This is a genomic window from Dyadobacter luteus (genome assembly GCF_003383615.1).
In the GTDB taxonomy this organism is placed as follows: domain Bacteria; phylum Bacteroidota; class Bacteroidia; order Cytophagales; family Spirosomataceae; genus Dyadobacter; species Dyadobacter luteus.
The window spans coordinates 57,672-109,440 of sequence record NZ_QNUL01000020.1; the positions used below are offsets into that span (position 1 = coordinate 57,672).

The following is a 51,769-nucleotide window of genomic DNA, read 5'->3' on the forward strand; positions in this document are numbered from 1 at the left end:
AAAAGGAGCTGATGCAAAATTCAGTTTTCCTAACTGGGTGATGGGTATGGCGCAGCGGCAGGTTGGGAAAAACGGTTTACTGACCTTCAGAGCAATGGTTTCTATTGATCGTTTGACAGATGGCGGAGCGGGGTATCCGTTGCTGTTTCAGTCTGGTGAAACCTGGCAGGGCAGTCCTTTAATTGATCGCCAGCATCCACATGATTTGATCTCGGAACTGGCAGTAGGATATACCCAACGTATTAATGAAAAACTGGATCTGACTATTTATGCAGGATACCCGGGAGAACCGGCTTTGGGGCCGACTGCCTTTATGCACCGGATGTCTGCCTTCAATAATCCGGATGCAGTATTGGGACATCACTGGCAGGATGCGACGCATATTACTTTTGGCGTTGTGACAGCCGGTGTTCGTTATGGAAAATTCAAACTGGAAGCTTCCAGCTTTACAGGAAGAGAGCCTGATGAAAATCGTTTCAATTTTGACAAACCCCGTTTTGACTCTTACAGCTATCGCTTACTGTTTAATCCTTCCAAAAACTGGGCATTACAAGCGTCACGCGGTTTTATCAAAAGTCCGGAAATCAGTCATCCCGACCATAATGTAAACCGAACAACTGCTTCTGTACAGCATTCGGGCAAACTGACGGGGCAAAACAGATGGGTGGCATCTTCGCTAGTATGGGGTTACAATAGTTCCGAAGGACATAAAGAACATTCATTGCTGGCGGAATCCAATTTGCAATTGAATAAATGGGCGGTATATGGTCGTTATGAATTTGTTCAAAAGAGCTTTAACGAGTTGGGTATAATCGGGTCCGAACTTCCAGCTAAAGATGTGTTGCCTGTGTCGTTGTTCTCTTTGGGTTTGAACCGGCAGGTCGCTTCATTCAGTAATACACTGGTGCAGGCAGGCGCGCAGATTGGTATTTATGCCACAGATCCATTCCTGAAATCAGTGTATGGAACAGCGCCACTTTCGGGTCAGGTTTATTTGAGGGTAACGCCGGGGAGGATGGGGATGTAAATTTGATAGATTTAAGTAATAATTTGAAAAAATACTCTTACAATGAATTATAAATGATTGACGCTAATCTTTAATATACAGAGATATATATCAATGTTAAATTTTCTGAGAGGTAATAGCTTGATAGTATCGATTTTAGCATGTGTTTTTGTGGACACTGCTTCTTTCTTTACGTATAGCTGTTTGTGGGTAGGATATGGGGATCAGGCTACAACAAAAACAATCTTAGTAATTATTTCAATTCTTGCTATTCCGGCTGTAATTAGCTTAGCAATCAGCTCTTTTCATAGGGAAAATAATCCCTCGAATGATTTTGGCACTGGTTGTGTTTTAACTATGTTCTTAATATGCCAGATTTTAATAACGTTTGTTTTTAGTTTACCTATGTTATTTTTGGATCTGGAAATTTTTCAACGTAATTGAATTGAGATATTAATACACTTAGGGTGTAAAGACTTTCGGACTTTAAGTTTTTATAGATATGTTAAGGAGGAGATTGATCGTATGTTACATATTATCAATGTTATTATTACTCTTGACATCATTTTCATGTCTTGCTCAAAAAATGCCTGTCCCCCATAAAGTGGAAGCTGAATTTCCCGGTGGTACTTCTAAGATGTATATGTTTTTTGGAAAAAATTTCAAATATCCTGAAGAGGCAATAAAAGCAAATGTTTCAACAGGCCCGATATGGATCCAATTGAAGATTGATTCGGTCGGTAAGGTTAGAGATATAAGAATACTTAAAAGCCCTGGTTTTGGGTTTAACGAAGAATGTGTCAGAGTTATTAAACTTATGCCTGCTTGGCAACCAGCTAAAATTTCGGGAAAGCCAGTTTCTTCCATCTATAAGTTTCCATTACAAATTTGTTTAGAGTGATAAGCATCCCTTTTTGGGAGCAGGCCACCTTTTCCCATTTCTCAGTACCTTTACAGCTCCATATTTAATCAGCAACAACATTGGCCTGGTATCATAATTATTTCAAAGGATTACCTCAGCGCGCCTGGAAACTTCATCAGGACGAAGAGTACACGGAATACGAAGTCGATTTTCTCAGAGATGTGCTTGAAATGCATGAAGATCAGAAAGTGCTGGATTTGCTTTCGGGTTACGGACGACATGCCATTCCGCTGGCAACAGCTGGTATAGATGTGACTTGCATCGATATTTCATCCGAATATTGTGATGAGTTAAGCGCGGTGGTAAGGAAAGAGAAATTGCCGATTGAGGTGATTTGTGATGATGTGCTGGATCATGATTTTGGTACAAGGCAATTCAATTCTGTTTACTGTTTCGGTAATAGCTTCAGCTTCTTCCCACGTGGTGATATGCAGCGGCTTATCCAGCAGGTTTCGGATGTACTATTGCCGGGTGGCTATTTTGCGATCCATACCGAGCATATTGCTGAAAGTATTTTACCTCATTTTCAAACCAGAAACTGGATGCCGGTACAAGGTGATATCTATTACCTGGCTGAGAATGAATACAATGCAGAAGGTGGCTATATAGAAGCCGAGCAGACTTTTATCTCAGGTTCGGAAACGAAAACGTACTGTGTGAGACAGTACATCTATACACTTTCTGAACTTTGTGCCATGCTGGCAAGAGCTGGCTTTGAAGTCACAGCCACTTTTTCCAATCTGGAAGCGGATCCGTTTCAGCTGGGAGACGAACAGCTTTACCTGATCGCTAAAAAATCATAATCAGTGTGGGAGCCTGGATCTGAGTAATCCGTAAGTCCAGGTTCCTGCAATAGCGCTCAGCAGCGTAACGATGATCGCCAGAAACCCACTTCCGATCTGAGCAAACAGTGGTCCCGGACATGCGCCAGTGATTGCCCAGCCTATACCAAACAGCAGTCCGCCATAAATCTGTCCTTTATTGAAGGTTTTGTCGGGGATGCTGACAGTCTCTCCATCCATCGTGCTGACTTTGAATCGTTTGATCAACTGCACAGAAATCAATCCTACGAATACCGCAGACCCAATCACGCCATACATGTGAAAAGAATCAAAACGGAACATTTCCTGGATCCTGAACCATGAAACGATCTCGGCTTTCACAAATACAATACCGAACAGCACACCGACGATCAGATATTTAATATTTGACAAAATATTCTCCGGTTTCTCCTGCTGGTTCATTCCATCAAAATCATCCTGTCCGGTTTTTGCTAAACTTTTTGGTTCTGAATAAGTACTTTTCATGATGAACTACTTGACGAGTTGAAATAAAACCGGGAATAGTAAATGCGTGCATGCGAATCCTCCGATCATGAAACTGATGGTAGCCACCAGCGATGGCCATTGCAGATTACTTAGCCCCATGATGGCGTGTCCGGAAGTACATCCACCTGCATAACGTGTTCCGAATCCAACCAGAAATCCTCCCAGTACCATAAATATCAGCCCTTTCAGAGAAAGGATGTTTTGGACTGAAAAGAGGTCCAGCGGCATTAAGCCTCTGAAATCGGTAACGCCGAGCTGAGCCAGTGCTTGCTGAGTAGATGCGGAAATGACAATCTGGTCAGGATTGGAAAGCCAGAAAGTGGCAACAAATCCTCCGAGCGTAATGCCTCCTACAAAAAAGAGATTCCATATTCCCTTTTTCCAGTCGTATTGAAAAAAGGGAATATTGGCAGGGATCACAGCCGCGCAAATGTGTCGCAGAGAGGAAGATATTCCGAATGATTTGTTGCCCAAAAGGAGCAATACAGGAACAGTAAGTCCGATCAAAGGTCCGGCGACATACCAGGGCCAGGGTTTACGCAAAAGTTCAATGAAATCCATATTGCATCCGTTTTAAACAATTTTAGGAAACCAGAGGTACATCCGTTTTGGCCACCTCACCATATCCGCCTTCAATGTTGACTACATCTTCAAATCCTCTTGATTTCAGAATAGAAGCTGCCACCATCGAGCGGTAACCGCCTGCACAATGGATGTACAGCATTTCATCCTTCGGAAATTCTTCCATTAGGTCGTTCAGGTAATCGAGTGGCAGGTTTTCGGCATCTTTAATATGACCTGAATTGAATTCGTCAGGTTTTCTGACATCAATCACCTGTATATTTCCGGTTTTATAATGGCTGGCAAATTCTTCTGCTGTGATAGAAATGATAGAATCCGTTTCTTTTCCTGCTTTTTCCCAGGCATCAAAACCCCCATTGAGGTAGCCGATAGCAAAGTCGTATCCCACACGGGCAAGCCTGGTAACGACTTCCTCCTCTCTTCCGGGATCGGCTACGATAAGGAGCTGCTGTTTTAAATCCGGTACAAGTGCGCCAACCCAGGGAGCAAATCCGCCATCAATTCCGATGTTGATAGAGTTAGGTATGAAACTATTTGCGAATGCTGAAGCTTTGCGGGTATCCAATACAAGCGCTCCGGTTTGATTGGCTTTCGCTTCAAAAGCCTCAGGAGAGAGAGCCTGGTCACCACGTTCTATCACATCATCAATACTTTCGTAACCATCTCTGTTCATCCGCACATTCTCAGGGAAATACTGGGGAGGTTCTGTGAGTCCGTCGGTAACTTCTTTAACAAACTCTTCTTTAGTCATATCAGCCCTCAGTGCATAATTGAACAGTTTCTGTTTACCCAGGGTATCGGAAGTCTCCTTGCTCATATTTTTACCGCAGGCAGACCCCGCACCATGTGCAGGATATACGATCACGTCATTGGGAAGCGTCATGATTTTAGTACGCAGACTATCATATAACATTCCGGCCAGATCACTCATTGTCAGATCACCTTTTTGTGCCAGATCGGGGCGACCTACATCACCTATAAATAACGTATCACCACTGAAAAGAGCAACCGGTTTTTCAGTTTCGTCGAACAACAAATAGCTGGTCGATTCCAATGTATGGCCAGGTGTATGCAGCGCTTTAATCGTGATATCTCCTACACGGAATACTTCACCATCTTCAGCAATATGTGCCTTAAATCCGGTTTGAGCACCAGGTCCGTATACAATTTCAGCGCCTGTTTTCTCTGCGAGGTCAATATGTCCGGATACAAAATCAGCATGAAAATGGGTTTCAAAAACGAATTTAATTTTTGCGCCTGTTTTTTCTGCTTTCTGAATATACGGCTGCACTTCACGCAGGGGATCAATGACAGCAGCTTCGCCGTTGGAAACGATGAAGTAAGCTCCCTGAGCCAGACAACCGGTATATATTTGTTCAATCTTCATAAAAGGTAAAAGTTTGTAAATCAGTCCTGAAGACCGGCTGTGGTGTACTCAGCCAATGCATCATTTTCTTTTTTGATGAATATTGTATTTCTGTTGATAGTTAGTTTTTGATGTGTATGGCGCTTGTATAGAATGGTAAACACAATAGCGAGTGCGATGGTGCAACCTCTGAGCACATTTGCGGGAACATTACCCAACGCACTATGGTCCATTTCAAAAAGCGACCAGCTCAGGTTCATCAGAGAATGTAAAAAAACGGGAACCCACAAATTGTAATTCCATTCGCTATACAACCACGCAAACAGGCATGCTCCGCTGAATGTGATCATGAAGATGCCCACCAGTTCTCCTGCATCCTGACTCTGATATAAATGGCCGGATGCGAAAATAACTGCTCCCAGTATAATAGCGGGAATAAATCCCAGGCGACTATGCCTGTACAGTACTCCGAAAAGAAAGCCGCGAAAGTAAAGTTCTTCCACAAAACCTGCCACAAATGTGCTTGCTATGAGTTGCTGTATTTCCTGCTTGGCATTGAAGTCAAAAAAGAAAAATCCGCCGATAAACATAGGTAAACTGAATAGCAGGGCAAGTAATAAGGCTTTTCCTGCGTTTCCGGACAATCCCAACTCCGAAAAAATACCGGCTTTTGTTTTTATAAAATAGGTTCCGATAAAAACAGGTACGCCAATAAGCGCATAGGTGATGCAGTAGCTGAGCAAGCCAAACCGGGTGATGGTATCCAGTGCCGATTTGGTTTCACCGAAGTACCGAAACAGGATGTGGTATGCCAGAAAAGAAATGGCTACAATACAGATGGTTCGTAAAGTTGTATTCATTCCGGCTGAGTATGGTGGTGATCAACAAAAATAGGAATAAAGGTGCGGGTATTTCTACCCGGCCCTATTCCAAATTTACTTCAATCAAAACCTTGACAGAGCTTCAATAAGTTTCGGCTCTGATACTGATCTTTATCATTATTAAAGACGAAGCAGTATTGAAAAATTAGTTTGTATTTTTTTTGTAAAATATTGATAGTCATCAATTCAATGTATAATAGCTATTGGCTAATTGCCAACAGCTATTATACCTTTACCGATTTCCAGTGTCCGAGACGGAACCGCCAAATACCCAGTATCGCCAATAAAGCCTCTGCCGCCGGAACGGCGATGAATACCCCAAGCGGTCCCATGTTCCATACTACTGCCAATAAATAGGCCAGAGGAATCTGGAAAAACCAGAAGCAAAGCAGGTTGAGCACTGTTGGTGTTTTGGTGTCGCCTGCTCCGTTGAGCGATTGAATCACGACCATGGTATAGGCATAAAAGCCAAAGCCAAGACAAAGTATACGCAGCGCCAGTTTCCCGGTTTCAATAGCGGCTGCTTCGGTGGTGAACCAGCCAATAATTGTTTCTGCCCAGATCGACATCAGAATTGACAACCCAACCAGGAAAATCAGGTTGAAAAGTGCACAGCGCCATACGGACGTTTCGGCGCGGTCGGGTTGGTTGGCTCCCAGGTTTTGTCCTACCAGTGTTGCCGCTGCATTGGCAAGTCCCCATGCAGGCAGAAGGGTGAACATAATAACGCGAATTGCGATGGTGTAACCGGCCACCACGTCGCTTCCGAACTCAGCAAGAATACGGGTCAGGAAAATCCAACTGGCAGAAGAAATCAGGAACTGAACCGTTCCGCCGGTAGCTACTTCAACAATTGTTTTGATGGTTTCGCGGTGAGGACGAAGATCGGCCCAGATCAGTTCGAGTATTTTATTGGCTTTAATCAAAGAGTAAAGCTGGTAACTCACACCAATGGTCCGACCTACAGCAGTGGCAATCGCGGCACCTGTAACACCCAGTTCTGGAAATGGCCCAACTCCGAATATCAGCATAGGACCAAGCAACATATTGAAACCGTTGGCAATCATGAGCGAACGCATCGCCGTTGCAGCCGCACCCGCTCCGCGTAGTGCACCGCTGAGTGAATAAAGTAATACCACCACAGGACTACTGATAAACTGTATTCTGGCAAAAGTGGTACCTATTTCGATCACTTTCGGATCTGCACCCATGAGGCTCAGAATGTCCCCGGCGAACACTGAACCCAGGATGGCTATAACAATAGAAATTGCCAGTGACAGCAAAATCACCTGGCCGATAGCCCGTCTCGCCTGTGCGACATTGTTTTCTCCGATGCGTCTCGCGATGGTTGCAGTGGCAGCCGTGCTCAACCCTATCGCCACTGAGTAGACGAGGGTCACGACCGACTCGGTCAGTCCCACCGTAGCAACGGCTTCAATACTGACTTTGGATACAAAAAAGATATCTACAACCGCAAAAAGGGATTCCATGATCATTTCGAGAATCATCGGAACGGACAGCAGAAATATAGCGCGGTTGATGCTGCCCTGAGTAAAACTCTCTTCGGAACCACTAAGTGCCTGCCGAAGTAGCTGAAACCACTTTTTCATTAGTATAAATTGCTTAGATGTGTAAATTTTAACAGACAGTGTATGAACTGTTATCAAGGGAAAGCTCCGGTATACGGAGAAAAGGAAGATGGTCAGTTATAGATGACCGGTGCAAAGAATCGACATGATGCTCATAATTTTGGCAAAGGTAGTAAAGAGGTATTTAATTATTCAAACAAAATCCTGGATTTATAAAAATGGAAAATGTACCTTCACCACAAAGGGTTATGAACTTTTGGTGACTTTAAACCGTTGCCAATCTACACTTTGAGACGAGGAATGGCAGATGTACTGCCGTTTGGAATTATATAAAGACTAGTGCATGATTGAAAAGAAGAAGTTGTATTCGACCGCAGTCGAAAAAGAAACGGCAGTGTTGGTGGCTGTAAGTACACAGAAACAGACGGCTGCCAAAACCCAGGAATATCTGGATGAGCTGTCCTTTCTGGCGAGCACACTGGAAGTGAAAACGGTTAAAACTTTCACGCAGAATCTGGAGCGGGCCGATATCAAAACCTATACGGGAAAAGGGAAACTGGAAGAAATCCTGATTTTTGTGACGGCAAATCCGGTGGATATGATCATTTATGATGATGATCTGACGCCCTCACAGGTACGTAACCTGGAAGCAGTATTTAAGGATATTAAGGTAATTGACAGGAGTTTATTGATCCTGGATATATTTGCGATGCGTGCACAAACGGCTCAGTCGAAATTGCAGGTGGAGCTGGCTCAGTACCAATACATGTACCCGCGATTGACACGTCTGTGGACTCACCTTAGCCGCCAGTCGGGTGCGGGAGTGGGGATGCGCGGACCAGGGGAAACGGAACTTGAAACGGATAGACGTATCGTAAAAGACAGGATTGCTTTCCTGAAAGAAAAGCTGGAAAAAGTAGACCGCCAGAGTACGACCAGAAGAAAAGAGCGCGACCGGCTTGTACGTGTGGCGATTGTGGGTTATACCAACGTAGGTAAATCGACGCTGATGCGCAGCCTCTCCAAAGCAGATGTATTTGCGGAAAACAAACTGTTTGCAACGGTAGATTCCACCGTACGCAAAGTGAACATGGAAAACATTCCGTTTTTGCTGACAGATACCGTTGGATTTATACGCAAGTTGCCTACTACACTGATTGAGTCTTTCAAATCAACATTGGATGAGGTACGTGAAGCCGACATTCTGATGCACGTGGTGGATATTTCCCATGCATCGTTTGAGGAGCATCTGGATGTGGTGAACAAAACACTGGTGGAAATCGGTGCTGCGGACAAGCCAACTATTCTGGTATTCAACAAGATTGACCTTTATAAGCCATCCTTCAATGACGAAGAGCTGGAAGAAGAAGAGGTACCTGCATTGGCACCCGAAGATCTGTTGGAACAGCTGAAAAGAAGCTATATCGCAGACAAAGGTGACAACGTAGTATTTGTATCGGCTGAGAAAAAAGAGAATATCGAAGAGCTGCGTAATGCGATTTTCAGATTGGTAAAAGCAAAACACTTTGCGATTTATCCGAACTGGCTGGATCTGGGTTACACACCCGTTGAAAATGTAGAAGAATAAGCGTTTGTAATTTAAGCGCTTATTTCGCATTTTTGCACCCCGGAAAAAAAGGGCTGAGCTATAAGCGATCAGCTTTTAGCGAGGAAAGACTTGATGTTCAACAGATAGATTGGATTGTCATACGACGGTCACCTGGTGATAAGTAGTATCGTACGCGACCCCGGTCTAAATGATGTTGAAACAAGGGTTCGATTCCCCTATGGGTCACCAATAGTGCCGACTGGTTAGTTCAACGGATAGAATAGGAGTTTCGTACGCGACCCCGGCCTAAACTCTAGATATGGCTGGGGGTGCATTCACCTTCGATTCCCGTCGCGGTAACCGGGGATATTATGAATTTAAAAGACTGCGTAGTTCAACGGATAGAATAGGAGTTTCCTAAACTCTAGATATGGGTTCGATTCCCGTCGCGGTCACGATGAAACCTATTTATAAAGGCTTAATAATAAGCTGATATAAGTAGGTTTTTTCTTTCGGTGTTATTCATCTCCAACATCAAATTCAATCAGCCCCTCCCTACTTTTATACCAAATGCCGCCTTTTTCGTCCCGTTTTGGATAGGCCTCTTTTGCAATATTCACAGCTCAGATTATAAATCTCTACGATCGTACCCGCAAGTGGGCGTTATTCTGTGAGGCTCTTATTTTTTTGCCCTACCTTCGGTGCAAACCTCGTTTATCGAAGTTTAAAGAGTAAGGTAATACAAACAGGGTATCGGCATCTGGTGCCTCTGTTTTTTTCAGGCAGGCTGCTGAGACCATGTGGCTTTCGAATCCGATGTGCCCTTCGTAATTTTTAAATTATCTCACCATAAGTCAGTAAGTTAACTCCGCTTTTTTGACCCGGAGGCTTTCTCGTCTCACCAGGGGAGTAAGGTCTTAGAAAAACCTTGATACTGGTCGCTTGTCCCCATTCCAAGCCAACGAATTTACAGGCCATAATCCACTGGATATAGAATCTCCAACGTACTTTTTTTCTAAACAAACCTGTTCTGCTGTTCGATTTATTTCGATGTGTACTGTAAATGTATTTATCTGTAATTCAATATATTGGGATCATTTATTTTTTGATTTTTAAATAAAAACCTCCTACTTTTCGTTTTAAATTTAACTGCCTGTTCTCAGGAACGGTATTTGTAGATTCTTTATTTAAATAATGTGAAAGTGGCGTATGGACCGCGGAGATGAACGGCTGATTTGTACTGTTTGATCATTCAAGACACTTACCTCTCTCAAGACACTTACCTCTCTTTTACAGGTGCACAATTGGACTTATTCACAACTTACTATGTTAAAAATTGCCATTATAGAGGATTATGTGATCTTTCGGCTAGGGTTAAAAAATGTGCTTGAACTTCACTTCGACGGTGTTGCCACTTTTGATTCAGACCATTCGGAGGATTACGAAGGCGAACTGGGAAAATTCTCTCCGGACCTGATCATCATGGGATTAGGCTTCGTAAACGAGCCATTGCGGGGGCTTAATTTCTGCAAAAACGTGAAAAAGCTTTTCCCGACTGTACCTGTTGTCGTGTTTGATATGACGGCTACATACAGTAATGCGGTAAATCTGATTAAAGGTGGAGCGAATGGGTATCTCTCAAAAGGGGATAGTGAACTGGAATTGCTCACTTGTATTGAGTCGGTGATGAAGGGTAAAAATTACGTTTGCCGCGAGATACAGGAGAATATCATTGAGTATCTTATTCTGGATAAGCCGGCTTTTAAGACACATGCCAGTTTGTCGGCAAGGGAGTCAGAAATTGCAAGTCTGGTGAGCGAAGGTGAAAAAACATCCAACATCGCAGAAAAACTTGGGCTGAAATCATCGACCGTAAGTACTATGAAATCCAAGATTTTCTCGAAACTTGGTGTGCATAATGTCATAGAACTACGACATAAGATGAAAGTATCTATGTACAGCCATATGAATTAGGAAAGCCGGGGTTGAGTCACAATGGATCAGCCCCGTTTTGCTTTAGGTCCGATATGGGAAAGGATTAGTTTCCTTACGTGGAATTTGCATACACTTTTAATCCCTCTGTTCGGATATTTCTACAATCAGAAGCATTTCTGAGTCATTTTATCTGTTGAAATCCCGTTTCATCTGCTAGCATAAAAGTTGCATACATGTTGTTTGTAACTAATTGTTTGTACGCATGCAGATGTTCTCTGGCCTTGGCCGCTCCAGGTATGTTCCGATTCTTATTCTTTACGCGTTAGTAATGATACAGTCCTGTAAAAAGGATCCGGCAAAAATGACTAAAGAAGAGCTGGTTTCAGAGCTAAGCAAGGATAAGACGTATTCTAAAATACTGGAGTATGCCCATTTCTCGGGAGTTAATACCTCAAAATTCGAAGCTTCCGCAGACAAAACACCGGTCTGGGGATTGTTGGAGGAAATAGGGTATGGACATAAACCATCAATAAGACATACAGAGAAGAAGTTAGGCGTCGACTCATCGCTTCTACGCGCCGTGGCGGAGGATCTTGTAAAAGGGCAATCGCCGGAGAAAGCGATGGAAAAGCTTGAACCGGTTTTTCCTGTTTATCGTAATCTGAAAATCCATTATGCAAGATTGATTAAGTCTGAGAAAAAGGATAGTGCTGCTGTAGTCGCTGAGAGTTTAAATGCTTATCGTTGGGTACATCGCCAGGCGCAGGGCGCTCCCCGTCTGGTACTAGTGAATATTCGCGGCGCTTATCTTACAGGAATGGATTCCGCTGGTAAAGATGTAATCACAATGCGTACTATCGTCGGAAAAAAAGACACACCTACACCGACCATCGACACCTACGCAACAAGTATTGTGACGCACCCGTACTGGAACGTGCCTAAGAGCATTGCCATCAAAGAGATACTACCAAAGGCAAAGCAGAACGGCTCTTATCTCGAAAAAAATAAAATTGAAGTAATTGATAAGAAGGGTGAGGTAGTAGATCCTTCTCAACTGGACTGGGATGAGCTTTCGGCAGATAACTTCCCTTATCGGTTCCGCCAGGAAACAGGGGAAGATAATTCGCTGGGACTTTTGAAGGTAGAAATCAAAAATCCACTGGCGATTTATCTCCATGATACTAACGCAAGGTATTTGTTCAAAAGTGAAAACCGTTACCGTAGCCACGGCTGCGTGCGCGTGGAGCACCCGACCGATTTGGCCAATTTTATGGCAGGTAGTGAGCTTTTAAAAAGTGATTTTCTTACCGAACCTGATACGGTGAGTACGCCTCCCAAATGGCATAAACTTCAGAAACGAATTCCTGTTTTCTTATTTTACCTTGGGGCAGACTGTAACGAAAAAGGTGATCTGATCTATTTTGATGACGTATACAGGCGAGGAGTTCCTAAGGTTTGATTCGCTTCATCATCGGTAAGTCCGGCCAGTAGTTGCGATTTTTTTGTGTACTGTTGGTCAAGAGAATAGATGAATAGTCCGGCTCCGTTATACAACAGGTTGATAAGCGCTTTGCTGTCAGCGATAGATACTGCAGGACAACCCAGACTGCGCCCAAGGCGCCCGGTGTTTTTGATAAATGATTCGCTTACATAGTCGGCTCCGTGCATGACAATGGCGCGTTGCAAAGCTCTGTCGTTGATGCCTTTTTCTATTCCTTCGAGACGAAGAGATAGTCCGTGCTTACCCATATAGGTGCCAAGCGTGCGGTAAAAGCCCAGACTCGACTGGTAGGATTCGTTGTTATTGGAAAATTTTTTTGCAAACTCATCACCCGAATTCCTCCCATGGGCAACGTAGGTGTTCATTAAAATTTTCTTTTTGATCATATCAATTACATATAACCTTTTATTTCGCGAAGATTGGCTGAAATCTGCGATAGCCATCACGGGATTGGCCAGGTTCATCTTCTGAAATCCAAACCAGGCAGACTTAAAAGCCACCTGCGATAATCCTTTTTCACCGAGGTGCAACGAGTCGTAAACTGCGACCCACTCCGGCTTAGACATTAATGAATCAGATTGAATTTGAAGTGTGTCTGAGTGAACAGACTTTGAATAAGAAAGATGATCAATTTTCTGGAAACCGAATGAAGCACTAAGCGCAACTACCACCGCCACCAACACTACCTGAGCTTTTGTCATTGAAGAATCGTTTAATTAAACAAGAATTTCCGGTTCAAAATGCTATGATTCCGAACGATCCGTTCATGTTGAACGATTGATCTACATTAAAGTTGTTCGGAAAAAGGAAGAAATGTCTTCCAGGGTATTATGATTAACAGCATGTTAGCGTGGAATGGTTCCGGAGGGCGGACCGGAATAAGTTTTCCAACTCAGTGAAACAGGCTTGAACAGCATATGGCTGAAGCGATTTAAACTGCATGAATAGCATTTCAGCCAGGTTGTGTTAAACTAACAAGAAACGATAAATATGTATCTTGTGTTAGGTTCTTATCATACAGGTCTTGCCTGTAATCGGGTCATTTTTTCAACCCGTATTTTGTCCGTTTCGGTATAATTCCGTTTCATAAACCGCACAGAATCTAACAACTTTGTTTAAGCAAATTCTGCGCTTACCCAAATATTGAGTGCCATTACTTCATCAGCTTATGACTGCTTCGAAAGAATCCAAAACTATTTACGAGAAAACATTATTGTTTACGGCGTCATCCCTCTCATCACTGCTATATTTTTTCCTTCATCGTGTATTCAGGTATCGCCGTGAGGTAGTTAGTGCTAATTTGCTGGCATCGTTCCCTGATAAAAATGCGCGGGAAATCAGAAAAATGACCACCTCATATTACAAACATATGGGTGACCTGATCATAGAGCCTATACTTTTTATCCTGATAGGAAGTAAGGGGCGCAGTAAACTAGCCAGGTATAGTAATATTGAGTTTGTTGAAAAATTCTATGAGCACAAGAGGAACGTCGTGGCGCTGGCGTCGCATTATGGGAATTGGGAATATCTCATCAATATTCCGAAAATGACCAGATTTTCTCTCATTACTGCTTACAGTCCATTAACTCAAAAGTTTGCCAACAAGTGGTTGCTGAAAATAAGATCTTTGTATGGGGTTAACCTTATTGCGAAAAATAGTTTTTATAAGGGAGTATTGACTACGATGCGGAGCGCCGTAAATCCTATTATAACCGTAGTTATCGCGGATCAGCGACCGGCTCCGGGAAGTAATAAGTATTTTGTCGATTTTCTGGGGCAATCAACCTGTGTTCAGCTTGGCGCTGAGCGACTTGCCAATGCGTCTGGCTCAGTGGTTCTTTTTCTGGAATGTCAGAAAAAAGCCAGGTTTCATTACGAATATACCTTCCATTCTCTGGGAGATGAGCAAACCAGTGCTAAACCCCTGAGTATTACGCAAGCCTATTACAATATGTTGGAAAAGAATATAATCGCCTCACCGAATCATTGGCTTTGGTCGCATAAGAGGTGGAAGCCTGTTGCAGGCAAAGCGTAAGGGAATGAGGTTGCAACAAAAGCATATTGATTTTAATATCTTTGCCTATTCAATAGCAGACTTATCGCCCGGCACAACTCCCATCTTCAATGACAGATCGTAAATTTCCCATCGGACCATTTGTATTAAAGCATACGTACACCCGTGAAGAACTTGAAAATATTATTTTGAGTATTTCTTCGGCACCGTCGGAATACCGCCAATTGGTTGCAAATCTTCAGGAAGAAACACTGTTGAAAGGTTATCGGGAAGGGAGCTGGAATATCCGCCAGCTGATACACCACGTCGCGGATATTGCTTTGCTTCACTATTTCAGAATGAAAAAGGTCATCACAGAACCCGGTTCCGATATGGCTTTGATCAATATGGATGCATGGGCAAGTACAACCGATTCTTTACATGGTCCGGTGGAAGATTCGCTGACTATGTTCGAATCAATCACTAAACGATACGTAATTCTGATCAATTCGCTAAGTGAAGATGAAAAGGCATTGACCTATTTTCATCCCGTGCGGCAAATCTTGCTGGATCAGCGCCAGGCAACGGCTATGTCTGCATGGCACGTATGGCATCATCTGGCCCATATTCGCCTGGCTATAGAAGACTAGGAGCGTATTTACATGGATCGCCCGAGCCGTGACTTCCGGGAAATGATTTTATTCAAACTTTGGGTCTGGTAAGAAGAGTTTCCAGAGCAGGATGCGTTTGCGATGTCAGAAATTCTGTGACCTTGAATTCAGCGAGTTTATGAATGAAGAACGGATCGTCATTGATAATCCTGTTCACCTCTTTTTCATCATCGGCTACACACAGTATAATGCCTCCGGTACGAGGTACTTTTCTGCCTGACGCTATGAAAATGTCATTCTCATAGTGTTGCTGAAGGTATCTGACATGATCGAACATGTGCTTATCAATTTCTTCAAGGGAAGCAGTATAGTTGATATCAATGATGAACATGGTAGTTAGTCTTTTGTTTCTGTATGATGTCAAAAACAATCATTCCAGCTGCCGTGTGCGCTGCTGGTTTGCACGCCTTTTCGGCGGTCTAAACGGAATTGAGTGATACTGACAGTGGGGAGTTTTGGGATTGGTGTTTTGCAGTTTCCGTTCAGCCTGCTATCGCATGCAGACCGGAGGCTGCCGGTTTGAACGCTTTTTGGAGGTCTAAACGGAATTGAGCGATACGTAATATTGGGAAGTTTCGGGATTGGCGTTGTGCATTTTCCGTTCAGCCTGCTGTCGCATGCAGACCGGTGAGATTATTTAGTTTGTTAATGAAGTGGGGAAAAGAGGTAGTGTGGTATAGCTAAATGTCCGTTGAGAACTACATTGCATTCCGGAATTAATTAAGAATGTAATGGGTCGTTACTTATGTTCTTTATGCTGATGAAAGTTTTGCTACAAAATTCTACGGTTTTGTGCTTCATTTCAAGAATTAATTCTTCTATACTTGATAAATATCAACTTTGGATAAAATATGACTTAAATTTGCCTGAGAGATAAATAGTACTGTTATGAATTCTCAGTTTACTACTAAATAGTGGTTAATTATTTCTATTTTGATTTGTGAGATGCTGGCATAATTAAACTACATGATTCATTTTCTATCACATTTAAAACACCACAGGGTACTTGGGGAGTTATCAGAGACTGTTTTGCTGAGGATACTACAGAAATGTATGATCAGAACGGTATATCCAAGAGAGATACTTTTTGAGCAGGGCGGTAGCGATAATAATCTTTACTTTATCGTAAAAGGTGTTGTGAAGACTTCATTTAAATATAATAATGAAAAAATAAGCTCCATGTACTTTGGCGAAGGAGAGGGGATTACAAATGTAGATCCTGCATCTATTCCTGCTGATGAGTGGCTTATTTTTGAGGCTGTCACTCCCGTTACCACGATTTATATTGAGCAGACCAACTTCACTGATCTGATGGATGAATTTCCGGAAGTTCGTAGTATGCATGTCGGGAATTATGCAGCCACGCTCATCAAATATGAACAAAGGCTCAGGTCTTTATTGTGTCATTCGGCCAAAGACAGATATCGTCAATTCATTGAACAATATGGTGAGCACATTTCCTATTTCACGCAAAAGGATATTGCTTCATATCTTTCTATCACACCTGAAACGCTAAGTCGTTTGAAAAAAAATGCTGCCGAGCATCATGGAAAGGATTTGATTTTTGAAGATCAGGAGTAATTCTTAAACATTACTTGTTATACCTGGAAATCCACTGATAACTACAGTAAATAAGGGATGGAGAGCTAGTTCTGGTAATCGACAAATATGTTAATCCATATAGCTCGCGCCACCCTGATGATGATCGGTTGCAGAGAAAAAAGCAGGAGTGTGATAACTACAAAAAACAAGTTCATATCCATGCGTACATACACGAGCAACAAAATGGAAAGCAGGGCCATGATGATGATCACAATTGGAAAGCTGGTCCACAAGGCTCCAATGTAGAAGCCAGGCTCCATCTTGAAATCCTGATCACATTTCGGACACCGATCCGGCATATCCAGCGCTCCCTTAAAACTATATGGATTGGATTTGATAAACAGATCTCCTTTATGGCAGCGGGGACATTTTAGTCGGCTAATGCTATACAATTTCGACATACGTTATTTACTATTGTCCTGCTTTTGATCCAATTCTTTACAAAGTTTTGCAGAGGCTCTGTTTCTCCAGGCGTCGATCAGCAGCTTTTCCAGTAGTTCTGGCTGAATGTTGCCAAGTGTAACAAGTACATATTTGTAATTTTTGTAGTGCTCTGTTATAAAAAATGTATCAGGGTCTTTTTCTATCCATTTCTCCCTTTCGTTGGAGTGAAGCGCCAGAGTCTCCCCGTCTTCTTTCAATCTTGCAAATAGTTTGTCGGTGACATAAAAAGCGGGAGTATCAAAACATAACTTTTCTGTTACTGCAGGCAGAGCCAGTGCTGTTTTTCTTATAAAGTCGAGATAGGGAGAAGAGAAAAATAACATAACAGCGCTGTTTTATTATGGACTCACGACTTTATGGGTTTCAATCCGTGCATCGACTTCGTGCCGATTTTGGGCATTGCAACCAGTATTTTAAGTAGAGTGTCCTCTGCTTGGGGGAAATCTTTTCGATTTATGATATACCGGTCGATTATAAAATCAACTTCCTGTACAAAACTGATTTGCTGGCCTTCATAATCTGAAAGGTTGTACAATTTCTTGTGCCAGATTGCCGCATCCAGATTTGCCTCCAGCGTATAAAGATTCTGGAAGCCATGATCAAACTTGAACAGGATACCTTTTTCTGCATTGGCAATCAGACTTTCCGGATTGCCGGTCAATGTAATCGGCATGTAAGTCTCTTTGTCAAACACAAATCCGCCATGATTGGCTTTGATATACTCACGCATTTTTCTGGGCGCGTCGCCGATGTTGAGAACATCTACGAGTAAAATCTGGCTTGCAGAGTGAAATTGTCCTCTGTTGATAATGAGTGGTAATGTTGAGATTTGGATCATGCTCCTGAAAATCATTTAGGTTGCAAAAATACGTGCTTCCTTTGAAAAAGGTTCAAACTTTAACAAGATGACTGGAAATGAGGCCTGTTATTGGCACGATAATTTCGCAATGCCGGGTTTGTTAAACTGTTGTAAAACAATACAGACATGGTAAAGACTCAGCGATTTGTTGCCTTACTCGGAGATGGCCGGGAGCTCTTTCATGATACAGAGCTTGATTCTATCCTGCCCACCGAGCCGGTTGTGATTGATGCTTATGGATTTTCAGATGCTTATCACTACGATGGGTATGTATTCCTCAATACTGATTGGTTTAATAAGTATAGTAAAAACTGGCAAACCGATAGTTCGGAAATTGATGCATTGCTTGTAAAGTTAGTGCGGTATGCGCAGCCGGGATCGAAGTCAGAGAATCTGGTCAGGATTCAGGCATATTTGGCTGAGCCACCGGAAACGATCAGTGAGCGTGTAGAGATATGGAGGAGTTTCTACGATCCTGTTTTTACTGAGATATAATTTTTTGCACGAGGGTCTCGTCAGTGCTGACTCCAAGCCGAAATAAAAAAGAGAGGAATCAACCGATTCCTCTCTTTAATCCCAACTTAACCCTTACTTAATATTTTATTTAGCTGATTTCAGTTTCAGCTCTACAAGACTTGCTTTTTGCTCTGCCGAATATTTTGTGTCAGCAGCCAATTTATCTTTCTGCGGAGCAGGACTTTCCAGTGCAGGAGCGCTTGCAGGCAAAGCATTTACCGGAGTAGCTGTTGCTTTATCTTCCGATTGGCCGGCAAATGTTAATGTTGAACCTAGTACAAATGTGCAGATCAGGATATTTGCTATATTTTTCATCTTCGTGATATTTTCTTGTTTCTTTTATTTGTCTAATTTGACAATGCAAATATAACACACGTTTTATTCTGTTTTCTTAAAATAGTTATAAAAGTGTAAAAATAATTATGAGTGGTAATTGCTATGTATGAGTGGATATTGGTTCAAATTTCAAAAATAACAGTAAGTGGTAATATGAGATTTGTCATTTTATAGAAAAATATAAAATATTAGTAAAATGCAATCATTTGTATTCTTTGTTAACGTTTACATAATATTTGGTATTTACTGATCTGACATGCCTAAGCGGAGGTATTTACTTATTTTTGAAGTATGATCAGAAATATTACTTCGAAGTTATTTTCCAAAATTGTTCAGTCCGGTTCACTTGGCGGTATCATTTTGATCTCATGTGTGATCATTTCCATGCTGATCGCCAATTCGTCTTATGGGGAAGGTTTTGAAAAGCTGTTGAACACAGAGATCGGCTTTCAGAATGGGTTTTTAGATCTGCAGTATTCTGCTCTGGTCTGGATTAACGATGGGTTGATGGCCATTTTCTTTCTGTTGGTCGGGTTGGAGATTAAAAGGGAACTGATAGGAGGCGAATTGTCGTCATTCAAAAAAGCTTCCCTACCTGTATTTGCTGCGTTAGGCGGCGTGGTGTTCCCGGCTTTGATCTATACATTTTTTAATGCCGGAACTGCTACGGCAGCAGGTTGGGGGATACCTATGGCCACAGATATTGCCTTTGCATTGGCTGTTGTAACGATGTTGGGGAAAAGCGTCCCTGCTTCATTAAAGGTATTTTTGGCTGCGCTGGCTATTGTAGATGATCTGATTGCCATTCTGGTAATTGCTATTTTTTATTCTACTGACCTTCATTATGCTTATCTGGCATATGCAGGCGTTGTTTTCATGGTTCTAATGGCGTTTAATCGAATGGGCGTCCGCTCACTGGTTGCGTATCTGATTCCCGGAGTTGCGATGTGGTATCTGATTCATCATTCAGGCATACACGCCACCATTGCGGGTGTACTCACTGCGATTACAATTCCTACATCTGTAGACTCAAAGAATTCACCTCTCGAAAAGTTGGAGCATACGTTGGTCAATCCTGTCAATTTTATCATAATGCCTTTGTTTGCTTTGGCTAATACAAATATCCGTTTTGAAACAGAAATGATAGGAGGGATTGGTACGACGCTTGGGCTTGGTATCATTGTCGGACTGGTAGCAGGTAAACCTCTTGGAATATCCTTACTATCCTGGCTTGCTGTGAAGGTGGGATTGTGTAGTAAGCCCGAAGGTGCAAGCTGGGGGCAATTGACCGGCGTGGCGATGTTAGGTGGCATAGGGTTTACAATGTCCGTATTTATAGCGCTGCTCTCTTTTCCGGGACAATGGCTTATTCTGTCTCAGGCTAAATTCTCTATCCTTTGCGCCTCACTGTTGGCTGGGATCTTAGGTGCGATTGCATTACGTGTTCTAAGTAAATCGCAAAGCTAACGGGTAAGCATAGCACAAAATAAAAGCGGTCAGGATTATCCCGACCGCTATATCTGAACCTTAATTTAAAAATATCAGGCTGAAAGCAGATTAAGTTTTTTGTTTACTTCCTGCTGGCTCTCACTTACTGTATACAAGACCTTGTTTTTCAGGTGAATAATCGAACCCCTACCTCTCTTGATCGGAGCTACCTTCACTACGTCTTGTCTGTGAATGATAATGTTAATGAATTTCTGACCTAATAGTTTGAATGTACCTGCTTGTACCATATCTTTTTTGTTCTTGAATTAACTACTTTTCTAAGCAATTCCATGCAATGAACTTCCTGACTTTAAATACAATAAGACGTAGTCTTTTGAAATGAGGAAATAACCAAGATCAGTTCTGTCGCTTGATTTAAGGAAATCAGCTACTTCTTTTTTAGCATCGTTTTCGTTGTTGGCGCCAGTAACCGTTAAAACTGCACCTGGTTTCAAAGTAATTGTCGCGTTGTTCTCTAATGAAGCTATCATATCGTTAGTTATTTAAAATGTCAGTCGGTTGAGAATTGTTGTTTGATACCGATTGATAAATAAATATGCCAGCTCCTGATTATTTATTCAACGTATAATAGTATTAATTCCGATTTTCCTACATTAGGATACCTGAAAATAGGCATTTAAAATATTGATTAAAAGTCATTTAAATAATTTTATAAAAAAAATTTCGCATTTAACCCGTTAAAGATCTAAAATGGTATTTATTGGTGATTTTGTTTTCTTAATTTGATAGATGTGCAATATGCAAAATGAGAATTTGCTGTTAGTATCTACAGATTCCTGCCTTAAGGCTTTACAGGTTTTCTGTTCATCTCTCATTTTTGCATTTCATCCATCCAATTCGTCACTTCGGTAAGGTTCAATTGATGGCCTGGTCAGTTCTGTTCAATTTTGATTCAACAAAAATGACAGACTGCCATGAAAGCAATTTATACTTCACTTCTTACACTACTTACGCTGGCCGGCTGGGCGCAGACCCACATATCAGGAAAGGTTACGGATACCAAGGGTATATCAATTCCCGGTGCCAATGTATATCTTAAAGGAACTTACGACGGCGCATCTTCGGATGTTGATGGTCAGTTTTCCTTTACTTCTGATGAGAAGGGAAAGCAGACTCTGGTGGTTCAGGCGATAGGGTATAAATCGTCTGAAGAAAATGTGGATTTAGAGGGAAGTAATCTTGTTGTAAAGTCCACACTACAGGAAACGATTAATCTGCTAAAGGCCGTGACCATCACAGCCGGAGCTATGGAAGCTGGTGACGAGAAAAAATCGGTGGTGTTGAAACCGATTGACATCCTCACCACCTCAGGTGCTATGGGCGACATTACAGGAGCGTTTCAGACATTGCCCGGAACTGCTACTGTGGGCAATGACGGGCGCTTGTTTGTACGCGGAGGAGATGCATCAGAAACATCAATATACATGGATGGGCTGCAGGTGGGTAATGCTTTTGGTACTTCGGCCTCCAATGTTCCCACACGTACGCGCTTCAGCCCTAATTTATTCAAAGGTTCTTTTTTCAGCACGGGGGGATATTCTGCGGAATTCGGTCAGGCACTTTCTTCTACACTTGCTCTTAATTCGCTGGATATGCCCTTGCGAAATCAGGGTGACATCAGTGTTTTGTCGGTAGGAGGTGGATACACACATACCCTGGTGGGTAAACAAAATGCATTAACTGCGTCGGCCAACTACGTCAATCTGGCTCCTTACCAGCGCATTGTAAAACAAAATTTTGATTGGGAAAAAGCGCCGGAAAACTGGGACACAGAGATCGCGCTCAAACAGAAATGGGGGAAAGCGGGATTTGTAAAGGCTTATTTTCATACCGAAGGGAATAACATGGTTATCTGGCAAAAGGTACCCGGTCAGGAGGGAAGAGGGCGCCGGGTTGGGATCAATAATCAATATTCGTATGGTAATGTTTCTTTCAGGCAGGCTGGCAAGCACGATTGGTTTTTCTCAGGCGGACTGGCTTATTCTTACAACCGTGACAAGATCAATCTGGATGATTTGCCTGTTCGTCAGCTGAACCAGGTGGTACATGGCAAAATGGTAGTGATTAAGGATTTTAGTCCCCAATTCTCTCTTAAAAATGGTCTGGAATATTTTGGAAAAACCTATTCCGAAGCGCTGCCGGATGAAGGAAAGCAGCGCAACATGGCCGACCATCAGTTTAATCACTTCGTAGAAACGAGCTATTATTTTAACAATAATCTGGTTGCAGTTGCAGGTTTGCGTACAGGCTACAGCATGCTTGCAAAACAGATATGGGTTACTCCCCGCTTCTCTGTTGCCTACAAAATGAACGAGGGGCAGGTATCTCTGGCTGCAGGGAAATTCAAACAACTGCCCGAGGAGAAATTAAGAATACTTGACAATAATCTCAAAAATGCGGGTTCGGACCATTATATCCTGAATTACTTTTTCGCGAACAATAACAGAACCTTCCGGGCGGAATCATTTTACAAAATCTATGACAATCTGATTACGTATACAGGTGCTACGTCGGCTCCTCAGAATATCGGGCAACTTGGATCCGGATATGCCAGAGGCTTTGATTTTTTCTACCGCGACAGACAAACTGTAAAGAAAACGGACTTTTGGGTCACCTATAGTTTTGTTGATAGTCGTCGCAGATTTGCCAACTATGAAACCCGTGTACAACCTTCATTCGCTCCGAAACATAACGGTTCTTTAGTAGTGAAACATTTTATCGGAAAGCTGAAATCTCAGTTGGGAAGTTCATGGTCGTGGAACAGTGGCTACACCTACACTAATCCGAATGAACCAGGTGAGATGCAAAGCAAAACCAGCATGTACAGCAATCTGAGCCTGAGCTGGAGTTATCTGCCCAAACCCAACGTAATTCTGCACGTAGCATGCTCCAATGTGCTTGGTCGCGAAAATGTATTCGGCTACCAGTATGCTTCCACACCGAACGAAAGCGGCGCGTTCGTAAGTCAGCCGGTAGGGCAGGGTGCCAAGCGATTTGCCGTGGTGGCTTTGTTTATTACACTTTCAAAAGATAAGGCTGCCAATCAGCTGAACAATTTATAAGTAGCTGCTAGCAATTAGCCGGACGGTACCATATCAGCTAATCAGGAAACATCATTCAATCTATTTCAAACAAACAAATTTTATACAATCATGAAAAAGCTATTCTTTCTTATCGTCGTTTTTGCTTTTACATTCACCACATCTTTTGCTCAGGATTCTGCTTATCAAAAAGCAATGAAAAAGGAGATTGCAAAGGTGATCAGTACGGATTCACTTGGATCCTTACAGCAATCCGCTAACGCATTTGCCCGTATCGCAGCCATAAACCCCAAAGAGTGGCAGCCACTTTATTACGGTGCGTTAGCCTTTACTTTTCAGGGATTCAGTCCGGCATTGAACCTTGATAAAAAAGATGAGGTATTGGCTAAAGCTGATGAGCTACTAAAAAGTGCTGAGGCTGTTTCGCCTGGCAATTCAGAAATTGTTGCACTACAGGGGTTTGTTCTGATGGCAAAGTTGAGTGCTGATGCGGCGAACAGAGGTCAAAGTCTCTCCGGTACGATCATGGCGACTTATGGAAAGGCATTGGCTATTGATGGCAAGAATCCGAGAGCATTGGCTATGCTGGCACAGATGGAATTGGGAATGGCTCAGTTTTTCGGCAATGGGCCAGAGAAGGCATGCGGGTTGGCGAAGCAGAGTCAGGCGATATTTGATGCCCAGGATGAGGCGGTGCTTATTGCTAATATGCAGCCTACATGGGGCAAGCCTATGGCAAGAAGTGTGAACAGTAAGTGTAAATAGGATTCTGAGTTGCTGATATATTGATTATTTTTATCAATCCTAAAGTAAAATTCCATGTCCTGCTCCACTACCAGTATTACAGAAAACAATAAGTTCTGGAATTTCTCGCCTGGGTTCTTCGGTGTGAACCTGTTGATTGCCATAGCCATTACTGCGTTTTTTACTCCCGCGAGGTATTATGCTGATGCAGCAGGATTGGAAAAAATAGGATATAATCTGGGGATTACTTTTTTATTGTCGTCGGGGCTGAGCTACGGAGGATATATTACTGAGCGATATTTCAATAGCAGAATGCCGTGGATACATCATCCTGTAAAAAGGTTGTTGCTCCAGTCGTTTGCTTATCTGGCATATTCGTTTGTGATCAGTTATGTACTGATTCTGGTTTATGCGCTGCTGAGAAGGTTTTTTACCTGGGAAGATATTCCATGGCGGGATCTTCTCGGAGATACGAAACAGCCGATGATCATCGCGTTTATTGTGGCAGCGGTGCTGATCAGCCGTTCATTTCTATTGCAGTGGCGGAAAGCAGCAATTGAAGCAGAACAGCTCAAAACAGAGCGGTTTGCACAGCAGTACCAATCATTGAAGGATCAGCTTAATCCTCATTTTCTGTTTAATTCTCTCAATGTATTGAGCAATCTTGTCTACGACAATCCGGATACGGCAGCGGGGTTCATCAGGCAGCTTTCGCAGATTTACCGGTATGTACTGGATGTGCAGCATGAGGAGCTGGTATCCGTTCGCCGGGAGTTGGAATTTGCAGAAAATTACCTGGCATTACAGAAAATAAGATTTGAGGAAGGCCTGCAATTCAATATCAGTGTGGAGAAAAATACAGCCGGCTATTTACCACCGCTCTCATTACAATTATTGCTGGAAAACGCTATCAAACATAATGAAGCTTCCAGAGCAAAACCATTAGCGATTACTATTTCACTTCAGGACGGAAGTCTGGTGGTAACAAATAATCTCCAGCACAAGAAGAGTATTTCTGAAGAATCAACCGGTATCGGACTGGTAAACATTGAAAAACGTTATGTCTTGTTAAGTACCGAAAATATGGTGATTCGGGATACCGATGGCTACTTTGAAGTGAAATTACCTGTTTTGAAGCTGAACTGAAATGAAAATACTGATTATAGAAGATGAAAACCTGGCAGCCAAAAGGCTCGTAAAACTCATCAAAGAATATGTACCCGAAGCGCAGATTTTCGGTAATCTGGATACGATTACGGCATCTGTCCAATGGCTGGAAAGTAACCCGGAACCCGATCTTATTTTCCTGGACATACAACTGGCTGACGGTATCAGTTTTGATATTTTCGAACAGGTGAAAGTAAAGGCACCGATTATCTTTTGTACGGCTTTCGACCAGTACGCGATCCGTGCTTTTAAGCTGAATAGTATTGATTATCTCTTAAAACCGGTGGACCCTGCGGAGTTGGTAGCTGCCCTGGAGAAATTTCGCAATGGAAGAAAAGAGCCTGCTATTGATATAGACCAGATCAGGCTCATGCTTGGACAAAGTACAAAAAGTTACAAGAACCGCTTCTTGGTGAAAGTGGGTGAAAGAATACAAACCATAGATATCCAGGAGATTGCTTTTTTTTACAGTGAAGATAAAGTAACACTGTTGCAGACGAACCAGGGGAAAAAATTCATTGTGGACTATACCCTGGATGAAATTGAAGATATGGTCAATCCTGAAAATTTCTTCCGCTTGAACAGAAAATATATCAGCGCTATTGCTGCCATCAAAGAGGTGTTTACGTACTCAAATAGTCGGCTGAAAATTCATTTGGAAAACTGTACCGATAACGATATTCTGATAAGTCGGGAGAAAATGAGTGCGTTCAAAATCTGGTTAGGGCAATAAGCTGCTTAACCACAGATGAACTAATTATCACGAATGCTATTCTAAATCACTTTTATCATTTTAATCGGTGTTTATCAGTGCATCCGTGGCAAAAATCTTTGCAGTAAAAGCAACCTAACTCATCGAGGCACAGATTTTTAAGCCCTACTCTCATCATTTTTATACACACAAACTGATAAAAATATGAGAGCTATATGGTCGGGGGCCATTGGTTTTGGCCTCGTTAATATTCCCGTCAAACTCTTCAGCGCCGTTCAGGCAAGTGAGCTTGATCTGGACATGCTGGATAAGAAGGACAACGCTAATATCCGTTTCCAGCGGGTGAATGCCAGCACAGGCAAAGAAGTGAAATGGGAAAATATTGTCAAGGGATATAAAATCGATGACAAATATGTGGTGCTGGAAGATGCCGATTTCGAGAAAGCTAGCCCTGAAAAATCTAAACTTATTGAAATTTCGGAGTTTGTGGATGAGAAAGAAATTGACAGCATTTATTATGAAACACCCTATTACCTTCAACCCGAAAAATCCGGCGGAAAACCCTATGGGCTACTTCGCGACGCGCTGAAAAAGACGGGCAAGGTGGGACTCGGAACCTATGTGCTGCGAAATCGGGAAAGTCTGGTGATCATCAAACCACAAAACGACCTGCTCATTTTAAATAAAATCCGTTTTCAGGATGAAATCCGCGATACGGATGATCTCAATATCCCCAGTGTCAAAATCAAACCTGCCGAAATGAACATGGCAGTACAACTCATTGAATCTCTCACTACTGATTTTGACATTGCCAGCTATAAAGACACTTATAATGAGAAGTTGCTGAAACTGATCATGGCCAAAGCGAAAGGCAAAAAAGTGTCTGCTCCCAAGATGGAAGTAGTTCATTCGAAGAGCCGCGATTTGATGGCTCAGTTGAAGGAAAGTCTTAATTCATCCAAACGAAAAGCTTCCTGATGGCACTTACAACCTATAACAAAAAGCGGGATTTTGACGATACACCCGAGCCTAAGGGGAAATCCGATAAAGAAAATCAGTTTCGATTTGTAGTGCAGCGACATGACGCCACGCGCTTACACTACGATTTCAGACTGGAGCTTGGAGGCGTGCTCAAAAGCTGGGCAGTGCCCAAAGGTCCATCCATGAATCCGGAAGACAAACGTCTGGCTGTGATGGTAGAAGATCATCCTGTAAGTTATATCGATTTTGAAGGTACCATTCCGAAAGGAAACTACGGTGCCGGCGAGGTAGAAGTATGGGACCACGGACAGTTTTTTCCCGTGGATGAAAATCTGGAAAAATTGACTGAGAAACAGGCGCTTACTGCTTTGAAAAAAGGTGAACTGAAAATTTTCCTCAAAGGAAAAAAGATTGAAGGCGGCTTTGTATTGGTAAAATTCAAACAGGAAGGTGATAACTGGTTGCTGATCAAGCATAAGGATGAATATGCAGTCGTGAAGAAGTATGATATTGAAAAACACCGTAAAACCTGATTTATGAAAAAGGAAGCTGAACTCACGAATCTGGATAAGCTGTATTGGCCTGATGAAGGTATCACCAAGGGGGAACTCCTGGACTATTACAGCAGGATCGCACCTTATATTTTGCCTTACCTGAAGAATCGCCCCTTATCCTTGCTGCGTCACCCGAACGGTATCAAAGAGAAAGGTTTCTTTCATAAAGACGCCGGGAACAGCGCGCCCGACTGGGTCACGAAAAAGGAAATCCATTCGGAGTCTACGGATAAAATGATCAATTATCTGGTGTGCAACGATTTGGAAAGTCTGCTTTTTATAGCAAATTTGGGTTGTATAGAAATGAATCCCTGGAACTCTACTGTAAACAAACTTGACCGTCCGGATTATATCGTCATGGATATAGATCCTTCTCCAAAAAACACATTTGAAGAAGTTATTGACGTGGCACTCGTGATCAAGGAGATTATGGATGAAACGGATATGACGGGCTATTGCAAAACATCCGGTTCCAGCGGTCTGCATGTGTATATTCCCTTTAATAAGAAACATACGTATGATGAGAGCCGGGATTTTGCGCATATTCTGGCAAGTATGGTAACGGAACGTTTACCTAAAACGACTACCCTGGAGCGTTCGTTGAACAAGCGGAAGAAGAACCAGATTTATGTCGATTATCTGCAAAACAGGGAAGGACAAACGTTGGCATCAGCCTACAGTGTAAGGCCCAAACCCGGTGCGACTGTTTCTGCTCCACTTGAATGGAAGGAGGTAAAGCATGGTTTGCAGATCAGAGATTTTACCATTCACAATATGCTTGATAGGGTAGAGAATAAAGGTGATTTGTTCAAAGGAGTTTTGGGAAAAGGCATTGACATGAATAAAACGCTGGCAAAGATGGAAGGGCTGCATGTGCGTTGAAAGATTGCCTGACAGGTTTTGATATTTATGCTGCTATTTTTGCGGTAATTATTCTATAAACTCAATTCCTGAACCATGCAAATAATTCCAAAATCATTAAGAAGCCATCTGGCCTTTTTATTCACCTTCTGTATCCTGCAAATGTTGGCGGGCTGTAATACTTCTTCCGGGGAGCAGGAAACCAGTAAGAAAAGTAAGCCTGTCGTCATTGGGTATGTGGGAGGTTTTCACGGGTTGCTTGATGTGGCGAATATCGACGTAGAAAAACTGACTCACATCAATTATGCCTTTGTGGATATCAAAGAGGGAAAGGCATTTCTGACCAATGAAAAAACAGATTCTACCAATTTTAGAAAACTAAATCTGCTGAAGGAGAAAAATCCTGATCTGAAAATATTGATCTCTATCGGAGGCTGGGCATGGAGTGAAAACTTTTCGGATGCTGTGCTTACCGCCGACGCCAGAAAAGCATTTGCCAAAAGTTCGGTAGATATTATCAGAAAATACAAGCTGGATGGTGTCGATATTGACTGGGAGTATCCAGCGTTACCCGGCGAAGAGGGCAATGTGTATCGTCCGGAAGACAAGCAGAATTACACGCTGATGTTTGAGGAAATCAGAAAAGAGCTGGACCTCATGGAAAAGGAAACAGGTACAAAAAAACTGTTAACTACTGCCGTAGCAGGTTGGGTTGAATTCCTGAAAGCAACCGAAATGGACAAAGCTCAGAAATATCTCGATTTTGTGAATCTGATGACTTACGATCTGTTTCAGGGGGATACCGTGGTACATCACGCTCCGCTTTATACAACGAATATGTACCCAACCGAAAAGTCTGCTGATGCTGCAGTCAAAGGATTTGTGAAAGCGGGTGTTCCGGTTGAAAAACTTGTGATGGGCATTCCGTTTTACAGCCGGAAATTTACAGTAGCGGGTACTTTGGAAAAAGGCCTCGGGCAAAAGCAGTCGGCGCAGACCTATTACCAGGGTTATACTTTCATCAAAGATAGTCTGGTGAATCAGAAAGGATTCAAAACCTATCGCGATGAAGTAGCAAAGGTACCCTATCTGGTCAATCAGGAAACGAAAGAAATCATCAGTTACGAAGATGAGGAGTCAATTCGGGAGCGTTGCAAATATGTACTGGATAATAAAATGGGTGGCGTAATGTTCTGGGAATACGATTCGGATCCCAAGCGCTATTTACTGAATGAAATTGATAAGAGCTTGAAATAGTACGCCGGCCTGAACAACTGCAAGCTGGACAATCAGAACAGCGTCATTTTCTGAATCTCGTGATAGCCTTCCTTTAAAGCTCCTGTTCTGAAAAGATTTACAAATTCATGCGCCTTCCTGGTTGGTTCAGGGAGGCGATGTTTTCGCACACAGTTCATCGCAATGGAGATGCTGTCTGCCAGGCTCATCCCATTTCCCGGTGAAATAAATACGGGCTTCACGTTCACTTTTGTTCTGAGTGCAAATCCGATCGTTTCGTTCTTGTCAATAACAGGCGTATAGGTGCCTTTGTAAGAATCGGGTTTGGTATATTTTCCAGCGAGTTTTTTCTTGGCACATCCCATGGTCACGGTTTGTGTAAGCACTCCAAAATGAGATGCAATCCCCATTCTGCGGCTGTGAAGAATCCCATTTCCATCAAACATGATTACGTCGGGTCGGCTGGCAACAGGAATCTGTTCAAAAGCCTTGGTAATTGCCGGAATCTCACGAAAAGCCAGATAGCCCGGTACGTATGGAAATGTATTCGTGGCTGTAACAAGCGAATAGGCAATTGGTTGCAAGTCGTTCATATCCAGAATTACCAATCCTGCAAAAACAATTTCTCCATGTAAATCAAGGGAAATGTCGGCTCCGGCAATTGTTTTTATTTTCGAACGCAATGGTTTCAGATTCACCCTGTGACGCAGTGCATTCTGTAAGTTGGTGGCTTCTGTAATAGTCAGTCCGTTATAATCCGTAACGGGTATTTGTGGTTCCCAATGATCCGAAAGTACGTTCATAACGTTTATAGGTGGCATGATATTCTTATACAATTAAGCAGTCACAACCCTAAAAAATCGAACCATTAGAATGGAAAGAAGTAGTTTTAAAAAGAAGTGGTACAACTGGCGAATGTTTGCTCTGGTAATTATTCTGGCTGGTATTTTCATTAAGTTCTATATACTGGAGGACCAAGATGAGAATGCTCCGGTGGCGGTCCAACTGGAGCTGGATAAAGTAGCATTCGGGAGCGAACAGGAAGTGGAGGCTTTTTTGGGCAAAGGAAAGCTTTTGAGCTACTTTCATGACGATAATTTAAACTGCCAGCAATGCCCGAAAATGGCATACAAAGATGGAAAAGTAGAGATCATTTTTATCAATCAGATTGCCGATCGTATTACACTTAATGGCCTTTCAGACTATAACTTTGACGGGCGTGTGATACTCGGACTACTGGATTTGAAGGAAGATATCAAACCTACAATTGATAATCAGGAGCTGAAGCAATGGGACAATTACCAAAAATATTCTCAGATATCTGCTTTTGGAAGAAGAGGGAAAATCGAATATATATTGATTAAAGCCAAAGCCCGCAGAAACGCTGATCCCGTCAAATAGTTAAGATTTATTCCTCGTAGAAATATTAAATCCGTTGCCAGGCAACCAAATCCCTGCTTTTTACATCCGGTAAAGGCAGGGATTCTGTTATATTGCCAGCTGGAAATCATCTTTACTATATGTTGAAAAATTACCTTCTTCTATTCCTCTTCTTTTTAATCAGCATTGTTTCTCATTCGGTCGAAGCGCAGAAAATTACTTCCGGGGTACAGGGAACCGTCCGAACCAAAAATGGACAACCGCTTCCGTTTGCCGCTATTGCCGTCAAGGGGACAGAAATCGGGACTATATCCAACGAGGAAGGTAAGTATCAGCTCGACTTAAAACCTGGTTATTACGAAATCGTTTTCCAGTATTTGGGTTTTAAAACAGGCATGAAATCCATGACCATTGAAAACAAAATAGAGACTTTCAATGTGATGATGGAAGAACAGGCGCTGAATTTGGGTGAAGTGCGGATTGGAAGCAAAGATGAAGACCCTGCTTATACAATTATGCGACGTGCGATTGCGAAAAGCCGCTATCATTTTCTTCAGGTTGAAAGTTATACAGCCAAAGCCTATACTAAGTCCTCTTTTGTGATTACGGATCTGCCGATGGAGTTTATGTATAAAAAGGAATTGAAAGAAATGGAGAAAGAATCGAACTTCAAAAAAGGAGTGCCGATCCTAAATGAAAGTGTTTCCGAAGTGACTTTTAATCAGCCCAATTCATACAAGCAAAAGGTAATCGCTGCACGAAACAGTCAGGATAAAAACTTCGCCAGTGCAAATGCCTATTTTCTGACCAGCTTTTATCAGCCAGAGGTCGTGAAGGCCGTTTCTCCTCTTTCTCCCAAAGCATTTGGTTACTATAAGTTTGAATACCTGGGTGCTTTCCGGGAAAACGGGATTGAGGTGAATAAAATTAAAGTAATTCCGAGGTCGTACGGAGAAGGTGTATATAGAGGAACAATTCATATCATAGAGGGAGAATGGAGTATCTATAGCCTTGATCTGGAGACGGTTAATACCGGATTTAATATTGGAATTAAACAGGTATATAGTCCGGTAAAGAATGTATGGATGCCGGTGAACCAGCAGTTCCATGTACAGGGTGGTATTTATGGTTTAAAAGGGAAAGGTGATCTCGTCATATCTCAGACTTTCTCTAAACTGAAGGTAAATCCTGCTTTCCAACCTGATATTGTAGTACTTGATCCAAAGAAAGATAAGGAGGAAAGTAGAAAAGTGAAGCTGACGAACCGGGAAATTAAAAGCGGAAATCTTGAAGCTGTTGTGAGTAAACAGAAAGAGTTTTCTGCAAAAAACCTGCGCAAAATGCTGAAGGAATATGAGAAAAAGGAGCTGAAAGAAAAAGAAGAGAAAGGCGAAGATGTTGATCTCAATTTCAGCAGAAATGATTCCACCGTTGTGGATTCTATGGCCAGTAAACGCAGTGTGGCTTTTTGGGATTCGATCAGGACGGTGCCTTTGACAGTGGCAGAGGTAAAAAGCTACACCCGATTGGATAGCATCATTGTGGTGCAACACGGAACCCAAGAGCAACGGGACAGTCTGAAAACGAAGTCGGATAGCACAAAGAAGAAGGGTAATTCCGGTTTTTTGGGAGACATACTGATAGGGCACCGGTTTGGATTTGGTAAAAAAAGTCCATGGAGCCTGGAATATGTTGGACTAGTGAAAGGATTGTCGGTAAATACCGTAGAAGGGGTAGTGCTCAACGGGACCGGATTTAAGCTGCGATATATGAAACGCGGACAAGAAGTGAAGGAGCAGGATCAGATCACAATATCGTCAAATGGGATCAAACACACATCGGTCAGAAACAAAGGCGCACTTACGATCAGTGGATTGACGCGGTATTCCTTTGCGAGAGAAAAGCTGATGGGAACCGGCGGCATCGACTATTCCTGGAAGAGGTCATCACTGAGTGTTTCCGGCGGGCAAACTGTTTCTCAATTTAATGCTGAGAACCCGTTACATCCGTTGCTGAACAGCTTCACGACGCTGTTTCTGGAGCAAAACTTTATCAAATTATATCAGAAAAATTTCGCCAGAATTGATTTCAAAACTACACGTGAAAATGACCATTTTGAGTTACGTGCCAATGTAGAATATGCCGATCGTTCTCCACTCCAGAATGTCAGGAATACAGATCCTTATCGTTGGATCAATTGGGGGAGAAGGGAGTTTACATCGAATGTACCCCTCAATGAGGAATTATTAAGCTATTCGTCAGGGACAGTGCCTTTTGAAATATCACGACATAATGCTCTGGTGGTGGGTATCCATGCATCATATAAACCCTGGCAGAAATATAAGATCGTTAAGGGTAAAAAGAGTTATTATGATGACGATTCTCCCAAATTATCAGCAGGCTACAGAAAAGGGATAAGTGTTTTTGATAGCGAAGTGAGCTACGATTTTTTACAAGTAGGGATTACGCAGGGAATTCAGACGGGCGTTCGGAGCAAAATAAGTTATAAAGTAGCTGCGGGAGCATTTCTGCAATACGATGCTGCGGGCTTCCAGGATTATCAGCATTTTGCAGGAAACAGGTTTTTCTTTCAGTATGGCGACCCGGTAGGTACTTTCCGTATGCTGGATTACTATCGGTTTAGTACAGGAGAAAAATATGTTGAAGCTCATGCACTTGCTGAGCTCAGGCAGTTCTTGCTCACGCAAATTACCTGGTTCAGGATTATGGGTATCAAAGAAAACTTCTTCGTGAATTACCTGGCCACACCTTATTCTGATCATTACGGAGAACTTGGCTACGCGCTGGACATCGGTTTGCGTTTCCCGCTGCGACTGGAAGTAGCCAATAGCTTTGAAGGATTCAGGTATAAACACACTGCCTTCAGGATCGGGACTACGATGAATATTAACTTTGGGAAGTAGGGGAGAGGGAATTATGAATTATAAATGAAGAGTTAGGGCAGATTATAACAAAGTCAACTTTTCTGGAATTGAATCAGGAAAAGTTGACTTTTACTTTTATCGAGAATTCGAACGATTTACATTTTCTGTAAAAACATAGTTTTCAGTACAATTACGCTCTTTTCTACTTTGCCTTCGATCTCTTCTACGTCATCGGTGAGGCGGATATTTTTGACTACAGTTCCTCTTTTCAAAGTGAGTGAACTGCCTTTTACTTTCAGGTCTTTGATCAATTTTACAGAATCTCCTTCTGCGAGAGTAGTCCCGTTACTGTCTTTTACTTCCATTATCTATTGCTTTGGGTATAAATTTATATTGGTACAAAGGTACGGAAATCAATCGATCTTGAAATTCAGTCCCGAAAGTCCTACCTTTAACGCATTCAAATCTATTTGTAAAATATCACAAGCATCATTGCAGCAATCTAAGCAGCTGCAATCATCGGTTTTCTTTCGCAGAAAGCCGGATTGTAATTGTCTATTTTATATTTTACAAATCAGAACATGAAGACTTATCATAAAATAGCTGTCATAGGTGGCGGTGGCAGAACAGGAAAATATCTGGTAAATCAATTACTGGACGGTGGATTTCAAATCAAACTACTTCTTCGAAATCCGGAAATTTCAGCGCAAACAATCCCTTTATCCGATCCGGCTGTAGAGGTGATCCAGGGAGACGCTCTGGATTATGAAAAGGTGCACGCGCTTATCAAGGGTTGTGATGCTGTAATCAGTTTGGTAGGGCAAAGGAAAGGTGAGCCACTCGTGGCAAGCAAGGCAACATTACATGTATTAAAGGCGATGACTGAAGCTTTTGACAAGAGCGAAATAATGCGGTACATGCTGGTTTCGGGTTTGAATCTGGACGCACCTTTTGATCGTAAAGGTCCGGAAACTTTGGCGGCGACCGAATGGATGAAAGCTAACTATGCAGAAAGTCACTGGGATAAGCAAAAAGCTTATGAGATTTTGCAGGAAAGTGATGTGGACTGGACGCTGGTACGCGTACCACTGATTGCTTTTACTGAAGAGCGAAGTGAGATAGGTGTGAGTCTGGAGGATGCTCCCGGCCAAAATATAAGTGCTGCGGATATTGCCGCGTTTCTGATTGAGCAACTTGACAAGTCAACTTATATCAGACAAGCGCCTTTTATTGCAAAAGTGTAGGTATTGAAAGTAACAGCCTTCCCGGATTTTTAACAATTCGGGAAGGCGTTTTTATTACTATGCATCCAAAGCTTCACGAAGCTCTTTTGCAGCAGCGGCAGGGTCAGCAGCTCCGTAAATGGCTGCACCGGCTACTGCTACTTTCGCACCTGAAGCTTTTACAGCTGCAATGTTGCTCAGCTTCACACCACCTGCAATAGAAACAGGAACACCAGCACGGGACGCTTCATCAATCAGCACCTGGATAGAATAGCCTGGTTGTGCCTGCTCATCAAGACCTGCATGAAGCTCAACGAACTCAACACCCAGAGCGATTACTTCCTGCGCACGTTTCACGCGATCAGCAACGCCGATTGTATCTACTACTACACCTTTTCCATGTGCTTTTGCAGCTTTTACGGCTCCTGCAATGGTAGCATCACCAGTTGCGCCAAGGATGGTAATCAGGTCAGCTCCGGCTTTAAATGCCATTTCAGCTTCCAGTTCGCCTGCATCCGCTGTTTTGAAATCAGCAAAAACGATCTTATCAGGGAAAGCTTTTTTCATCGCAGTAATTACTGCTAAACCTTCACTTTTGATAAGCGGAGTTCCCAGTTCGATAATGTCAATGTATGGAGCAACTTTTGTTGCCAATGCAATTGCATCTTCTGTTGTCAACAGGTCGATTGCTACTTGTAGTTTTGCCATGTTTGTTTGAATTTTAATGAGCTGTTAGCTTTTAGCAAATAGCTATGAGCTAACGGCGGTATGAATTAAATTGTAAATATTAGAATGGTAGGTAATAAGGATCAGTGCAAAAGCTATTAGCTCACAGCTAATAGCTAATTACTCCAGATTCGCATGCCTTTTCCATAGCTCTTCTGCCGTCGTTCCGTCGTTTTGCCATAATGATTGAATAATGGCATCTGTCAAAAGCAATACAGCTTGTTCGAAAAGACTGCCTGCGTACTGTTGCGAAAGTGCCGAACCGTGATCCTGTTTTTGTGCTGCAGGGATAATGGCAATCTGGTTGGATAATTCTGCCAGCGGCGATTGAGAGGTGGTAGAAAAAGTCAATACTTTTGCTCCTGCTTTTACAGCTTTCTGAGCAGCGCTTACAATACTCGACGTTGTTCCGGATCCCGAACCGGCAATCAGCAGGTCACCTTTTTGGATAGCAGGTGAAACAATTTCGCCTACTACATATACACTGAAACCAAGGTGCATCAGGCGCATGGCAGCCGCTTTTAAGGCTAGTCCGGTCCGTCCGGCACCTGTAATGAAAATATGATTAGCATCCTTGATCAAAGGAACAATGGCTGCTACCTGTTCAAAATCAATGCCTTTAACCAGAGATTGATTCTCTTCAAGAATGGTTAGCAGATTTTCTTCAATTTGTTTTGCGGACACCTCAGGACTTTGCGTTTGCATTTATTTAATCTCAAAAATTGAGTGATTTTCTGCTTGCAAAGTTATAGTGAAGGGTAAAGTAAGCGGTTATACAATCAGCCACATATATGGTACTATTTGCTAACAATAAATCTTTTCGTTGCATTATTTGCTAATTTTGGTATCTAATTCGGAATAGGACAAGAATTCATGCAAGTAGAGACAAAAATGGGACTCAGTAATACACCTATCTTTATCAGGAATCTGGACAACTGTCCACCGAGCTATCTGGACGATCCGGGGCGCAAAGAATTCTTTGAAATTGTATGGTTGAAAAATGAGAATGCACTCCATACATTGAAGGGCGGGGAGGTGATGCGGGGAGACTGGATATACCTGATTCCGCCGTATAGGGTACATCAACTCAACAAGGCCGGGAAAAAGGGAGTACTGCTTTCGTTTAAACGGGATTTTCTGGATGAAGATGTGAAGGAGTTCCTGCTGGATGTATTCAAGATTTTCAACATACAGGGAGAATTTTCCTGTTTGAGATTGGATCTGGAAACAGCAGAGCAACTTGCAAAAGTGTATGAGATTATGGAGGAGGAGTATGAAAGGGAGAATTCGAGCACGACAATTCTTAAGGCTTTATTAAAGGTTTTTCTATTGCAGTTGGTTCGTATTAAAGAGCAGGATTTTACGGTTCAGGATATTAATCAAAAGAGAGTATACGAGTTTATGGTACTGCTGGAAATGAATTATCAGCAGGTGCGGAATACAGATTTTTATGCGGGAAAACTAGGGATAAGTTCGAAACGACTGAACCAGATTCTGAAAGAAAAGCTTGATAAAACCGGTATGCAGCTTATTCACGACCGAATTGTTTTGGAAGCCAAACGACAGATTATCCATAGCGAAAGTACGATCAAGGAAATCGCCTACGATCTGGGTTTTAAAGACAGACCTTATTTCAGCCGTTTTTTCAAACAGCACACCGGACAATCGCCTGAGCAATTTCAGAATGAAGCTAAGGCACATATTGTATCGAAACACAATACGCTGGTTTAAACCCCAAAAATCAGTTTATCGGGAGTCGGATATTCCAGCAGTTTTGAAAAATCCACTTTCCAGAAATCCAGATCCAGCAGTCGACCCGTTTCGTCGTGCGTAAGTGTGATGACAACGGGTGTCTGGTCGGAATCAATATATTCAACCCTGATCAGATCGCCGGCATAGGCATCGGGATTTCCACCCAAACTGATACTTCCCATTTTGCCTCCTTCGTATTCATCCACAAGGTCGTCAATAGGATGGTCAGCCAGGTCACGATCCAGTTTCAACAATAGAAAACCAATCAATTCAAGTTCATTCGCGCGGATAGGTCGTTTTTCCCTTGGTGTGCTCATACTGCTTTTTTCTCTTTTTTATGCCATTGTTCGGCCTTTCTGGCAACCAACCAGAACGACAATGCCATTAACGCAAAGAATATTCCTTTATTGGTTCGATCCCAAAAATATTCAAAATATCTCGTATAGATGTTCAGTAAGAAGAACACCAAAGCAACATCGCGCAGGGTATTCTGGTCAGTTTGAAAAGAATAGGCGATCATTCCTGCCAGTACCAGTGTAAATCCAAGCGACCAATACCAGAAATGACTCTGCTTGATCAGATTCCATGCAGCATAGTCGTCATAATTGCCAAAAATGGATAATGTCCATGCAGCCAGAAGAAACAGGATAAGTCCGGCAGCGTAGGTATGATCGGCAAAAATGCGCAGTGAACTTATTTTTTTGACAAGCCAGTACGAGCCCCATATCGCAAGCCCAAAGACCGTCATCCGCAACGGATAGTTCATACCTGCAAACCTGTAATTACCACCCGACCATAGGTGCGTTTGTGCTCCCCACCATCCAGCCAGCGAGGCAATCATGACCAGCCATAGCAATTTTGATTCCAGTAAAACTGCAACACCTCCATACGCAACAGCGGCCAGCAAGAGAGGAAGTGCATAATTACCTTCGAAATTAGCGAAGCTTCTTGTCCAATACGTAATGGCTATGCCGATTGTGAGCGCAATGGTGATATTATATGTTTCGTTGCTGGCAGAAGCCTCAGGGTATTTGATCTTTCTCCTTTTGGCCAAAAACACAAAAAGTACAGCAAGTAACGTAAATCCGATACCGACGATGGTTTCAGAAAATCCCCATTTTTTACGTAAAAGTTCAATCCACTTTTCATCAATTACCAATGCTCCAAATGCTAGGAGCCCGCATGAAATGGCGGATATAAGTGCATAAACCGTAATTGCGTCAATATTAGAATTCCTGATTGTAACTGTGGAACGTAGCGAATTAGCCAGTTCAGGAGATATTTTATTATCCTTTTCCCATGCGCCTATGGCTTTATCAACTACCGCAGCATCCTTTTTATCCAGTTCCATTCAAATCATATTAAGTCATCTTTGAACTGGCAATATATTCATACCAATGCTGCTTTCAAGCGAAAAAATATTTACCGGTATATAACGTACCTCTCAACTGTAAACTATAATTAACATAAAAGCCTGACTTTGAGGGTCAGGCTTTTAAAGGAGATATAAATCTCAGATGGATTACTTTTTCAATCCGGATAGGAATTCTACCACATCACGGATTTCACGTTTCGTCATGATGTGGCCCATTGGAGGCATACTCGACGGTACGTTGTCGCGCTTTGCGATACGAGCCACCGCAATTTTAAGTGGCTCCGCTTCGGAAGTTTTCAGGATCAGCTCGTGGTCATTTTCTGAGGTAAGAATACCTGCCGCTGAAGAACCATCTTTCAATGTGAGTATTACCATTCCATAACCCGGAGAAATACGTGCACTTGGCTCTACAAGTGCCTGCAGAATTTGCTCACGTGTCAACACGTTTCCGATATTCGACAGGTTTGGTCCCACCTCTCCGCCTTGTCCTCCGATAGAGTGGCAACGCACGCATTCCGCTGCAGAGTTGGTCAGGAAGAAACGGCGTCCTAACTGAGCATTTCCACCGAACAACGCATCCTGATAGTCTGCAACTGTTTCGCCATTTTTACGTAACGGAGCGAGTTTGGCAATCAAAGGAGCCGATTTGGTCGAATCAATTGCTTCGCCCAAATCCAATGCCAGACTTGGTGCCAGTTGTTTATCGGACATTTTTGTAATCAACCCAGTGAAAATAGATTCCGTTTTGCTGATCGGAAGGCTCCCCAAAACTTTCAATAATTGTTGTTGTTCTTTTACACTACCTTTCTCGAAAATAACTCCTGAAATATCAGTTAACGCCTCTTTTGACATATTCACGCTTCCCACCATACCAAGGGCTGCGGTGCGAACATCTGCGTCACTGTCTGTCATTCCTTTTTTCATTACCGATTCCATATCGCTGTATTTTAGCCCGTTCAGAGCTGTCAGCATGGCGGCACGAACTTTCGGATTATTATTGGTGTCAAAAATTTTGACCAGTGCATCATTGTTGGCTGATACCTCCAGATTAGTAAGCATTTGAGCTGTTGCAATCAGTATTGCAGGATCCTGGTCTGCCAGCAAATCGGCAACCACAGGCTGTATTTTGCCTTTGACAACAGCAGGATTTCTTTCGATTACACCCCGGTAGCGACCATCTACACGGTCCATAACGGATGGGCTTGCCCATGTTCCTAATGCTGCCAGTGCTTCTGCGCGCAATTCTTTATCAATGTTCTTTCTTTTTGCAAATGCAATCAGGTCGTCCAGTTGTTTGTCGCCCCCTACGCGCAACGCCGCATTGATGGCCCGACGCAGAAGAGGTTCAGAAGTGAAACGCGTTTCATTAAGTGTTGCTGCCAGTGCCGGAAGTGCAGAAGTGATAGACAGGTCATCGTTAATGGCTCTCGCTGCTTCTGTTACGATATACTCGTCTTTATCCTGAAGGAATACGCTCACTTTGTCATTTTTCAGTCTTCTTAAGACCAATACCGCCGCAGTACGAAGTGATTTCTCAGGGCTGCTGCTTAGCGCAACCATGGCTTCTGCATTGCCGATACGCGATAACGCGAGTACAGCTGCATGCCGCAAATACAAATCCTGATCATTGTTTTTTCTAATCATATCCAGCAACGGAGTCACTGCTGACTTCTCCTCAATTCTTCCCAAAGCCTGTGCTGCAAAGAATTGAACAAGAGGGTTTTTACTGGAAAGCATAGGGATCAGCAATGGACCTGCTTCCGCGATTTTCTCATCGCCAAGTACCTTTGCGGCTTGCGCAGTAATTTCTTCATCCGAATCCTTTAACAGTGCCAATAAAGCATTGCCATAAGCCTTGTCAGTTCTGGCCAGCTGGCCCGTTCCCCATATTCCGTGCACACGTGCGATCTGGCTGGTTGTTTGGGTAATCGCTTTTTTAAGTGTTTCAGCACCTTTGGCTCCACGCGTTGCCAGTTCGAACTGCGCTTTCAAACGGATACGCATGTCCTCGTTGGAAAGCAGTGACAGCAACATGTCTTCCGTTTGTGAAGGATAATTGAGCTGAATAAGGCGCTTGGTTTCTGCACGAAGCTCTTTAAGGTCGTTTTTCTCACTCGTTACATCCAGTTTCCATACGCGACCGTAGTTTTTGGTATCCCAGCCATTGATCCAGTCAGCTACATAAAGCGCTCCATCAGGACCGAAACGAATGCCTGTTGGCAGAATGCCGCTCAGGATATTTTGTTCTCCATCCAGAACGAATGAGGCTCCTTTGGCTTTCAGTCCGAAAGCCCAGATCGGTGAACGGGCAGGGTTTCCTACAAATTCAACCAGGAAGAATTTATTTTTCCATTCCTTACCCAAAGCTGTTCCCGGATTGTATTGCATACCGGTAGGGCCATTGTGGTAATTCTGAATAGGAGGGATGATGTATGCTGCCTGGCCTTCCCAGCGGGGAACATACAGCTTTTCGTCCATCCACACTTTGTAATCGTTATTTTTAGGATCGGTATATTTACCATATTGCCAGTTGGAACGCCAGCCGGCATCAGATCCTTCCACAACGTGAACAAGGCGTTCGCTTTCGCCCGGGTGATCACCATCGTTATCAGAGCTGATCAGGTTACCGAATTCGTCAAAAACAAACTCGTGAGTATTGCGAAGTCCGTGTGCGAAAATCTCAAAGTGGCTGCCATCCGGATTGGAGCGGGCAATAATTCCTGAATTAGGATGCTCATGTTTTACGCCTTCTGCAGTAGTGATGTTGGCACCAATATCTCCGATGTTCCAGTATATTTTTCCATCGGGCCCTTCAATCGGGTTCGACATACCATGACCACCAAAGCCGATGTGTACACCATAACCGTGGCTTATAGAAGTTTTCTTGTCATAGATACCGTCGTTGTTGGTATCCTCAAATCTCCAGAGATCAGGCGCAATGGCTACAAAAGCATCCTTTGCCCGTACCAGAATACCTCCGGCTACATCGGAAACTTCTTCAAAGAAATCATTGATGACGCGCATGGATACATCGGCGATACCGTCGTTGTCTGTATCTTCAAGACGCCAGACTTCATCTTTTTCAACCGCAAGGTCTTTCCAGTCATGCGATCCGTCGCCGTTCAGGTCTTTCAGCCAGCTGTTTTCTTTGCTTTTTTCGGGAGCAAAAGTGCTGCGGAGAAATGCCCTGCGGTCTTCCACGGTTTGCATGGCGATGGAAGGCGTCATCCAGTTGCGGTGCCCGCGGATATCAAACTCAGAGTTTTTCTGGCGATTTGTTCTGTTGAGGTAAACACGACCAAGGTCATCCACTGTAATGGATACAGGATCGGGAGCGAGGGAATCAGACGCCCATAGGTCGAGCTGCAATCCATCGGCCACTTTGATAGCAGTCTTTTCGCGAGTTTCCCTGGCCCGGGCTTTGCCGGTTGCGGCATCTTCACGGATCACCAGTGCGTCTGCAGGAAGTTTGCTGGTGCCGGAGGGCGTCATTTTCATACAGGAAACAACAGCCAGAGCAACAAGTGCAGCAATGGATAAAGGTTTTTTGAGAATAGTTTTTGGGGTCATTGAGATTGACTTTTGAAAGAGCATGTCATACAGGTATTTCGCACCTGAATCACGAAGATTTCATTTAAGAGTAGAAATAGGTATTTATTTACTGTATTAAGTGCGATGGGAAAGAAATCAAACAGGCAAAGCCAGCAAATCATTTACTGAAATGTTGAAATCGGTGAGGACAGGAGCTGCACTGCAGATGTCGTTGTCGGTACAGATCTTTACTAGTTTGCGTGAAGTATATACATACACAACTTCGTTTTCAGGATAGATATGCCAAACGACTTTAACTGTTGATTTGAAATATTCAGCCAGTTTCTCCTCTACCTTAATGGCGTCGTCGGTTGGTGAAACTACCTCAATAATAAATTCCGGAATCGGTTCTTCGTCTGAACTGGTAGAATCATCTATTTGGTTCCCGCTGAAATAGGCCAGATCAGGACGCCGCATTTGAATGCCTGTGAGCATTACATCCTGCTCCATGATGAACGCACCGCCTTTATCAAATGATACAGTCCCGAAGAATAGTTGCTGTAGTCTTCTGATAATTACAAGATGTTTTTTCTTCATTTTCTCAAATCTGATTACTTCACCGTCATTCCATTCATATTTGAAGCCATCAGCAGCGTCCCATTGAAGAAATTCCTCAAAGGTTTTTGGGAGTGCCATAGTGGATGGTTGAAGTATCATAATTTGATTTTTAGGATTGATAAATTTAAAGATAAACTGTAAGAAGTACATCAGTTCTTTCAGCATTTTTTGGAATCTTCTGGTTTTGTGGAGGTAAGTAAACCGGGAAACTGAGTTTTAGTCAATTGTCGGTTACTAAGAATCTGTTTGTGATCGAATGAATAAATAGTTGGATTGTGCAGGTAAATCAAATGTTAAGGTATTAAAACGTATTGTGCGCTAAAATGAATAAATTGTTAATTGTGAAAGTGTAAATTGTTGATTTTTAGGTTTTTGAGTTGTTGTTTCTGGATGTGGATTTTAACATAAATGGCAATTTCTCTAATCTTGCAACGCAATAATCATCCCTAACACTATGCTAATCCGGACTTGTATCGTTGTCTCGCTTTTCTATGGAATGCTTGCGGGAAACGCATTTGCTCAGGAACTTTTTACTGCGAATACACAGGGGAATACGTCAAATTCCGTAACCCGAATGGAAGCTTACTTATGGGAGTTTCATGAACTAAAAAATGCCGGCATTCAGGCTCCCGAATGCACCGAGGTTGATACTTCCGTTTTTGGAAAGGAAGCTGCATGTCTTAAAGCACTGGCTGATGCCCGTTTTATAGAGAAAGAGGAAGTAGTACCAGGTGACCCCAATCTGCGTACAATTGTTTTGAAACCAGATATTTACAAAGCCGTGAGAAGCATTGATAAGTATTTGAGAAAAGTATCCCGGGATCAGAGCATGGATGGTCAGCTAATAAAAGACTATACCTACGTGATGCGTGTCGCCCTTGCTGCTGTCTACGCTTCTAATACCGAAGAGTTTGAAAAAGAGTTGAGTCGTGAAAGGAAGAATCCGCAGAACCAGATTGCACTATTCAGAAAAGTAAAGTTGCTCTAGTTGATCATCCGTCATTTTAAGTTTTTGGATATCAGTTTATTATAAATCCTACTGTTTGTTTGCGTATAGTGGTATAGGTGTACCATAAGTGCGTAATGCGTTTTGAAAATTAACTTTAACTAACTTCCCCTAATTGTATGAAAAGAATTTCTATTCTTTTTGGGTTGATCTGTTTGATTTTCCCAGGGCTTGCCTTTGCCCAGATTTCCATTAAAGGTACTGTCAAAGACGCTAAGGGAGTGGAGCTTCCGGGTGTCAATATTTTGCTGAAAGGCACTACGTCCGGAACAATTACAGACTCCGAAGGAAAGTATAACTTAAATGGTGCTTCGGACGGAACATTGGTGTTCTCTTTCATTGGTTATACTGCCCAGGAAGTGAAAATTGCAGGACGTACAGAAGTAAATGTCTCTCTTTCAGAAGATAATCAGAAATTGGATGAGGTCGTTGTGACTGCTATTGGTATCAAGCAACAAAAGAAAAAGCTTGGATACACTACACAGGAAGTAAATAATGAGGCATTAGCTCAGGCGAAAACCATGAACGTTGGTAACGCTCTTGCAGGACAGGTGGCTGGTTTGACAGTAAATAACCCTACGGGTATATTTCAATCGCCAAGTTTTGTGCTACGCGGAAAAAAACCTTTGATTGTTCTCGATGGTATTCCTGTTGAAACAGACTTCTTCGATATCACAGGTGAAGACATTGAAAACATCAACGTATTGAAGGGTACGGCAGCTTCTGCACTATATGGTTCAAGAGGAAAAGACGGAGCGATTCTGATTACGAGTAAAACTGCCAAAAAGGAAGGACTGGAAATTAATTTCGGAACCAACAATATGGTTACAGCCGGTTTCACAGTTTATCCCAAAACCCAGACTGAATACGGTAGTGGATCCAATGGTAAGTATGAGTTTTGGGATGGAGCCGATGGTGGTATTTCTGATGGTGATATGACCTGGGGTCCCAAGTTTGGGACGGGTGCGAAAATTCCTCAGTGGAACAGCCCGATCCGTAACAAACAAACAGGTGAAACCATACCCTGGTATGGTGATGTGAAGGGTACCGTATATGACGACAGATCCAAGTATGAGCGTGTGCCAACGGACTGGATTCAGCATGACAACCTTCGTGATTTCCTTCAGACTGGCTATGTGACATCGAATAATCTTTCCTTGGCTTACAAAGGCCAGAAGGCGAAATTTTATGTATCAGGAAAATATGCCAAACAAAAAGGACAAACTCCCAATTCATCCCTGACAACCGGTGGACTTAATTTTAACTCCACTTTTCAGGTAGCGAAGAATGTGGAATTAGGCTTATCTCTTGCTTACAATAAGGTGAATTCGCCAAATTATCCAAGATATGGATACGGTCCCAAAAACCACATGTATACCATCCTGATCTGGATGGGTGATGATGTGAATGGACGTGACTTGAGAGATCATATGTGGGTGCCCGGATTAGAAGGTTACCGCCAGGCCAACTATAACTATGCGTGGTATAATAACCCTTATTTCGCAATTACCGAGTTGGTTCAGAAATATGATAAGGATGTACTCGACGGACAGGTGAAACTGAACTGGCAAATACTCCCGAACCTGTCTGTTCAGGGGCGTGTGAACAGCAGAAATCAAAGGGTGTTCGAAAGTATGAAAAGTCCAAAGTCGTACATGAACTATGGTGATTCAAGAAATGGCGATTACAAACTGTGGAATTCAAGCCAGGTGAATGTGGATGCCGACGTGCTGGTATCTTACACGCAACCTATTACAAAGGACATAGAATTGAGCGTAAATGGTGGAGCTTCTAATCTGAACAGAGTTTACAGACAAGAGTATCAGTCAACGGATGGTCTGATCGTACCGAATGTATACAGCTTGAATAATACACAAGGGCCGGTTCAGGCATCGAACCAATACCAGGAAAAGGCAATCCGAAGTGTGTATGGTTCTGCAAATCTTGATTTTTACGATGCTGTTTTCTTGAACTTTACAGCCCGTAATGACTGGTCTTCGACTCTGCCAAAAACGAACAGATCTTATTTCTACCCATCTGCTTCGTTGAGTACCATGGTGTCTCACTATGTGAATCTTCCTAAGGCTGTTGACTTCCTGAAACTATACACTTCATGGGCGCAGGTGTCAAGTGATTTGAATCCATACAGTATCTATTCTGCTTACTCAAAAGATGTTACTTATGGTAGCACGCCTTCTGTAAATTATCCGAATGGACTGATTAACCCGAACATCAAGCCTGAACAGTCTACTTCCTTTGAAGTGGGTATGTCAACTTCATTCCTTAAAAACAGGTTCAGTCTGGATGCGACTTATTACCATGTGAAGGATGAGAACCAGATCATTGACTTACCTATTTCGGAATCTTCGGGCTTTGTTACACGCAAGGTAAACGGGAACGTGTATGAAACCAACGGATTGGAACTGATTGCCAATTACAAGGCGATTCAAAAGAAAGGATTTACATGGGAAGTAGGTGCAAACTGGAGCCGAAACGTACGCAGAATTACTGAAATATATAATGATCAGGCACGTTTCAACAACCTTTCAAAAGGTGAGCGTGCAGATAGCTACTACCGTACAGTATGGATGAAGAGTGCCGACGGAGATGTTATCCTGGATGCAAGAGGTTTACCAACGAGAGATCCTTTCCCTGCAAGCGTAGGACATTTGGATCCGAACTGGCGTCTTGGTATCCAGAATAAATTCAAAGTAAAAGGATTCAATATTGCAGTAGATGTTGATGGTGTTTGGGGTGGCGTTATGGGATCGACTACGATTGAGAAAATGTGGTGGGGTGGAAAACATCCGAATTCAGTAGAATTTCGTGATGCAGAATATGCTGCAGGAAAGCCGGTGTACGTGCCTCAGGGTGTAGTGGTTACTGGTGGAGAATATGTACGTGATGTAACAGGTGCGGTGATCAGAGATACGCGTACTTATGCGCCAAATACCACTGCTGTGGACTGGCAAACATGGAGCCAGCAGTATCCTTACCGTGCTGCAGTTACAGAAAGCGAGAGCAAGAAATTCGCAAACGTTTTCGACAGATCATTCTTTAAACTGAGAAGATTGTCGGTAGGGTATGATCTTACGAAGGTGATCAAATTCTGGCCAGCAGTAAAAGGACTGGAAGCTTCGGTGTTCGGATACAATCTGCTGATGTGGAAAAAGATGCCAATTCTTGATCCTGACTATGGTAATGATACGGATTTACAGGATCCTTCATCACGCTTCCTTGGATTTTCGCTTAACCTCAAACTGTAGTTACGGCGACCAAAATCTTTCAAATACTTAATTCAAGATTATTATGAAAAAGATCATATATCAATTATTGGCTCTTACACTTATCTTTTTTTCGTGTCAGAATCTGGATGAAATGAACGTAGACCCGAACCGTCCTACTTCTGCCCACCCACAGCTTTTGCTTACCAAAATACAGTGGAATGCATTTCAGGATAATGGAGGAACAGGCCCATTGTATGCACAAAAGATGCTGGTACAGACTGATGGTGAAAATGCTTCCCAATATTACAAATGGGACCGCAGTGATTTCTCTGCCTATTCAAGGTTAAGAGATGTTACCAAAATGATTCAGGAAGGGGAAAAGATCAGCGATAACTCTTATGTTGCTCTGGGTAAGTTTTTTCGTGCTGTCTACTTCTATAATCTTACAATGACTTTCGGAGATGTTCCTTATTCAAAGGCATTGAGAGGAGAGCTGGATCCTGTTTACACACCTTCATCTTACGATTCACAGAAGGCTGTATTCCAGGGGATATTGAAAGAACTTGAAGAAGCCAATACACTTTTGAAAAATGAAAACAAGATCATTGCCGGGGATGTCATTTTTAAAGGTGATATTACTAAATGGAGAAAAGTAGTAAATGCATATCGTTTGAAAGTTTTGATGGCACTTTCGGGGAAAGAGTCAGAAGCTGATTTGAATGTGAAAGCTGCTTTTGCACAAATAGTCGCCAATGAACCTATTCTGGTCAGTGAGAGCGATGATGCCCAATTGGTATTCCTTGATCAGCAGGGCAACCGTTATCCTGAGTTCAACTCCAGCGGTTTCGGTTCAGGGATGTATATTGATTCCACATTTATCAGAAGATTACAGGATCGTGAAGATCCAAGACTGTTCATTTACTGCACGCAAACCAAGGTGGGAAGCGAAGCAGGTAAGGCGCTGACTGATTTCTCGTCCTATGAAGGTGGTGATCCTGCAGTTCCTTATGCGCAGGTAAACATCAAAGCTACTGCTGGTCGTACTTCAAAAGTAAATGACCGTTATCACAAAGATCCGACTACCGAACCACGCGTATTGCTTGGATTTGCAGAACAGAACTTCATTCTTGCCGAGGCTGTGGTAAGAAACTGGATCACTGGTTCGGCTGATACATATTACCAAAAAGGGGTGAAGGCTTCGTTTAAATTCTATGAGACCTATTCCAAAGGCGTAATGCCATCTTATGTAACTTCTGCAAAAGCGGATACATATCTGGCAAAGTCAATCAATGATATTTCAAAAGTGACTACAACAGCTCAGAAAATTGAGATGATTGCTATGCAGAAGTACCTGAGGTCTTTCTTCCAGTCGGGTTGGGATTCTTATTTCAACACCTTGCGTACAGGTTATCCTGAATACCGCCGTCCTGCCGGTGTCGCGCTGCCTTTCCGTTGGATTTATCCTCAGGCCGAATACAACAATAACAGGGAGAATGTTGCAGCGGCTATCAAGAGTCAGTTTGGCGAAAATAACGACCTGATAAACCAGAGAACCTGGTGGCTGAAATAGTCGCGGAAGCTTGAATACTGAATGGACGGATGAGCCTTTTGTAAGGTTTGTCCGTCCATTTGTCATTTATTAATGTGCAGGGATTAAGTCAACATGTATCATTGAATTCTAAAAAATGTATAATTTGCCGGTTAACGATATTTTACGGAATTATTTGTAACCAAAAATAGACAATGACTAATAACGATATCCTTAAAAAACTTCGCGTTGCACTGCATTTACGTAACGACGAAATCATTCATATTTTGAGCCTTGTGGACTTCAAAGTGACAGCCAGTGAATTGGGTGCGCTTTTCAGGAAAGAAGGGCACGAAAATTATAAACCTTGTGGAGATCAGTTGCTGCGTAATTTTCTGAATGGTTTGATCATACACATGAGAGGACCGGCTGAGGATGGTAAAAAGCATGAAGATTAGTCACAACAATTAAATTCACTATACATCACTTACAATGATCACTCAGGTTATCATAACCCTTGTTCTGGTATTTTTAAATGGTTTCTTTGTCGCAGCAGAGTTCGCAATAGTTAAAATCCGTGCTTCACAACTGGAACAAAAAGTGCAGGATGGGAATGCCATGGCCATTTTGTCCAAAAAGATTGTTTCAAATCTGGATGGTTATCTGGCAGCTACGCAGTTCGGAATCACACTGGCCAGCCTTGGACTGGGATGGATAGGGGAGCCGGTAGTTTCAAAAATGCTGATTGCCGGTATGGAACTGGTGGGAATCTCACTTAGCCCTGAACTTGCCCATCAGATTGCGTTACCTGCGGCATTTGCGATCATCACCGTTCTGCATATTGTGTTTGGTGAATTGGCTCCGAAATCCATCGCTATCCAACGTCCTGAGTCTACGACGCTTTTTCTTTCTTATCCGCTTCATGGCTTTTATCTGGTTTTCAGACCGGTGGTGTGGTTGCTCAATGGTATAGCCAATTTTATTCTCAAAGGTATTGGTATTACACCTACTCACGGCAGTGAAGTACACAGTAGTGATGAGCTGCGTTATCTGGTGCAGCAGCAAAAAGACAGCGGAATGATTGAAGCAGCAGATTACGATCTGATCAAAAATGCTTTCAACTTTTCAGAAATTCTTGCCAAACAAATTATGATTCCCCGGGGGCAGGTAGTGGGTGTGGATATCAACGATTTCAATGAAATAAAGCTGGAAAAGATTATTGAGGAAGGTTATTCCCGCATTCCTGTTTATGAAGATACGCTGGATCAGATTGTGGGTGTGCTGCACCTTAAAGACCTGTTACTGAAAATGAGACAAGGGAAAAGTATCGTTTTACAGGAACTGATCAGGCCTATATCCATGGTGCATGAGTCTAAGCCCATCGGTGCATTACTGCGCGATTTTCAGGTGAACAGACAGCAAATGGCTGTAATCGTGGATGAATATGGTGGTGTAGACGGCATCGTGACGATGGAAGATATTCTGGAAGAACTGGTAGGGGAGATCCAGGATGAATACGATAATGAAACACCGATTATAAAAAATGATATAGATAACTCATTCATTGTGTTAGGTTCTGCATCTATTACGGATCTGAATGATAAATTACCTTACGATATCAGAAAGGAAGCGGAGTATGAAACTTTGGCAGGTTATCTGATCTGGAAATTCGGCAGAATCCCATCTGTTGGCGAGAAATTAAAGACGAAGAGATACGAGTTTACAGTTTTGAAGAAACAGCGAACAAGTATCTCTCAGGTAAAAATTACAGTTTTGGACACTGGCGATCAGGATATCTTTTAAGTCCTGATCAATCTTTGTTGTATAACCTGATAATTCTTTCGTGGGCTTCGGGATGTTGTATGATTGAAGCGATGTTTTCTGCAATGTCGGCTGATGAAACCCATTTGGTAAAATCGGCATCGGGCATTGCTTTGCGATTAACAGGCGTGTCGATAATTTCTGGCGCGATCATCGTAGCGGTAATGCCTGCAGACTGATATTCAGCATTGATCATATCAGCCATCTTTAAGAGCAGAGATTTGGACAATGTATAGGTGAAACTGGCATCACCGGAATTCTTTTCAACAGCTGCTTTTGCACCAATGAATATCAGTTTTCCTCCGCTACCCTGCTTTTTGAAATGAGCAATAAGCGGCTTTACAAGATGAAAAGCGGTGAAGAAATTAAGATGAATCATCTTTTCCAGTTCTTCATCGCTGGTACTTAGTATGTCGCCGTAGGTATATCCTCCAACCAGAAAGATGCCTGCCTGGATTGAGCCTGCATTGGCGATTACATGGTCTACAAAGACTGATGATCCTTGTGCCTCAAGTAAATCTATAGAAAAAGTTTTGACGCCGGAAAGTTGATCAAATCCGCCATCATAATGTGATCCCGTAGTGACGTACAGTTCATGCCCCGAATCCAGCAACTTCTCTGTTACTTCTTTTCCCAGGTTTCCTGACGCACCACTGATAATGATATGTGACATGAGTGGATAGTTTCGATGATTGTAAATACAGAAGAAGCCAGAGGTCCGGCTTCTTCTGTATTGTGTGTGTCAGGCATGTTCTATATCTATAGGGTGCAAGTCCCGAACGAGAGTTGCAGTACTTATCGTTAGCTGATGG

The 51,769-nt window shown here is 42.6% G+C and carries 50 protein-coding genes and 1 tRNA gene (1 of these 51 running past the window's edge); 29 read left to right on the forward strand and 22 right to left on the reverse strand.

The genetic code is table 11. From position 1 onward, the window contains the following. The 3 genes from DSL64_RS20670 to DSL64_RS20680 form a co-directional block, all read left to right on the forward strand. Nucleotides 1-1,027 carry the 3' portion of a hypothetical protein gene (locus DSL64_RS20670; RefSeq protein WP_115832837.1) on the forward strand. The gene continues 359 nt to the left of window position 1, outside the view, so 1,027 of the gene's 1,386 nt are visible here — the last part of the coding sequence; the start codon falls outside the window, past its left edge; its stop codon occupies nt 1,025-1,027. 520 nt (nt 1,028-1,547) lie between these two features. After that, nucleotides 1,548-1,907, forward strand: a complete 360-nt coding sequence (locus DSL64_RS20675; RefSeq protein WP_158547956.1) for an energy transducer TonB — start codon at nt 1,548-1,550, stop codon at nt 1,905-1,907. An 80-nt stretch (nt 1,908-1,987) separates the two neighbouring features. Then, entirely contained in the window at nt 1,988-2,731 is a 744-nt protein-coding gene (locus tag DSL64_RS20680; protein WP_115832839.1) for a class I SAM-dependent methyltransferase, read from the forward strand. Here DSL64_RS20680 and DSL64_RS20685 read toward each other — a convergent pair whose 3' ends face one another. The 5 genes from DSL64_RS20685 to DSL64_RS20705 all read right to left on the reverse strand — a co-directional run bounded on the left by DSL64_RS20685 (nt 2,732) and on the right by DSL64_RS20705 (nt 7,695). Continuing rightward, nucleotides 2,732-3,172, reverse strand: coding sequence for a DUF6691 family protein (locus DSL64_RS20685; protein WP_229217170.1), 441 nt, complete (start codon nt 3,170-3,172; stop codon nt 2,732-2,734). It lies immediately after the preceding gene. A gap of 69 nt (nt 3,173-3,241) precedes the next feature. Further along, nucleotides 3,242-3,817, reverse strand: a complete 576-nt coding sequence (locus DSL64_RS20690; protein ID WP_115832841.1) for a YeeE/YedE family protein — start codon at nt 3,815-3,817, stop codon at nt 3,242-3,244. A gap of 22 nt (nt 3,818-3,839) precedes the next feature. Further along, a complete protein-coding gene (locus DSL64_RS20695) occupies nt 3,840-5,225 on the reverse strand; it encodes an MBL fold metallo-hydrolase (protein ID WP_115832842.1) in 1,386 nt (461 codons plus the stop codon). 20 nt (nt 5,226-5,245) lie between these two features. Next, a complete protein-coding gene (locus DSL64_RS20700) occupies nt 5,246-6,064 on the reverse strand; it encodes a CPBP family intramembrane glutamic endopeptidase (protein WP_115832843.1) in 819 nt (272 codons plus the stop codon). 245 nt (nt 6,065-6,309) lie between these two features. Next, on the reverse strand, nt 6,310-7,695 hold the full coding sequence (locus tag DSL64_RS20705; RefSeq protein WP_115832844.1) for an MATE family efflux transporter: 1,386 nt from the start codon (nt 7,693-7,695) through the stop codon (nt 6,310-6,312). Nucleotides 7,696-8,017: 322 nt separating this feature from the next. Here DSL64_RS20705 and hflX point away from each other — a divergent pair, with 322 nt between their 5' ends. The 4 genes from hflX (at nt 8,018) to DSL64_RS20725 (ending at nt 12,617) form a co-directional block, all read left to right on the forward strand. After that, nucleotides 8,018-9,262, forward strand: coding sequence for a GTPase HflX (gene hflX, locus DSL64_RS20710; RefSeq protein WP_115832845.1), 1,245 nt, complete (start codon nt 8,018-8,020; stop codon nt 9,260-9,262). A gap of 344 nt (nt 9,263-9,606) precedes the next feature. After that, nucleotides 9,607-9,678 (forward strand) — tRNA-Arg (locus DSL64_RS20715). Nucleotides 9,679-10,549: 871 nt separating this feature from the next. Continuing rightward, the gene (locus DSL64_RS20720; protein ID WP_115832846.1) at nt 10,550-11,197 is read left to right on the forward strand and encodes a LuxR C-terminal-related transcriptional regulator; all 648 of its coding nucleotides are present in this window, start codon (nt 10,550-10,552) and stop codon (nt 11,195-11,197) included. Between the two features lie 322 nt (nt 11,198-11,519). After that, nucleotides 11,520-12,617 carry a L,D-transpeptidase family protein gene (locus tag DSL64_RS20725; protein WP_229217168.1) on the forward strand — a complete coding sequence of 366 codons (1,098 nt, stop codon included), beginning with the start codon at nt 11,520-11,522 and terminating at the stop codon, nt 12,615-12,617. On the opposite strand, the gene DSL64_RS20730 is transcribed toward DSL64_RS20725, so the two are convergent. After that, a complete protein-coding gene (locus tag DSL64_RS20730; RefSeq protein WP_115832848.1) occupies nt 12,575-13,360 on the reverse strand; it encodes a murein L,D-transpeptidase catalytic domain family protein in 786 nt (261 codons plus the stop codon). The two genes, DSL64_RS20725 and DSL64_RS20730, sit on opposite strands and share 43 nt — an antisense overlap. Nucleotides 13,361-13,827: 467 nt before the next feature. Here DSL64_RS20730 and DSL64_RS20735 point away from each other — a divergent pair, with 467 nt between their 5' ends. Next, complete coding sequence (locus DSL64_RS20735; RefSeq protein WP_115832849.1) at nt 13,828-14,694, forward strand: lysophospholipid acyltransferase family protein; 867 nt, start codon at nt 13,828-13,830, stop codon at nt 14,692-14,694. A gap of 89 nt (nt 14,695-14,783) precedes the next feature. Then, nucleotides 14,784-15,302 (forward strand): DinB family protein, encoded by a 519-nt coding sequence (locus DSL64_RS20740; protein ID WP_115832850.1) that lies wholly within the window; start codon nt 14,784-14,786, stop codon nt 15,300-15,302. A gap of 52 nt (nt 15,303-15,354) precedes the next feature. Here the strand turns inward: DSL64_RS20740 and DSL64_RS20745 are convergent, their stop codons facing one another. Further along, nucleotides 15,355-15,654 carry a YciI family protein gene (locus tag DSL64_RS20745; protein ID WP_115832851.1) on the reverse strand — a complete coding sequence of 100 codons (300 nt, stop codon included), beginning with the start codon at nt 15,652-15,654 and terminating at the stop codon, nt 15,355-15,357. A 722-nt stretch (nt 15,655-16,376) separates the two neighbouring features. Here DSL64_RS20745 and DSL64_RS20750 point away from each other — a divergent pair. After that, nucleotides 16,377-16,904, forward strand: coding sequence for a Crp/Fnr family transcriptional regulator (locus DSL64_RS20750; RefSeq protein ID WP_115832852.1), 528 nt, complete (start codon nt 16,377-16,379; stop codon nt 16,902-16,904). A 65-nt stretch (nt 16,905-16,969) separates the two neighbouring features. Here DSL64_RS20750 and DSL64_RS20755 read toward each other — a convergent pair whose 3' ends face one another. From DSL64_RS20755 to DSL64_RS20765, 3 genes are read right to left on the reverse strand one after another with little or no spacing between them, the layout of a single operon-like run. Beyond that, complete coding sequence (locus DSL64_RS20755) at nt 16,970-17,326, reverse strand: DUF983 domain-containing protein (RefSeq protein WP_115832853.1); 357 nt, start codon at nt 17,324-17,326, stop codon at nt 16,970-16,972. Between the two features lie 3 nt (nt 17,327-17,329). After that, on the reverse strand, nt 17,330-17,692 hold the full coding sequence (locus tag DSL64_RS20760) for an MmcQ/YjbR family DNA-binding protein (RefSeq protein ID WP_115832854.1): 363 nt from the start codon (nt 17,690-17,692) through the stop codon (nt 17,330-17,332). A 23-nt stretch (nt 17,693-17,715) separates the two neighbouring features. After that, nucleotides 17,716-18,207: a hypothetical protein gene (locus DSL64_RS20765; protein WP_115832888.1), complete on the reverse strand. Its 492-nt coding sequence runs from the start codon at nt 18,205-18,207 to the stop codon at nt 17,716-17,718. 147 nt (nt 18,208-18,354) lie between these two features. On the opposite strand from DSL64_RS20765, the gene DSL64_RS20770 reads away from it, so the two are divergent. Beyond that, nucleotides 18,355-18,723: a hypothetical protein gene (locus DSL64_RS20770; RefSeq protein ID WP_115832855.1), complete on the forward strand. Its 369-nt coding sequence runs from the start codon at nt 18,355-18,357 to the stop codon at nt 18,721-18,723. A 105-nt stretch (nt 18,724-18,828) separates the two neighbouring features. Here DSL64_RS20770 and DSL64_RS20775 read toward each other — a convergent pair whose 3' ends face one another. Next, nucleotides 18,829-19,059: a hypothetical protein gene (locus tag DSL64_RS20775; RefSeq protein ID WP_115832856.1), complete on the reverse strand. Its 231-nt coding sequence runs from the start codon at nt 19,057-19,059 to the stop codon at nt 18,829-18,831. Between the two features lie 312 nt (nt 19,060-19,371). Here DSL64_RS20775 and nhaA point away from each other — a divergent pair, with 312 nt between their 5' ends. Beyond that, on the forward strand, nt 19,372-20,547 hold the full coding sequence (nhaA, locus tag DSL64_RS20780) for a Na+/H+ antiporter NhaA (RefSeq protein WP_115832857.1): 1,176 nt from the start codon (nt 19,372-19,374) through the stop codon (nt 20,545-20,547). A 74-nt stretch (nt 20,548-20,621) separates the two neighbouring features. On the opposite strand, the gene DSL64_RS20785 is transcribed toward nhaA, so the two are convergent. Further along, nucleotides 20,622-20,816 (reverse strand): hypothetical protein, encoded by a 195-nt coding sequence (locus tag DSL64_RS20785; RefSeq protein WP_115832858.1) that lies wholly within the window; start codon nt 20,814-20,816, stop codon nt 20,622-20,624. Nucleotides 20,817-20,846: 30 nt separating this feature from the next. Continuing rightward, entirely contained in the window at nt 20,847-21,059 is a 213-nt protein-coding gene (locus DSL64_RS20790; RefSeq protein ID WP_115832859.1) for a hypothetical protein, read from the reverse strand. A 444-nt stretch (nt 21,060-21,503) separates the two neighbouring features. On the opposite strand from DSL64_RS20790, the gene DSL64_RS20795 reads away from it, so the two are divergent. The 8 genes from DSL64_RS20795 (at nt 21,504) to DSL64_RS20830 (ending at nt 29,906) form a co-directional block, all read left to right on the forward strand. Continuing rightward, nucleotides 21,504-23,651 carry a TonB-dependent receptor gene (locus DSL64_RS20795; RefSeq protein ID WP_115832860.1) on the forward strand — a complete coding sequence of 716 codons (2,148 nt, stop codon included), beginning with the start codon at nt 21,504-21,506 and terminating at the stop codon, nt 23,649-23,651. 90 nt (nt 23,652-23,741) lie between these two features. Next, nucleotides 23,742-24,395, forward strand: a complete 654-nt coding sequence (locus DSL64_RS20800) for a hypothetical protein (RefSeq protein WP_115832861.1) — start codon at nt 23,742-23,744, stop codon at nt 24,393-24,395. A 54-nt stretch (nt 24,396-24,449) separates the two neighbouring features. Beyond that, on the forward strand, nt 24,450-25,520 hold the full coding sequence (locus tag DSL64_RS20805) for a sensor histidine kinase (RefSeq protein ID WP_115832862.1): 1,071 nt from the start codon (nt 24,450-24,452) through the stop codon (nt 25,518-25,520). A 1-nt stretch (nt 25,521) separates the two neighbouring features. Beyond that, entirely contained in the window at nt 25,522-26,274 is a 753-nt protein-coding gene (locus DSL64_RS20810; RefSeq protein WP_115832863.1) for a LytR/AlgR family response regulator transcription factor, read from the forward strand. A gap of 183 nt (nt 26,275-26,457) precedes the next feature. Beyond that, the gene (gene ku / locus DSL64_RS20815; RefSeq protein WP_115832864.1) at nt 26,458-27,231 is read left to right on the forward strand and encodes a non-homologous end joining protein Ku; all 774 of its coding nucleotides are present in this window, start codon (nt 26,458-26,460) and stop codon (nt 27,229-27,231) included. Then, complete coding sequence (locus DSL64_RS29320) at nt 27,231-27,767, forward strand: DNA polymerase ligase N-terminal domain-containing protein (protein ID WP_115832865.1); 537 nt, start codon at nt 27,231-27,233, stop codon at nt 27,765-27,767. Before ku ends, DSL64_RS29320 begins: the two co-directional genes overlap by 1 nt. 3 nt (nt 27,768-27,770) lie before the next feature. Then, complete coding sequence (gene ligD / locus DSL64_RS29325) at nt 27,771-28,670, forward strand: non-homologous end-joining DNA ligase (RefSeq protein ID WP_115832866.1); 900 nt, start codon at nt 27,771-27,773, stop codon at nt 28,668-28,670. A 75-nt stretch (nt 28,671-28,745) separates the two neighbouring features. Then, nucleotides 28,746-29,906 (forward strand): glycoside hydrolase family 18 protein, encoded by a 1,161-nt coding sequence (locus DSL64_RS20830; protein ID WP_115832867.1) that lies wholly within the window; start codon nt 28,746-28,748, stop codon nt 29,904-29,906. 32 nt (nt 29,907-29,938) lie between these two features. Here the strand turns inward: DSL64_RS20830 and DSL64_RS20835 are convergent, their stop codons facing one another. Further along, on the reverse strand, nt 29,939-30,688 hold the full coding sequence (locus tag DSL64_RS20835; RefSeq protein ID WP_115832868.1) for an endonuclease V: 750 nt from the start codon (nt 30,686-30,688) through the stop codon (nt 29,939-29,941). A 70-nt stretch (nt 30,689-30,758) separates the two neighbouring features. Here DSL64_RS20835 and DSL64_RS20840 point away from each other — a divergent pair, with 70 nt between their 5' ends. Together DSL64_RS20840 and DSL64_RS20845 are read left to right on the forward strand one after the other, a co-directional pair. Next, on the forward strand, nt 30,759-31,286 hold the full coding sequence (locus DSL64_RS20840) for a hypothetical protein (RefSeq protein WP_115832869.1): 528 nt from the start codon (nt 30,759-30,761) through the stop codon (nt 31,284-31,286). A gap of 119 nt (nt 31,287-31,405) precedes the next feature. Continuing rightward, nucleotides 31,406-34,189, forward strand: a complete 2,784-nt coding sequence (locus DSL64_RS20845) for a DUF5686 and carboxypeptidase regulatory-like domain-containing protein (protein ID WP_115832870.1) — start codon at nt 31,406-31,408, stop codon at nt 34,187-34,189. A 116-nt stretch (nt 34,190-34,305) separates the two neighbouring features. Here the strand turns inward: DSL64_RS20845 and DSL64_RS20850 are convergent, their stop codons facing one another. After that, nucleotides 34,306-34,515 carry an alkylphosphonate utilization protein gene (locus tag DSL64_RS20850; RefSeq protein ID WP_199539459.1) on the reverse strand — a complete coding sequence of 70 codons (210 nt, stop codon included), beginning with the start codon at nt 34,513-34,515 and terminating at the stop codon, nt 34,306-34,308. A 216-nt stretch (nt 34,516-34,731) separates the two neighbouring features. On the opposite strand from DSL64_RS20850, the gene DSL64_RS20855 reads away from it, so the two are divergent. Next, nucleotides 34,732-35,394, forward strand: a complete 663-nt coding sequence (locus tag DSL64_RS20855; RefSeq protein WP_115832872.1) for an NAD(P)-dependent oxidoreductase — start codon at nt 34,732-34,734, stop codon at nt 35,392-35,394. 57 nt (nt 35,395-35,451) lie between these two features. Here DSL64_RS20855 and hxlA read toward each other — a convergent pair whose 3' ends face one another. Beyond that, a complete protein-coding gene (hxlA, locus tag DSL64_RS20860) occupies nt 35,452-36,081 on the reverse strand; it encodes a 3-hexulose-6-phosphate synthase (RefSeq protein WP_115832873.1) in 630 nt (209 codons plus the stop codon). Nucleotides 36,082-36,219: 138 nt separating this feature from the next. Then, entirely contained in the window at nt 36,220-36,804 is a 585-nt protein-coding gene (gene hxlB / locus DSL64_RS20865; protein ID WP_115832874.1) for a 6-phospho-3-hexuloisomerase, read from the reverse strand. A gap of 168 nt (nt 36,805-36,972) precedes the next feature. On the opposite strand from hxlB, the gene DSL64_RS20870 reads away from it, so the two are divergent. Beyond that, nucleotides 36,973-37,830 (forward strand): helix-turn-helix domain-containing protein, encoded by an 858-nt coding sequence (locus DSL64_RS20870; RefSeq protein ID WP_115832875.1) that lies wholly within the window; start codon nt 36,973-36,975, stop codon nt 37,828-37,830. Here the strand turns inward: DSL64_RS20870 and DSL64_RS20875 are convergent. From DSL64_RS20875 to DSL64_RS20890, 4 genes are all read right to left on the reverse strand, one after another. Beyond that, nucleotides 37,827-38,168: a DUF6984 family protein gene (locus DSL64_RS20875; RefSeq protein WP_115832876.1), complete on the reverse strand. Its 342-nt coding sequence runs from the start codon at nt 38,166-38,168 to the stop codon at nt 37,827-37,829. The two genes, DSL64_RS20870 and DSL64_RS20875, sit on opposite strands and share 4 nt — an antisense overlap. After that, entirely contained in the window at nt 38,165-39,202 is a 1,038-nt protein-coding gene (locus tag DSL64_RS20880) for a hypothetical protein (RefSeq protein ID WP_115832877.1), read from the reverse strand. Before DSL64_RS20880 ends, DSL64_RS20875 begins: the two co-directional genes overlap by 4 nt. A 171-nt stretch (nt 39,203-39,373) precedes the next feature. Further along, complete coding sequence (locus tag DSL64_RS20885; RefSeq protein WP_115832878.1) at nt 39,374-42,796, reverse strand: DUF7133 domain-containing protein; 3,423 nt, start codon at nt 42,794-42,796, stop codon at nt 39,374-39,376. A 117-nt stretch (nt 42,797-42,913) separates the two neighbouring features. Next, entirely contained in the window at nt 42,914-43,453 is a 540-nt protein-coding gene (locus DSL64_RS20890) for a Uma2 family endonuclease (RefSeq protein WP_229217169.1), read from the reverse strand. 376 nt (nt 43,454-43,829) lie between these two features. Here DSL64_RS20890 and DSL64_RS20895 point away from each other — a divergent pair, with 376 nt between their 5' ends. From DSL64_RS20895 to DSL64_RS20915, 5 genes are all read left to right on the forward strand, one after another. Then, the gene (locus DSL64_RS20895; protein WP_147300393.1) at nt 43,830-44,363 is read left to right on the forward strand and encodes a hypothetical protein; all 534 of its coding nucleotides are present in this window, start codon (nt 43,830-43,832) and stop codon (nt 44,361-44,363) included. A 137-nt stretch (nt 44,364-44,500) separates the two neighbouring features. Further along, the gene (locus tag DSL64_RS20900) at nt 44,501-47,647 is read left to right on the forward strand and encodes a SusC/RagA family TonB-linked outer membrane protein (protein ID WP_115832880.1); all 3,147 of its coding nucleotides are present in this window, start codon (nt 44,501-44,503) and stop codon (nt 47,645-47,647) included. A 43-nt stretch (nt 47,648-47,690) separates the two neighbouring features. Then, complete coding sequence (locus DSL64_RS20905) at nt 47,691-49,178, forward strand: SusD/RagB family nutrient-binding outer membrane lipoprotein (protein WP_115832881.1); 1,488 nt, start codon at nt 47,691-47,693, stop codon at nt 49,176-49,178. A gap of 173 nt (nt 49,179-49,351) precedes the next feature. Continuing rightward, entirely contained in the window at nt 49,352-49,594 is a 243-nt protein-coding gene (locus tag DSL64_RS20910; RefSeq protein ID WP_115832882.1) for a DUF1456 family protein, read from the forward strand. 34 nt (nt 49,595-49,628) lie between these two features. After that, the gene (locus DSL64_RS20915; RefSeq protein ID WP_115832883.1) at nt 49,629-50,939 is read left to right on the forward strand and encodes a hemolysin family protein; all 1,311 of its coding nucleotides are present in this window, start codon (nt 49,629-49,631) and stop codon (nt 50,937-50,939) included. A 7-nt stretch (nt 50,940-50,946) separates the two neighbouring features. Here the strand turns inward: DSL64_RS20915 and DSL64_RS20920 are convergent, their stop codons facing one another. Next, on the reverse strand, nt 50,947-51,630 hold the full coding sequence (locus tag DSL64_RS20920; protein WP_115832884.1) for an SDR family NAD(P)-dependent oxidoreductase: 684 nt from the start codon (nt 51,628-51,630) through the stop codon (nt 50,947-50,949). Nucleotides 51,631-51,769 lie beyond the last annotated feature (139 nt).

Excerpts from the sequence above, each read along its gene's own strand:
- DSL64_RS20875 (WP_115832876.1), bottom strand. The coding sequence starts at position 38,168 with ATGAGCACACCAAGGGAAAAACGACCTATCCGCGCGAATGAACTTGAA.
- DSL64_RS20805 (WP_115832862.1), top strand. The coding sequence starts at position 24,450 with ATGTCCTGCTCCACTACCAGTATTACAGAAAACAATAAGTTCTGGAAT.
- ligD (WP_115832866.1), top strand. The coding sequence starts at position 27,771 with ATGAAAAAGGAAGCTGAACTCACGAATCTGGATAAGCTGTATTGGCCT.
- ku (WP_115832864.1), top strand. The coding sequence starts at position 26,458 with ATGAGAGCTATATGGTCGGGGGCCATTGGTTTTGGCCTCGTTAATATT.
- DSL64_RS20765 (WP_115832888.1), bottom strand. The coding sequence starts at position 18,207 with ATGATCCAAATCTCAACATTACCACTCATTATCAACAGAGGACAATTT.
- DSL64_RS20725 (WP_229217168.1), top strand. The coding sequence starts at position 11,520 with ATGACTAAAGAAGAGCTGGTTTCAGAGCTAAGCAAGGATAAGACGTAT.
- DSL64_RS20870 (WP_115832875.1), top strand. The coding sequence starts at position 36,973 with ATGCAAGTAGAGACAAAAATGGGACTCAGTAATACACCTATCTTTATC.
- DSL64_RS20890 (WP_229217169.1), bottom strand. The coding sequence starts at position 43,453 with ATGGCACTCCCAAAAACCTTTGAGGAATTTCTTCAATGGGACGCTGCT.
- DSL64_RS20895 (WP_147300393.1), top strand. The coding sequence starts at position 43,830 with ATGCTAATCCGGACTTGTATCGTTGTCTCGCTTTTCTATGGAATGCTT.
- DSL64_RS20835 (WP_115832868.1), bottom strand. The coding sequence starts at position 30,688 with ATGAACGTACTTTCGGATCATTGGGAACCACAAATACCCGTTACGGAT.
- hflX (WP_115832845.1), top strand. The coding sequence starts at position 8,018 with ATGATTGAAAAGAAGAAGTTGTATTCGACCGCAGTCGAAAAAGAAACG.
- DSL64_RS20855 (WP_115832872.1), top strand. The coding sequence starts at position 34,732 with ATGAAGACTTATCATAAAATAGCTGTCATAGGTGGCGGTGGCAGAACA.
- DSL64_RS20790 (WP_115832859.1), bottom strand. The coding sequence starts at position 21,059 with ATGATAGCTTCATTAGAGAACAACGCGACAATTACTTTGAAACCAGGT.
- DSL64_RS20920 (WP_115832884.1), bottom strand. The coding sequence starts at position 51,630 with ATGTCACATATCATTATCAGTGGTGCGTCAGGAAACCTGGGAAAAGAA.
- DSL64_RS29320 (WP_115832865.1), top strand. The coding sequence starts at position 27,231 with ATGGCACTTACAACCTATAACAAAAAGCGGGATTTTGACGATACACCC.
- DSL64_RS20905 (WP_115832881.1), top strand. The coding sequence starts at position 47,691 with ATGAAAAAGATCATATATCAATTATTGGCTCTTACACTTATCTTTTTT.
- DSL64_RS20810 (WP_115832863.1), top strand. The coding sequence starts at position 25,522 with ATGAAAATACTGATTATAGAAGATGAAAACCTGGCAGCCAAAAGGCTC.
- DSL64_RS20760 (WP_115832854.1), bottom strand. The coding sequence starts at position 17,692 with ATGTTATTTTTCTCTTCTCCCTATCTCGACTTTATAAGAAAAACAGCA.
- DSL64_RS20720 (WP_115832846.1), top strand. The coding sequence starts at position 10,550 with ATGTTAAAAATTGCCATTATAGAGGATTATGTGATCTTTCGGCTAGGG.
- DSL64_RS20700 (WP_115832843.1), bottom strand. The coding sequence starts at position 6,064 with ATGAATACAACTTTACGAACCATCTGTATTGTAGCCATTTCTTTTCTG.
- DSL64_RS20900 (WP_115832880.1), top strand. The coding sequence starts at position 44,501 with ATGAAAAGAATTTCTATTCTTTTTGGGTTGATCTGTTTGATTTTCCCA.
- DSL64_RS20745 (WP_115832851.1), bottom strand. The coding sequence starts at position 15,654 with ATGTTCATCATTGATATCAACTATACTGCTTCCCTTGAAGAAATTGAT.
- DSL64_RS20795 (WP_115832860.1), top strand. The coding sequence starts at position 21,504 with ATGAAAGCAATTTATACTTCACTTCTTACACTACTTACGCTGGCCGGC.
- DSL64_RS20770 (WP_115832855.1), top strand. The coding sequence starts at position 18,355 with ATGGTAAAGACTCAGCGATTTGTTGCCTTACTCGGAGATGGCCGGGAG.
- DSL64_RS20740 (WP_115832850.1), top strand. The coding sequence starts at position 14,784 with ATGACAGATCGTAAATTTCCCATCGGACCATTTGTATTAAAGCATACG.
- DSL64_RS20915 (WP_115832883.1), top strand. The coding sequence starts at position 49,629 with ATGATCACTCAGGTTATCATAACCCTTGTTCTGGTATTTTTAAATGGT.
- DSL64_RS20755 (WP_115832853.1), bottom strand. The coding sequence starts at position 17,326 with ATGTCGAAATTGTATAGCATTAGCCGACTAAAATGTCCCCGCTGCCAT.
- DSL64_RS20735 (WP_115832849.1), top strand. The coding sequence starts at position 13,828 with ATGACTGCTTCGAAAGAATCCAAAACTATTTACGAGAAAACATTATTG.
- DSL64_RS20840 (WP_115832869.1), top strand. The coding sequence starts at position 30,759 with ATGGAAAGAAGTAGTTTTAAAAAGAAGTGGTACAACTGGCGAATGTTT.
- DSL64_RS20775 (WP_115832856.1), bottom strand. The coding sequence starts at position 19,059 with ATGAAAAATATAGCAAATATCCTGATCTGCACATTTGTACTAGGTTCA.
- DSL64_RS20695 (WP_115832842.1), bottom strand. The coding sequence starts at position 5,225 with ATGAAGATTGAACAAATATATACCGGTTGTCTGGCTCAGGGAGCTTAC.
- DSL64_RS20785 (WP_115832858.1), bottom strand. The coding sequence starts at position 20,816 with ATGGTACAAGCAGGTACATTCAAACTATTAGGTCAGAAATTCATTAAC.
- DSL64_RS20850 (WP_199539459.1), bottom strand. The coding sequence starts at position 34,515 with ATGGAAGTAAAAGACAGTAACGGGACTACTCTCGCAGAAGGAGATTCT.
- DSL64_RS20690 (WP_115832841.1), bottom strand. The coding sequence starts at position 3,817 with ATGGATTTCATTGAACTTTTGCGTAAACCCTGGCCCTGGTATGTCGCC.
- DSL64_RS20730 (WP_115832848.1), bottom strand. The coding sequence starts at position 13,360 with ATGACAAAAGCTCAGGTAGTGTTGGTGGCGGTGGTAGTTGCGCTTAGT.
- hxlB (WP_115832874.1), bottom strand. The coding sequence starts at position 36,804 with ATGCAAACGCAAAGTCCTGAGGTGTCCGCAAAACAAATTGAAGAAAAT.
- DSL64_RS20910 (WP_115832882.1), top strand. The coding sequence starts at position 49,352 with ATGACTAATAACGATATCCTTAAAAAACTTCGCGTTGCACTGCATTTA.
- DSL64_RS20675 (WP_158547956.1), top strand. The coding sequence starts at position 1,548 with ATGTTATTATTACTCTTGACATCATTTTCATGTCTTGCTCAAAAAATG.
- DSL64_RS20885 (WP_115832878.1), bottom strand. The coding sequence starts at position 42,796 with ATGACCCCAAAAACTATTCTCAAAAAACCTTTATCCATTGCTGCACTT.
- DSL64_RS20685 (WP_229217170.1), bottom strand. The coding sequence starts at position 3,172 with ATGAACCAGCAGGAGAAACCGGAGAATATTTTGTCAAATATTAAATAT.
- DSL64_RS20705 (WP_115832844.1), bottom strand. The coding sequence starts at position 7,695 with ATGAAAAAGTGGTTTCAGCTACTTCGGCAGGCACTTAGTGGTTCCGAA.
- DSL64_RS20845 (WP_115832870.1), top strand. The coding sequence starts at position 31,406 with ATGTTGAAAAATTACCTTCTTCTATTCCTCTTCTTTTTAATCAGCATT.
- DSL64_RS20750 (WP_115832852.1), top strand. The coding sequence starts at position 16,377 with ATGATCAGAACGGTATATCCAAGAGAGATACTTTTTGAGCAGGGCGGT.
- DSL64_RS20830 (WP_115832867.1), top strand. The coding sequence starts at position 28,746 with ATGCAAATAATTCCAAAATCATTAAGAAGCCATCTGGCCTTTTTATTC.
- nhaA (WP_115832857.1), top strand. The coding sequence starts at position 19,372 with ATGATCAGAAATATTACTTCGAAGTTATTTTCCAAAATTGTTCAGTCC.
- DSL64_RS20880 (WP_115832877.1), bottom strand. The coding sequence starts at position 39,202 with ATGGAACTGGATAAAAAGGATGCTGCGGTAGTTGATAAAGCCATAGGC.
- DSL64_RS20800 (WP_115832861.1), top strand. The coding sequence starts at position 23,742 with ATGAAAAAGCTATTCTTTCTTATCGTCGTTTTTGCTTTTACATTCACC.
- hxlA (WP_115832873.1), bottom strand. The coding sequence starts at position 36,081 with ATGGCAAAACTACAAGTAGCAATCGACCTGTTGACAACAGAAGATGCA.